Source organism: Microbacterium istanbulense (assembly GCF_037204145.1).
GTDB lineage: Bacteria > Actinomycetota > Actinomycetes > Actinomycetales > Microbacteriaceae > Microbacterium > Microbacterium istanbulense.
In genome coordinates this window covers 1-56,811 of record NZ_JBBDGN010000006.1, presented here as the reverse complement: position 1 = coordinate 56,811, position 56,811 = coordinate 1, and the positions used below count along the sequence as shown (strand labels likewise).

The window sequence follows — 56,811 nt, the reverse complement described above, 5'->3', positions numbered from 1 at the left end:
TCGGTCGGATGGTGCGAATAGTCGTCGTAGACGTGCACGCCGCGCTCGGCACCGTGCAGTTCGAGACGACGTACGGTTCCCGCGAAGCCCTCCACCGCGTGTACGGCCGCGGCAAGATCATGACCGAGCGTCAAGAGCACGGCGACGACTCCTGTGGCATTGATGGCGTTGTGCGCGCCCGGCACGGCCAGTTGCATCCGCACGCTCACGCCCTCATACGTGACCGTGGCAGCCACAGGACCGTCCGTGACGATATCGCCCACGCGCACGTCAGCGTCATCGGCACGGCCGAAGGTGACGATGTTCTCGTGGCTGAGGCCCGCATGCACGCGCTGCGCGCCGGCGTCGTCGCTCGAGATCACGACCGCTTCGCTCGCCTCGTCGCCGAAGCGGATGAACGCGTCGTAGAACGCGTCCTCCGTGCTGAAGAAGTCGAGGTGGTCGGGGTCGACGTTGGTGATCAGTGCGATCGACGTGTCGTAGAGCAGGAACGTGCCGTCGGACTCGTCGGCCTCGATCACGAACAGCTCGTCGGCGCCCGATGCACTGGAGGCGCCGAGCTGCTCGATGACTCCGCCGTTGACGAAGTTCGGGTCGGCACCGAGCGCCTGCAGCGCCGTGACGAGCATTCCGGTGGACGAGGTCTTGCCGTGCGCGCCCGCGACGGAGACCAGCCGCCGCGTGCCGATCAGCCAGTGCAGCGCCTGCGAGCGGTGGATGACGTGCAGGCCGCGCTCCTTGGCGAGCACGAACTCCGGGTTCTCCGGCCAGATCGCGCCGGTGTGCACCACCGTGTCGGCGTCGCCGAGGTGCGCCGCATCGTGGCCGACGTACACCGTCGCGCCGGCAGCAGCGAGGGCACGCAGATTCTCGCTGTCGGCGCGGTCGGAGCCGGAGACACGGATGCCGGCGTCGAGGAACATGCGGGCGAGTCCGCTCATGCCCGATCCACCAATCCCGATGAAGTGGGCGGCGGTGATGTTCTCGGGGATCGGGAGGGTGAGGTCGGGTCTGATCATTTCCTGCCCAGTCTAATCGGCGGTCTGCAGGGACCGGTCGACGAGCGCGACCACGTTCTCGGCGCCGGTGCGGATGCCAGTGCGCGCGGCCGCATCGGCCATCGACCGCACCCGCTCGGGGTCGGTCAGCAAGGGCACGATCTGGGTGCGCACGGCGTCGCCGTCGAAGCTCGCGTCGTCGAGGAGGATCGCGGCTCCGGCGGTAACCGCCGAGGACGCGTTCAGTCGCTGTTCGCCGTTGCCCACGGCGTAGGGCACGTAGACCGCAGGGATGCCGAGGGCGCTGATCTCGCTCACCGTGGCGGCACCCGAGCGCGAGACGATGAGGTCGGCGAGGGCGAAGGCCAGATCCATCCGGTCGATGTAGCGGCGCAGGGTGTACCCGGATGCCTGCGGGTCGGGCAAGTCGCTCCGCTCCCCTGTGGCGTGCAGGAGCTGCCAGTCGGCGCCGAGCACGTCGGGCCAGGCAGCGCCGAATGCCTCGTTCAGCCGCTGCGCGCCCAGCGAACCGCCGAACACCAGCAGCACCGGGCGGTCGGCATCCAGACCGAAGGCATCGGCCGCCTCGGCCCGCATCGCCGCGCGATCAAGGGCGACGATCTCCCGGCGCAGCGGCATCCCGACCACCTCGGAGCCGCGCAGCGGGGTGCCGTCGAACGCGACTCCGACCGCCGCGGCGCCGCGTGCGCCGAGCACGTTCGCGAGGCCGGGCTTCGCGTTGGCCTCGTGCACGACGAACGGTATGCCTTCACGTCGGGCACCGATGTACGCCGGAGCAGAGGCGTACCCGCCAAAACCCACCACGACGTCGACGCCACGGCTGCGGATGTGCTGACGCACCTGAGAGATCGCGCGCGCGAAACGGCGGGGAAAAGCCAGTGCGGCGCGGTTGGGCCGGCGCGGGAAAGGCACCTTGTCGACGATCAGCAGTTCGTATCCACGCTCCGGCACGAGCCGGGCTTCCAGCCCCTCACGGGTGCCGAGCACCAGCACGGAGTCGCCTTCGCGTTCGGCGAGCAGATCGGCCACCGCGAGCAGCGGATTGACATGGCCGGCGGTGCCTCCGCCGGCGAGAAGGTACGTGGTCACCTGGCGACCTTATCCGTTCGTTCTGCGGGGAGCGTGCGCGCGAAGGCCAGCAGCACGCCACAAGCCAGCAGCACCGACAGCAGCGCCGTGCCTCCCTGCGACATGAACGGCAGCGGCACACCCATCACCGGGAAGACGCGCAGCACGACGCCGATGTTGATCAGCGCCTGTCCGATGATCCACACCACGATGCCACCGGTGGCGACACGGATGAACGGGTCGTCCGTCTTGCGGATGATGTGGAACGCGCCGACCGCGAACGCCCCGAACAGAGCGAGCACGAGCAGGCAGCCGATCAGGCCGAGTTCCTCGCCCACGATCGCGAAGATGTAGTCGTTCGCGGCAGCGGGCAACCAGCCGTACTTCTCCTGCGAATTGCCGAGCCCGAGGCCGAAGACGCCGCCGTTGGCCATGCCCCAGATGCCGTGCGTGGACTGATAGCACTCCCTGAAGTAGTCGCAGTCATCCGGGTTGAAGGCGGCGAGGATGCGCTTCATCCGGTTCTCGCTGGAGAGCGCATAAGCCAGGACGCCGGCGATGCCGAGGGCCAGCGGCAGGATGAACAGGCGCAGCTTCACTCCGGAGAAGAACAAGCACCCGAGCACGACGAGCACGAGCACCATCGCGGTACCGAGGTCGCCACCGGCGATGACCGTCCCGATCGCGAGTGCCGCCACGGGGACCACCGGGATGAACACGTGATGCCAGATCCCCAGTCGCGCCTGCTTTCGCAGCAGGATGGCAGCCACCCACAGCGCGAGGGCGAGCTTGAGGAACTCAGAGGGCTGCACGGTGAAGCCGGCGATGCCGATCCAGTTTCGGTTTCCGTATGACTCGATGCCGAGCCCAGGCACGAAGACGAGCAGCTGGAAAGCGATCGCGCCGATGAGAAGGGGCCAGGCCACCTTCTTCAGCCAGGCGACCTTGACACGGCTGACGACGAACATCAGGGGGATGCCGACCACCGCGAAGATGCCCTGCTTCAGTGCTCCCTCGAACGGGGCGTTCGGGTTTGCGCTGGTCGCGGAGAGCACCATGACCAGCCCGAAAATCGTCAGCGCGAGCGAGGTCGACGCGATCAGCAGGAACTCGGTGGAGACCGGCGTGAAGAGCCGTCCCAGCGAGACCTTGGCTGTCAGTCCGCGCCCCTCGGTGCGGTCAGAGCGCGGTGGGTGAGCTGTCTGCGTCATCCGCGCTCCCCCGCTCGATCCAGTTCCGCACCGCTTCGGCGAAGCGGAGCCCGCGATCCGTGTAACCAGTGAACTGATCGAAGGATGCCGCTGCGGGGGCCAGCAGAACCGTGCCCTCGTCACCGGCTGCTCCTGCCGCCAGTTCGACGACACGGGCCATGACATCTCCAGTGTCACCGGCATCTGCCTCGTACACGGGCACGAACGGCGCGTGTCGGCTGAATGCGGTCACGACGGGCTCTCGATCCACTCCGAGGATGACGGCGGCGCGCAGCCGCGGTCCCGCCTCGGCGATGAGCTCCCCGAGGTCGACGCCCTTGAGATCACCTCCGACGATCCAGACCGCACCCGGGAACGCACGCAACGATGATGCCGCCGCGTGCGGGTTCGTGGCCTTGGAGTCGTCGATCCAGCGCACTCCGCCGTGCTCGGCGATCAGCTGGATGCGATGCGGGTCGAGGTGGAAGCCGTCGAGAGCGACGCGGATCGCTTCCGGCTCCACTCCGGCCGAGCGGGCGAACGCCGAGGCGGCGAGGATGTTCTGCACGATGTGCCCGGCGGACAGTCCGACCCGGCGGAGCTCATCGATTGTCGTGATCGCCAGCGCGGTGTTGCGCCGGTCGTCGAGGAACGCGCGGTCGATCAGCAGCCCGTCAACCACACCGAAGTCGCTCGGGCCGGGGGTGTCGAGGGCGAACCCGATCGCGCGGGCGCCCTCCATCACCTCGGCCTCTTCGACCATGTGCATGGTGGCCTCATCGGCCTTGTTGTAGACGCACGCGACCTTGGTGTTGCGATACACGACCGCCTTGGCGTCGCGGTAGGCCTGGGCGCTGCCATGCCACACGAGGTGGTCGTCGGCGAGATTCAGACAGACCGACGCATACGGCACCGGTTCACCGGCGCCGCGGCTCTGTCCGAGGTACCAGAGCTGATGGCTGGAGAGCTCGACGACGAGCACGTCAAACCCCTGCGGGTCTCGGATGGCATCCAGCACCGGCACCCCGATGTTGCCGCAGGGTGCCGCGCGCAGGCCACCCGCAACGAGCATGGTCGCGGTGAGCTGCGTGGTGGTGGTCTTGCCGTTGGTGCCGGTGATCAGCATCCACTCCGCCGGCGATCCATCGGCGCGGGTGACCTTGTCGCGTACGCGCCAGCCGAGCTCGATGTCGCCCCAGAGGGCGATGTCGCTCTCCTGCGTCCACCGGATGATCGGATGCTGCGGCGCGAAGCCGGGCGAGGCGATGACGACCTCGGGCTCGAAGGCGCGCAGCGCCTCCGGCACATCGGCGAGCGAGCCCAGCTCGAGGCGCGCCCCGATGACCGGGATGAGACCGGCGTACTCCTCGTCAGCCTTCTCTGAGAACACCACGACATCCGAGCCGAGCTCGGCCAGGGTGTCGGCCACCGAGAATCCAGTCATGCCCAGGCCGAGCACAGCGACCCGCAGGCCCGTCCAATCGGCATGCCAGCTGATCAACGAGTCCAGGCGCGCAGACGTCATGAGTGAGTGAGCCAATCGACGTAGAAGAGACCGACAGCAGACACGGCCAACAGGCCTGCGATGATCCACAGGCGCACCACGATCGTCACCTCTGGCCATCCGCGCATCTCGAGGTGATGGTGGAACGGACTCATCAGGAACAGGCGCTTGCCGCGAGTGACCTTGAAGTACAACCGCTGCAGGATGACCGAGCCGGACGAGATGATGAAGACGCCAGCGATGACCAGCAGCAGCAGCTCGGTGCGCGTGAGGATCGCCATCGCCGTGACGACGCCACCGATCGCCATCGAGCCGGTGTCACCCATGAACACCTTCGCCTTGGGCGCATTCCACCACAGGAATCCGACCAATCCACCCGCGAACGCAGCCGCCACCGTGGCGAGGTTCAAGGGTTCTCGCACGTCGTAGCATCCGGCGAGCTCTGTGCCGTACGCGATGCATGACTGCTTGAACTGCCAGAACGCGATGAGCCCATAGGCACCGACGACGAACACGCCGGAGCCCGCTGCCAAGCCGTCGAGGCCGTCGGTGAGGTTGACGCTGTTGGAGGTCGCGACGCCGATCACCGAGATCCAGATGAGGTAGAGGATCCACCCCAGGATGGGCCCTGCGATGAGGAAGAAGTTCAACCACGGGATGTCGCGGAACAGCGACACCGATCCGCTCGCGGGGGTTTGTCCGTAACGGTTCGGGAAGCTCAGCGCGACGATGCCGAAGGGGATGAGCACGAGCAGCTGACCGATGATCTTGCGCCAGCCGGAGAGCCCGAGGCTGCGCTGGCTGCGCACCTTCATGTAGTCGTCGATGAAGCCCACGACGCCGAAGCCGACCATGAGCCACAGCACCAGGATCGCCGACAGGGCCGGGGTGCTGCCACCGAAGAGGACACCGGCGAAATAGCCGACGATCGTGCCGACGATGAAGATGACACCGCCCATCGTGGGCGTGCCCCGCTTGGCGCTGTGGCTGGGGTTGGCGATGTCTTCCGGGGTGCGGATGACCTGCCCCCAGCCGAGCCTCCGGAAGATCTTCAGGAAGACGGGGGTCAGGAAGAGCGAGAAGGCGAGCGATATCGCCGTCGCCATAAGCAGGGACCTCACGAGAACAATTCTCCCAGACGATCGCCGAGATGCCGGAGCCCGACGGAGTTCGACGATTTCACGAGCACTCGATCTCCCGTGCGCAGCTCGGTCTGCAGATACTCGAAGGCGGCATCCTGATCGGGCATATGCACGGCCTCGCCGTCCCAGGACCCCTCACCGATGGCAGAGAGGAAGAGTCGTCGGGCCTCAGGCCCCACGACGACGATGCGTTGAATGTTCAGGCGCACGGCGAGCAGACCGATCCGGTCGTGTTCCTCGCCTGCGGCCTCGCCCAGCTCGCTCATCGCGCCGAGCACCGCGACGGTGCGCTCCCCCGGGCCGGTGATCTGAGCCAGCGTCCGCAGCGCAGCAGCCATCGAGTCGGGGCTCGCGTTGTACGCGTCGTTGATGATGCGCACGCTCTCGTTGCCCATCGGCTGCATCCGCCAGCGTTCCGCGACCTCGACGGTCTCGAGTCGGGCGATGGCGTCGGATGCGGCGACACCGAGCACGCCGGCCGCGGCGATCGCGGCCAGCGCGTTGGAGATGTGGTGGGCACCGAGCACCTGCAGCTGCAGGGGAAGGTCCGCGCCGCTCACGTGCACGATCGCGCTGGTGCCGGATGCTGTCACGTCGAGGTCACTCGCACGTACCTCGGCGGCCGGGTTCTGCCCGAAGCCGACGGTGGCGAGGCCTCGCGCGTCGGCGACGGTCCGCATCGCCGCAACGCGCGGGTCATCGATGTTAAGCACAGCCGTGCCTCCGGGGCGCGCCGACTCGACCAACTCTGCCTTCGCCCGCGCGGTCTGCTCGATGCCGCCGAAGCCGCCCGCGTGCGCGAGACCGACCATGAGCACGACGGCCACGTCCGGTTCCACGAGGCCGGCGAGGCGGGCGATGCTGCCGACGCCGGCTGCACCGAACTCGCTGACGAGGTACCGGGTGCTCGAAGTGACCCGCAGCATCGTGAGCGGAGCGCCCACCTCGTTGTTGTACGACTTGATCGGCGCGACGGTTTCGCCCTCGTCCTGCAGGATGCGGGCGAGGAAGTTCTTCGTCGTGGTCTTCCCGTTCGAGCCGGTGATCCCCACGATGCGCAGCTCACCCTCCGCACGCACGCGGGCGACGACCGCGCGGGCGAGATCCGCGAGCGCGGCGACGGCGTCGGCGACGACGATCTGCGAGACCTCGACGTCGACGGGGTGCTCGACGATCGCCAGCACGGCGCCGGCGTCGACGGCGTTGCCGACGAAGCGGTGACCGTCGGTGACCTCGCCGGGTTTGGCGACGAAGATGGCCCCGGGTTCCATCACCCGCGAGTCGGTGTCGACGACGCCATCGACGACGGTCTCGGGGGTGTCATCGGCGGCGAGGCGCAGCTCACCGTCGAGGACGGCGGCGATCTCAGCGAGCGTCAGGGCGATCATGGCATCTCCAGGCGCGGCGGGAGCCGGCTCAGTTCGTCTTGGGAAGCAGTTCTTCCATGGGCTGCGACGACGGCGGCACGCGGTAGGTCTTCAGCACCTGCGTCATGGCCTTCTGAAAGGCGTCGGCGTTCGCGGCCGAAGACCTCAGCTTAGTCGGCTCGTCGAGCGTGACCACCACGACGTACTGCGGATCCTCGATCGGGGCGACGCCGACGATGCTGGTGAAGTACACCCCCTGCTTATAGCCGCCGTTGCCGTTCGACTTCTGCGCGCTACCGGTCTTGAGGCCGATGCGGTACCCAGGAACCTCAGTGCGCTTAGCCAGAGAACCCTGCACAGCGACGTTCTCCAGCATCCGCTGCACATCGTCGGCGGTCTCCTCCGAGACGATCTGCTCCGTGGCCGGATCAGCCGACGCAGTGACCGTGCCGTCGGCGGCGGTGCACGACTCCACGACCGACAGGTCGACCTTCTTGCCGTCGTTCGCGATCGCCTGGTAGGCACCGGCCAGCTGCGCGGTGGTGATCGTGAAGGCCTGTCCGAAGGTCGTCGTGTAGAGCGTCTGGTTGTCCCAGGTCGCGGGGTCGCGCACCCCGCCGGTCTCCTCGTTGTAGAAGTCGACTCCCGTGGCCTTGCCGACCCCGAATTTCTTCAGGTATTCGTAGCGCACCTGAGGCGTGACCATCGTTCCGAACTTCGACAGCGACACGTTCGACGAGTCGATGAGTGCTCCGGCGAGCGTGTAGTTGACCGTAGGGTGCCGGACGGGGTCGTTGATGACCGCTCCGTTGGGGAAGACCTGGCGCGCGGGGGCGTTCACGGTCGTCAGCGGCGACGCGGCGCCCTGATCGATCACCGTGGCGGCGGTGATGGCCTTGAACGTCGAGCCCGGCTCGTACGAGTTCGAGAAGATCTGCGACTTCCAGTACGTGGGGTCGACGGAGTTGATGTCGTTGGGGTCGAGGGCGGGATACTCGGCGGCAGCCCGGATCTTGCCGGTCGCCACCTCGACGACGGTCACCGAACCGGCCTGGGCGCCCTGCTTCTTTGCCTCCTCGGCGATCATCTGCTGCAGGTACCAGTTCAGGTCACTGTTGATGGTGAGGGTGACCGTACCGCCGTCGACAGCGGGCGTGACCCGCTCGCTGCCCGGGATGATCACGCCGCCCTTGCCGCTCAGGTAGGTGCGCTCGCCGTCGGTGGGTGCCAGGCATTCGGCCTCGGTGCGCTCGATGCCGTACTGGCCGTTGCCCTCACCGTCGAGGAATCCGATCATGTTCCCGGCGACCGCCCCATTCGGGTACACCCGCACCGAGCGCGGCATCATCGCCAGGTACGGCAGGCCGAGGTCCTTGAGGTCAAGGTATTTCTGGGTGGTCAGGCCCTTCTTCAGCTGCACATAGCGAGAGTGCGGGTCGGCTTCCAGCTTGTCGGAGACGAGGGCGCGCACGTCGGAGGCCTTCATGCCGATGATCTCAGCGATCTTCTTGCTCGCCTTCTCCCACGGCACGTCTGGTTCGTCGTCGGGGTCGTCCTCGATCTGCTGGATGAGGAGAGGGTCCAGTTGTGCGTCGTAGACGAGCACGCTCGAGGCGAGCACCGTGCCGTTCTCGTCGACGATGTCGCCGTCGGCGCCGGCGATGCGCTGCGTGCTGCCGAGGTTGCCGACACTCAACGAATCGGCGACGTGCTCGTCGGCACGGACGACCTGGATGTCGATCAGGCGCAGCAGGAACGCCGACAGCACGATGAGGATCACCATGAGGGCGGCGACCGTGCGGCGGCGGGGCCCGCGCGTGGCTCGTGTCGTCATGCGGGGTTTCTCCGTCCTGGCGAGGTCAGCGGGTCGTGGGAGTCGGGAGACCGTCGGTGACGGCGGGCGGGAGCGCGGGTGATGTCGCACCCTCTTGCGCCGTGGAGTCCGCCACTTCTGCCGGACCGGTGCCGGTGTCTTCGGCGGCTGTCTCTTCCGCGACTGGAACAGGCTCGGGTACGAGGAGCGCGTTGCCGACCACGTTCGACCCATTGGGGTTGACCGTGGAGGTCCAGTCGCTCACCTCACCGGCGCCGAGGACCTTGCCGTCGCTGAGCCGCAGGTACGACGCCGATCCCGCGACGACGAGCCCGAGGGCGTCGGCGCGGCTGGCCAGCGACTGGGGCGAGCTCAGGCCGGCGAGTTCGTCCTGCAGCGCCTGCTTCTCGAGCGTGAGGGCGCGCTGCTGAGCGTTGAGGTCGGCGACGACGAACGAGTCCTGGGTCGCTGCGAGCGAGAGCCCCATCTGTGCCGCGCCGATGGCCACGGCGCCCGCCAGTGCGAGCACCGCGCCCGCGAGCTTGGGGCGGCGCCGGGCGACCGGCTGCTCAACCGGCCGCAGGCGTCGCTGTGGCGCTCGCTCGGGTACGCGGCGCGGAGGTACAGACGGCGATACCCGCGCACTCTGCAGGCTCATCGCGCGTCTCGCAGCTTCTCGGCGGCGCGCAGGCGCACGGGGATGGCGCGGGGGTTGCTCGCACGCTCAGCCTCGGATGCCAGCTCAGCACCCTTGGTGAGCACCGTGAACCGCGGCGCGTGCTCGGGCAGTTCGACGGGCAGACCTGCGGGCGCAGTCGAGGCGGATGCTGCGGCGAAGGCCTGCTTCACAAGCCGGTCTTCCAGCGACTGGTAGGACATCACGGCGATGCGTCCGCCCACGACCAGCGCATCCATTGCGGCGGGGATGGCATCGGCGAGCACGCTGAGCTCTGAGTTGACCTCGATGCGCAGCGCCTGGAAGACGCGTTTGGCCGGGTGCCCGGCGCGCTGGGCCGCGGCGGGGGTGGCGGCGATCAGCAGGTCCACCAGCTCGCCCGACCGCGTCAGCGGCTTCGATGCGCGGGCCTCGACGATGAAGCGGGCATATCGGCCGGCCAGCTTCTCCTCGCCATAGCGTTCGAAGATGCGACGCAGCTGGCCTTCGCTGTACTCGGCCAGCACCTGCGCGGCGGTGGTGCCGCGGGTCTGGTCCATCCGCATGTCCAGCGGTGCGTCCTTGGAGTACGCGAAACCGCGATCCGCCTCATCGAGCTGCAGCGACGAGACCCCGAGATCGAACAGCACCGCCGAGGCGCCCTGAGCGTGCAGGCCGATCTCGTCATACACCGTGTGGACGAGGGTCACTCGATCGCCGAACGGAGCGAGACGCTCCCCCGCGATGCGCAGGGCGTCCGTGTCACGGTCGAGGCCGACCAGACGGATGCCGGGAAAGCGCTCGAGGAAGGCCTCGGAGTGTCCGCCCATGCCCAGCGTGGCGTCCACGAGGATCGCGCCGTCGCGTTCGAGCGCGGGGGCGAGCAGCTCGATACTGCGTTCCAGGAGGACGGGGGTGTGGATGTCGCGGAGGTTCATGATCTCTTTCCGGTGACCTGCGACTCTGATTCCTCTCCGCTCGACCCGGCACCGGGGAAGTGTGTCGGGGCAGAGCGGCGAGGCATCACAGCCGCGGTCAGAACAGGCCGGGAATCACCTCCTGCTCCAGGTCGGCGTAGCTTTCTTCGTTGCTTTCGAGGTAGGTGTTCCATGCGGTGGCATCCCAGATCTCGGCGTGTGCGCCGACTCCGGTGACCACCAGTTCCTTCTCCAGCCCGGCGTACTGACGCAGGTGGGCGGGGAGCGTGATGCGGTTCTGGCTGTCCGGCATCTCGGCGCTGGCACCGGAGAGGAACAGCCGCAGGAAGTCGCGCGCCTGTTTGTTGCTCAGCGGAGCCTGGCGGATGCGGTCGTGCATCGCCTCGAACTCAGCCGTGCTGAACACGTACAGGCAGCGTTCCTGTCCTCGGGTGACGACGATGCCGCCGGCGAGATCCTCACGAAACTTCGCCGGGAGGATGACCCGACCTTTGTCGTCGAGCTTCGGCGTGTGAGTACCCAGCAACATCGGCCATCACCCCCTCTTCGTTCCGGCCAACCCGAGGTGCGCCCCACTTTACTCCACAACCCTCCACTTTCCTACGACAAATGCGAGATATTCCCAGCGAACCGTCCCGCTTGCCCAACGCAGAGCCCCGAGATTCCGCGGAATCTCGGGGATGGTGAGCAGGTGGAGGAAGAGGGAGGGAAAGTGGAGGGAAATCACCCGGAACGCAACGAAGCCCGGATGCTCAGCATCCGGGCTTCGGGTCGAGGGGCAATCAGCGGTCTTCTTGGCGCCGATCCCATCGCGTGTTCATGCGGTCCATGAAGGACGAGTCATCGGTCCGGGGCCGGCGCGGCTCGCGCGACTTCGGCGTCGTGCCGGGAGCGCGGCGCACCGGGGTGAAGGCGAACATGACGCCGGCGAGCATCGCAAGGAAGGCGACGACGCCGATGATGATACTGCCCACCGCGCCGATGGTGTCACCGAGCGCGACGGCGGCCACCAGTCCACCGATGCCGATCAACAGCAGCACCGTGCCGTAGATGAGATTGCGGTAGCTCAGAGCGCGATCTCCCGAGGGCGCACTGACCACGTCCGCGTCGTTCGCAAGAAGATGGCGTTCCATCTCGTCGAGCAGTCGCTGCTCCTGTTCGGAAAGAGGCATTCCGTCCCCCTCGGTGAGTTCCTTCCAGTCTACGCTCCCGGGGGCGCGCGGGCTAGCCGAAGGCTGAGGGAGAACCTGCATCTAGGCTGGGAATCGTGCCCAGCTCTTCGGTCGTCGACACCGTGACCACACGCCTGAACGCCTTCCTCGCGAGCATGCGATCGGAAGGCGATGCGTACGGCCCAGATGCCGCCGTGTTCATCGACGCGGCGGCATCCACGCTGCAAGGCGGCAAGCGCCTGCGCGCCCGGTTCTGCCACGACGGATGGGCCGCCATCGCCCACCACCGCTCGCCCGACGCCCTCGAGTCCCCCGCCCTGTGGGGACTGTGCGCAGCTCTGGAGATCTTCCAGTCGGCGGCGCTCGTGCACGACGATCTCATCGACAACTCCGATACCCGACGCGGGCGCCCTGCCTCGCATCGGGCCCTCGAGGCGACCCATCGCGACGCGGGATGGAGCGGAGATGCCGAGGCCTTCGGTCGGGCATCCGCCGTGCTGCTGGGCGATCTGCTCGTGGCGTGGAGCGATGACCTGCTGGAGGAAGCGCTGATCGGCGAGACACACGCCGACGACGTGCGACGTGAGTATGCCCGCATGCGTCGCGACGTCACCGTCGGACAGATGCTCGACATCGCCGAAGAGTCCGCGTGGAGCGTGAACCCGCCCGAGCAGCAGCTGGAGCGAGCGCTGCGAGTCGCCTCACTGAAGTCCGCGCGCTACAGCATCGAGCAGCCGCTCGTGCTCGGAGCGTCGCTTGCCGGGGCGGATGGCGCTCAGCTCGACGCGCTGCGCGCCTTCGGTCATCCGGTCGGCATGGCCTTCCAACTGCGCGATGATCTGCTCGGCGTGTTCGGCGACGCCGCCGTCACCGGAAAGCCGGCAGGGGACGACCTCCGCGAGGGCAAGCGCACCGCGCTCATCGCGATCGCGCGGGAGCGCCTCGACGCCCGGGGGCAGCAGATGTTGGATGCCGCGCTCGGCGACGTGGCGTTGGATGCGCAGCGCATCGCAGAGCTGCAGCAGCTCATCGCCGACACCGGCGCTCCGGAGCAGATCGAGGAGATGATCACCGGCTATGCCGCCGCGGCAGATGGCGCTCTCGACGGGGCACCGCTGGATGCCGGGGCGATGGTCGATCTGCGTGCACTGGCGACCGCGGCGACCTCGCGCTCGGCCTGATCAGGCCAGAGCGCGAGCGACGCGACGCACCTCGCTCTTGTGACCGGCGAGCAGAGCCGCGATGGGCGCGCGACCCAAGGTCTCCTCGTCGGTGAGCAGCCAGTCGATGACCTCGTCATCGGCGAAGCCGGCATCCTGCAGCGCGATGATCGTGCCGCGCAGGGACCCGAGCGGGGCATCGTCGACGAGGAAGACGGCCGGCACCGTGACCGGTCCGTTGCGGCGCGAGCCGATGAGGTAGTGCTCATCGAGCAGACGGCGCACACGCCCCGGCGTCTCGCCGATGGCCTCGGCCACCTCGGGGATCGTCAACCAGTCGGTGTTCTGCAGGGGGGCGTCGTTCTCGGGCACGTGCCCACTATCTCACCTTCCCCCTCGCATCGCACTTTCGCCTCATTCGTCACATACACCACATGTGTCACTTCAGTTGACATCTCTATACATGCGTGTCAGCGTGTCTTGACGGAACTGAGGGGAACTCACCCATGCTTCGAACCCAGAACGCCCGTGCACGCTCGGCCCGCTGGGCGGTCCCAGCCGCCGTGATGGGCACACTTGCGGCAACGTTCACGGCGGCGCCCGCATCAGCCGAAGAGACGGCCGCGCGCATTCCCCCACCCGCGCCTGCCCATCAGCTCCCGCCTGCGCCCGCGGCAGCCACCGTGACGCCGGCTGCGAAGACGGCACCCACGACGTACACCGTCCGTCCGGGCGACACGGTCTCGTCGATCGCCGCGAGGCACGGGCTGCGCACCGTCGATGTGCTGAGCTGGAACGGCCTCACCTGGCGTTCCGTGATCTACCCGGGCCAGAAGCTGCGCCTGACCGCGAAAGCCAGCACATCCGCCCCGGCCGCCCCCGCGTCCGCCAAGCCGTCCACCGCAGCCACTGTGCACACCGTCGTGCGCGGCGACACCGTGTACGCCATCGCGAAGAAGTACCGCACCTCGGTGTCGCAGATCCTCGCGGCCAACCGCCTCGGCGCCTCGGCGATCATCTACCCCGGCCAGAAGCTGAAGGTCGCCGCGACCGGCGCATCCGCCCCGGCTTCGTCCGGCACGTCCAGCGCTCCGACGACGTCGGCACCGAGCACATCGGCCTCCACGGCGAAGACCCACAAGGTCGTCGCCGGTGACACCCTGTACGGCATCGCCAAGAAGTACGGCACCTCGGTCGCCGTGCTGCTCAGCGCCAACGATCTCAGCCAGGGCGCCATCATCTATCCAGGGCAGACGCTGCGCACGACACCGCCGCCGAATGCCCAGCGCTTCGCGAAGCTGGATGCCACGCAGCGGTCGTACGCAGCGATGATCATCTCGATCGGTCGCGAGATCGGTGCCTCGGATCGCGCGATCGCGATCGCGCTGGCCACCGCGATGGTGGAGTCGTCGATGCGCAACCTCGACCACGGCGACCGCGACTCGCTGGGCCTGTTCCAGCAGCGTCCGAGCCAGGGCTGGGGCACCCGATCCCAGATCCTCGACGCCCGCCGCAGCATCCTCGTCTTCTACGGCGGCCGCACCGATCCCAACGGTTCGAAGACCCGCGGACTGCTCGACGTCTCGGGGTGGCAGAACAAGGGCTTCAGCGCTGCCGCGCAGGCCGTGCAGATCTCGGCGTATCCGCACCGCTACGGCCAGTGGGAACAGCAGGCGCACCAGTGGCTCCGAGAACTCGGCTGACACGCCCATCGTCACCCGATCGAAACCTGGCAGACGCGAGCCGCTGCCCGGGCTCACCGCCGCGCTTGCCTAGACTTTCCCTGTGACGACCAATCAGCAAGCCGACCCCCTCATCGGGCGGCTTGTCGACGGCAGATACCGCGTCAGGGCGCGGATCGCGCGTGGTGGCATGGCCACCGTCTATGTCGCCACAGACATGCGTCTTGAGCGTCGGATCGCGCTCAAAGTGATGCACGCGCACCTCAGCGACGACTCGGCGTTTCAGAGCCGGTTCATCCAGGAGGCGCGCGCTGCGGCGCGTCTGGCAGACCCACACGTGGTCAACGTGTTCGATCAGGGCCAGGACGGCGAGCTCGCCTATCTAGTGATGGAGTATCTGCCCGGCATCACGTTGCGCGAGCTGCTGCGTGAGCAGAGGCGGCTGACCGTCACCCAGACGGTGACGATCATGGATGCCATCCTTTCTGGCCTTGCAGCCGCTCACCGCGCCGGCATCGTGCACCGTGACGTCAAGCCCGAGAACGTGCTGCTGGCCGAAGACGGCCGCATCAAGATCGGCGACTTCGGCCTGGCCAGGGCGACGACAGCGAACACCGCCACCGGTGCCCAGCTGCTGGGCACAATCGCCTACCTGGCCCCCGAGCTCGTCACCCGCGGCACCGCGGATGCGCGCAGTGACATCTACGCGCTCGGCATCATGCTCTACGAAATGCTCGTCGGCGAGCAGCCGTACAAGGGCGAGCAGCCCATGCAGATCGCCTTCCAGCACGCCACCGAGTCGGTGCCGCGTCCGAGCGTGCGCAATCCCGGCGTTCCAGATCAGCTCGATGAGCTCGTGCTGTGGGCGACCGAGAAGTCGCCCGATGAACGCCCGGACGATGCGCAGGCCATGTTGGATCGCCTGCGCGAGATCGAGCGGGAGCTCGGCGTCACCCCGGTGCCCACCACGACGGCCCCCGCGCAGGGCACCTCGTATGACAGCGGCGCGGTGACGAAGATCCTTCCCGGTGGGACGGCGGTGACGCCTGCCCTCACCGGCCCCAGCGCGATCGTCGAACCAGCGGCGGACAACGCCACCCTGCTGCGCCGCCGCACCTCGCATCGTCGTGCGCGTGGCGCCCTGCTGCTCTCGCTCGTGCTGCTGCTGGCAGTGATCGCCGGTGGCGTCGGATGGTGGTTCGGCTCCGGCCCCGGATCGCTGGTTCCCGTCCCTGCCGTCGCAGGCGACAGTTATGACCAGGCGGCCGCCGCACTGACAAAGGCCGGCTTCACTCCTGAGCGCGTCGAGGCGAGCTCGGTTGACGTGGACGCCGGACTCGTCATCAGCACGGACCCGGAGGCCGGGCAGCGGATCGAACCCGAGTCGACCGTCGAGGTGACCGTGTCGACCGGGCCTGCCGAGCACGAGCTCCCCGAGCTCACCGGCAAGCCGGAGCAGGAGGTTCGCGATCTGCTGACCGCGGCCGGAGTGACCGTCGAGGACGGCTCCGAGAAGTACTTCGACCCGAACCTCGACTCTGGCCTCGTCCTCAACGTGCGCATAACGCCTCGCGATGGTGGCGACGCCTTCGGCTGTGGCAACGGCTGCACGCTGCACGAAGCAGACGCCGCCCTCGTCCAGATCTCGGTCGGCGCGGTGCCGAACGTGACGGGCAAGAGCATCGCGGGTGCGACGGATGCACTCACCGACGCCGGGCTCGAGGTCAACGCCGACCGTATTTCACAGCACCACGACTCGATCGCCGAGGGCCAGGTCATCGGCATCGCCGCCCGCGAGGGCGAGGGCCTGTGGAAGACCGGTGAGACCGTCACGCTCATCGTCTCCCTCGGACCTCAGCTGTTCGAGGTGCCGAATGTCGAGGGCAAGACGCGGGACGAGGCTGCCGCGATCCTGCGGGATGCCGGTTTCGAGCCGACGTGGAACGGACTGTGGGGCGCGTTCCCGAATGAGTTCACCGAAGTGACGGGCACCGATCCCGAGGCGGGCGCGATGCGTCGCAAGGGCAGCGAGGTCGGCATCCAGATCCGCAGCAACCCGTTCTGACCCTGCAACGTCGACGCCCCCTCTGATCTGTGCGGCGTGGCGCAGCGATCAGAGGGGGCGTGGTGTCGTGAAGCTCAGCGCTTCTCGAGCTCCTCGGCCACGAGGAAGGCGAGCTCGAGGCTCTGCATGTGGTTCAGGCGCGGGTCGCACAGGCTCTCGTAGCGGGTCGCGAGGGTCGCCTCGTCAATCTGCTCAGACCCACCCAGGCATTCGGTGACGTCGTCGCCGGTGAGCTCGACATGGATGCCTCCGGGGAACGTACCGGCTGCGCGGTGCGCCTCGAAGAAGCCGCGCACCTCGTCCACGACGTCGTCGAACCGACGCGTCTTGTAGCCGGTCGAAGTGGTGATGCCGTTGCCGTGCATCGGGTCGGTGACCCAGAGCGGGGTCGCGCCGGAGTCGCGCACGGCCTCGAGCAGGGGTGGCAGGGCGTCGCGGATCTTGCCGGCGCCCATGCGCGTGATGAACGTGAGGCGTCCGGGCTCGCGCTCCGGGTCGAGCTTGTCAATGAGCGCCAGAGCGGTCTCGGGCGTGGTTGTCGGCCCGAGCTTGACACCGATGGGGTTGCGGATCTTCGAGAAGTAGTCGACATGCGCGCCATCGAGGTCACGCGTGCGCTCCCCGATCCAGAGGAAGTGCGCGGAGGTGTTGTAGGGGTTATCGGTGCGCGAGTCGATGCGAGTCATCGGGCGCTCGTAGTCCATGAGCAGGCCCTCGTGCCCGGTGTAGAACTCCACACGCTTGAGCTCGTCGAAGTCGGCGCCGGCGGCCTCCATGAACTTGATGGCCCGGTCGATCTCGGCCGCCATGCGCTCGTAGCGCTGGTTGGCAGGGTTCTGCGCGAACCCCTTGTTCCAGGAGTGCACCTCGCGCAAGTCGGCGAAACCACCCTGCGTGAACGCTCGGATGAGGTTCAGCGTCGAGGAGGCGGTGTGGTAGCCCTGCAGCAGACGCGCGGGGTCGGCCTGGCGGGACTGCTCGGTGAAGTCGTAACCGTTGACGATGTCGCCGCGGTACGCGGGCAGGGTCACGTCACCGCGGGTCTCGGTATCGCTGGAGCGCGGCTTAGCGAACTGACCGGCCATGCGACCCATCTTCACCACGGGCATCGAGGCCCCGTAGGTGAGCACCACGGCCATCTGCAGCACGGTCTTGATGCGGTTGCGGATCTGGTCGGCGGTGGCGCCGGCGAACGTCTCAGCGCAGTCCCCGCCCTGAAGCAGGAAGGCCTCACCGGATGCCGCTCGGGCCAGGCGCTCGCGCAGAGCGTCGACCTCACCGGCGAACACCAGGGGCGGAAGCGCGGCGATCTGCTGAGAGACCTCGGCGACCCGCTCGGCGTCGCCCCACTGAGGCTGCTGTTTGATCGGGAGCGAACGCCATGCGTCGAGGACTGAGGGAAGCATGCCCCAATCCTAGTGGCGGCTCAGCGGCCCGAGATTCGTTGTGTCAGCGGCGGCGACCGCGGCGACGCGAGCCCGGCGCCGGCATCCGATCCTTCACACTCGACGCGTATACGTCGTCGTAGTACTGCGCGCCGAGGCGCTGCAGCGCGATCATGATCTCGTCGGTGACCGAGCGGAGGATGTAGCGGTCGTTCTCCATCCCGGCGAAGCGGGAGAAGTCGAGCGGTTCGCCGATCACGACACCCACGCGCATGACGTTGGGAATGCGCTGCCCGATCGGCATGGCGGTGTCGGTGTCGACCATCACCACCGGAACGACGGGCACCTTGGCCTCAAGCGCCATCCGTGCGATTCCGGTGCGGCCGCGGTAGAGCTTGCCATCGGGGCTGCGAGTGCCTTCCGGATAGATACCGAGCAGATCACCACGTCCGAGCACCTGCAGGCCGGTGTTCAACGAGGCCTCGGATGCCTTGCCACCGGAGCGGTCGATGGGCAGCTGACCGGTGCCGCTCATGAACATCCGCGTCGCCCAGCCCTTGATCCCCTTGCCGGTGAAGTAGTCGCTCTTGGCCAGGAACGACATCCGCCGATCGATCATCAACGGCAGAAAGATCGAGTCGGCGAAGGACAGATGGTTGCTGGCCATGATGGCGCCACCGGTCGCGGGCACGTTGTCACGCCCGACCACCCAGGGTCGGAAGATCGCCTTGACAAGCGGCCCGATCAGGACGTTCTTCATCAGCCAGTAGATCATGGTGTCGAAAGTCTAGCGCCGGGATGCTGGCGCGACTCAGTTTCATACTTCCTGCGACTGGATTTCATGGCTTAGACTCGACGGATACCCGCCTGTCCGGTGCCGAAGGAGCTGCCGTGGTCACATTCGAAGTCCCTGCGATCGTCCCCGCCGATCCCGAGGCGAACATTTCCGACCTTCTCCGGGAGCGGGTGCGCACGACGCCCAACCTGGCGCTGTTCTCTGTGCCGGACGGCGCAGGCTGGCGGAACATCTCGGCCACAGACTTCGAGACGGCGGTGATCGCCCTGGCCAAGGGCTTCGTCGCCGCCGGCGTCGAACCGGGAGACAAGGTCGGCTTCATCGCCCGCACCACCTATGAGTGGACGCTCGTCGATTTCGCCCTCTTCTATGCCGGCGCTGTAATGGTGCCGATCTACGAGACCAGCTCCCCCGCCCAGATCCAGTGGATCATGGAGGACTCCGGTGCGGCCTGGCTGATGGTCGAGTCGCCCGAGCACTTCGCCCGTGTCGATGAGGTCCGCGGCGACCTGCCCCTGCTGCGCGATGTCTGGCAGCTGCACCTCGGTGCGATCGACACGCTCACCGCGCAGGGCGCGGATGTGGAAGATGCCGAGATCGAGCGTCGTCGCAACATCGCGAACGGCGCCGACATCGCCACCCTCATCTACACCTCCGGCTCGACCGGTCGCCCGAAGGGTTGCGTGCTCACGCACAGCAACTTCGTCGAGCTCACACGCAATGCCGCCAGGGCACTGCACGACGTCGTGACTGTTCCGGATGCGTCGACGGTGCTGTTCATCACCACCGCGCACGTGTTCGCCCGCTTCATCTCGATCCTGGACATCCACGCTGGTGTCCGCACGGGGCACCAGCCCGACACCAAGCAGCTCCTGCAGGCCCTGGGCTCCTTCAAGCCCACCTTCCTGCTGGCCGTGCCGCGCGTCTTCGAGAAGGTCTACAACTCGGCCGAGCAGAAGGCCGAGGCCGGCGGCAAGGGCAAGATCTTCCGCGCAGCGGCGGCCACCGCGATCGAGCACTCGAAGCTCCTCGAAGAGGGCAAGAAGATCCCCTTCGGCATGAAGCTGCGCTTCGCGTTGTTCGACAAGCTCGTCTACAGCAAGCTGCGCGAGGCCATGGGCGGCAACGTCGCCTACGCAGTCTCCGGTTCCGCTCCCCTCGGCCCGCGCCTCGGTCACTTCTTCCACAGCCTGGGCGTCGTCATCCTCGAAGGCTACGGTCTCACCGAGACGACCGCGCCGGCCACCGTGAACCAGTCGGACCGCGCGAAGATCGGCACGGTCGGCCCCGCCCTGCCGGGCGTCGGGGTGCGTCTCGCCGACGACGGTGAGATCGAGGTGCGCGGCATCAACGTGTTCAAGGAGTACTGGAACAACCCCGAGGCCACCGCCGCGGCGTTCCACGACGGCTGGTTCCGCACCGGCGACATCGGCAGCTTCGACTCCGAGGGCTTCCTCACGATCACGGGTCGCAAGAAGGAGATCATCGTCACGGCGGGCGGCAAGAACGTCGCGCCGGCGGCGTTGGAGGACCCGATCCGTTCGAACCCGATCGTGGGTCAGGTGGTCGTCGTCGGCGACCAGAAGCCGTTCATCTCGGCCCTGGTGACCCTCGACCCCGAGATGTTGCCGACGTGGCTGTCGAACAACGGGCTGCCCGCAGACCTGTCGCTGGCGGATGCGGCGGAGAACGAGGCCGTCCGTGCCGAGGTTCAGGTCGCCATCGACCGCGCCAACGCGGGTGTCTCGCGCGCCGAGTCGATCCGCAAGTTCACCATCCTGCCCGGCGAGTGGACGGAGGCCTCCGGCCACCTGACGCCGAAGATGTCGATCAAGCGCAATGTCATCCTGAGTGACTTCGCCGACGACATCGCCGCGATCTACGACGAGCCGGTCCAGACCACGAACGTCTCGCTCGGCTGAGGTTCAGCAAGAACGCCCCGCACATCGTGCGGGGCGTTCTTGCGTGCAGCCCTGGGCCCGTCGAAGGTCCCTGAGCCTTGTCGAAAGGCCTGGGTCCCTGAGCTTGTCGAAGGGCCCTGAGCCTGTCGAAGGGCCTGGGTCCCTGAGCCCTGTCGAAGGGCCCTGAGCCTGTCGAAGGGTCAGAACCAGGAGCTCTCGCGCACCTGGCGCATCGCGAGCTTGCGGGCCTCGCCTTCCAGCCGGCCGAGGTAGACCATGCCGTCGAGGTGGTCGGTCTCGTGCTGCAGCGCCTGCGCGAGCAACCCCTCCCCCTCGAGCACGACGGGTTCGCCGTCGAGGTCGATGCCCTCTACGCGGGCCCACGGGTACCGAGGGGTGTCGTGCCACAGACCAGGCACCGAGAGACATCCCTCGCCGGTCGGCACGAGCTCGCCCCGCACTTCGGTGAGCACCGGGTTGATCACGTAGCCGATGTCGCCGTCGATGTTGTAGCTGAAGGCGCGCACCGCGACGCCGATCTGATTGGCGGCGACGCCGGCACGGCCGGGCACCTCGACGGTGTCGACCAGGTCGGCCACGAGGGCCCGCACGCCGTCGTCGATGACCTCGACAGGAGTCGACACCGTGCGCAGCACGGGGTCGCCGTACAGACGGATCTCGCGAACGGCCATCAGGCGGCCCGAGTCCGCAGGCCCTGGATCAGACGCGCAGCGAGTTCCCGCGCCGCCTGTCGGGTCTCGGGGCGCAGGCTGGCGAAGTCGATCGCGCCGCCTCCCGCGACCTGCGGGTCATAGGGCACACGCACGACGTGCTTGGCGCGCGTCGAGAAGTGCGCCTCGAGCTCGTTCAGGCGCACCATGGGAGCGCCCGGCGTGGACTGGTTGAGCACCACGATCGCTTCGCGAGCCAAACCGGCACGCCCGTTCGTCTCGAGCCAGGTGAGCGTCTCCGACGCCAGCCGCGCCTCGTCCACCGACAGACCGGAGACGATGACGATCTGGTCAGCGAGGTCGAGCGTGGCATCCATGACGGAGTGCACGATGCCGGTTCCCGAATCGGTCAACACCAGCGAGTAGTACTGTGCCGCCACGGTTGCCACGTCGCGGTAGTCAGAGTCACCGAAAGCCTCGGAGACCCGCGGGTCCGTGTCGGAGGCCAGCACATCAAGGCGTGTCTCGTCACGCACGACGAGCGCCGAGATGTCGTGATACCCGCGGATCTCGTGCTGCTGACGCACCAGGTCACGCACCGACTTGCCGTGCGATCCGACGACCCGTTCGGCAAGGGTGCCGCGGTCAGGGTTGGCGTCGACCGCGATGACACGATCGTCACGGGCGTCGGCGAGGGCCATGCCGAGCAGCGCGGTCACCGTCGTCTTGCCGACGCCGCCCTTGCGCGAGAGCACGGGCACGAAACGCGCCGATCCGGCCAGAGGGGCAGCGATCCGGGCGGTGAGCGCCTTGCGCTCACGCGCCCGCCGGCTGTCGCCGATGTTGAGTCGGTGCCCGGACAGCGTGTACAGCAGGTGGCTCCAGGCTCCTTCCGGCTCCGGCTTGGCGACCCGGTGCGGGTCCAGCAGGCGGTCGGCCGTGAGCAGGTCCGCACTTTCGCGCGCGGATTCGCCGAGATCGTCGAGACGCTTGGATGCCAGCGTCACCTCAGACGCCGGGCGGGCGGCGGGCAATGCGTCGGCGGTGTCCACAGAAGTGTTCTCCTCAGTGCGGGCGTCACGGGTCGGCGCCTGCGGGATGGATGCCGACGCGGCCGGGATCGGTGCGAGCGCAGGCTCGGCGTCCGTGCCTGTGACATCGTGTGGTTCCCGTGACAGGGCTTCCCCTGCAGGCTCAGGTTCGAGCTCAGGTTCGGGCTCTGGTTCGGGTTCGGGCTCCGGTTCAGCCTCCGGCTCAGGCTCAGGCTCCGGCTCCGGCTCCGGCTCCGGCTCAGGCTCAGGCTCCGGCTCCGGCTCCGGCTCCGGCTCCGGCTCGACGGTCTCGACTGTTGCGGTCTCGATGACCTCGGGATCGATGACCTCCGGCTCGAGCAGTTCGTCTTCAACGACGTCGTCCTCGATGACCTCGACCTCGACCGTCTCCGGCTCGAGCGGCTCCGGATCAAGCGGCTCCGGCTCGGCCATATCCGCGTCATCCGCGACGGGCTCGTCTGCGCCAGACGCGACAGCGGGCAGATCGATGATGAAGCTCCCGCCCGACTCGGCGATCTGGGCGACGCTGTCCTGCTCGACCCGCTCTGACGTGTCGACACCCGAGATGTCCAACAACGAAGCGTCGATCTCGTCGTCGACGACGCCGTCATCGGCCAGATCGTCGTATTCCTCGGTCGGCAGATTCACGGCGACGTGCGCGGTTCCCCCAAGGATCCCTAGGGAGGACGTGTCGAGCGACGCGGTGTCGTCGAGCACACCGAACGTATCGTCGTCGTCCGCGTCAGCGGTGTTCTTCGGCGTCACGGTGTCCACTCTCTTATGCGGGCGATGCCTTCCATCGCCCGCACAAGATTACTGGGCGGGGCGGATGACGACCAAAAGGTCGCCGGCATCCACCTGCTGCGTCTCACCGATCGCAATCCGCTCGATGACCCCATCGATGGGAGCGGTGATAGCCGCCTCCATCTTCATCGCCTCGATCGATGCCACCGGCTCGCCCGCGCGCACCGCGGCGCCCTCTTGCACCTTCACCGTCACCGCGCCCGAGAACGGAGCGGCCACCTGTCCGGGCTTGGAGGTGTCGGCCTTCTCGACGTCGTGCGCCTCGACGGCGATCGCGCGGTCACGCACGGCGACCGGGCGCAGCTGCCCGTTGAGCGTCGTCATGACGGTGCGCATGCCCTTCGGATCAGCCTCACCGATGGCCTCGAGCCCGACATACAGCCGCACGCCGCGCTCGATCTCTACGACATGCTCGGCGCCCTGGACCAGGCCATACAGGTAGTCAGCGGTGTCGAGCGCCGAAAGATCGCCGTACTCGTCACGGCTGGCGCGGAACGCCTTGGTCGGCGCGGGGAACAGCAGCTCGTTGAGCATGGCTCGTCGCTCGGTCGGTTCACCGCCCAGCGCGGCCTGCTGCGCCTCGCTGAGGGGCGTGATGCCCGTGGTCACGGTGCGACCAGCGAGCACCTTGCTGCGGAACGGCTCGGGCCATCCGCCAGGAAGGTCTCCCAGTTCGCCGGCCATGAATCCGACCACCGAGTCGGGGATGTCGTACCGTTCCGGGTTCTGCTCGAAGTCGGCCGGGTCGGCCTTGACGGCCGCGAGATGAAGGGCGAGGTCGCCGACCACCTTCGACGAGGGCGTCACCTTGGGCACGCGCCCGAGGATGCGGTTGGCTTCGGCGTACATGTTCTCGATGAGCTCGAAGTCGTCGGCCAGCCCCAGCGCGATCGCCTGCTGGCGCAGGTTCGACAGCTGTCCACCGGGGATCTCGTGGTGGTAGACGCGCCCGGTGGGGCCGGGAAGCCCCGACTCGAACGGCGCGTACAGGTGGCGGGTCGCCTCCCAGTACGGTTCGAGATCGGAGGCCGCCTGTAGATCGATGCCCGTGTCGCGATCCGTGTGCGCGAGGGCGGCGACGAGAGCCGACAACGACGGCTGACTGGTGGTCCCGGACATCGGCGCGGAGGCGGCATCGACGGCATCCGCTCCGGCCGCGCTGGCAGCGAGCAGCGTCGCGAGCTGACCACCGGCGGTGTCATGAGTGTGCACGTGAACCGGCTGGTCGAACCGTTCGCGCAACGCCGTGACGAGCTTCGTTGCAGCGGCGGGGCGCAGCAGACCCGCCATGTCCTTGATGCCGATGACATGGGCTCCGGCCGCGACGATCTGCTCAGCCAGACGCAGGTAGTAGTCGAGCGTGTACAGCTGCTCCCCCGGGTTGAGGAGGTCACCGGTGTAGCACAGCGCCGCTTCGGCGATCGCGCTGTCGGTGGCGAGCACGGCCTCGATCGCCGGGCGCATCTGCGACACGTCGTTGAGCGCGTCGAAGATGCGGAAGATGTCCACGCCGGTGGCCGCGGCCTCTGACACGAAGGCGTCGGTCACCTCGGTCGGGTACGGGGTGTAGCCGACCGTGTTTCGGCCGCGCAGGAGCATCTGGATGTTGATGTTCGGCAACGCCTCCCGGAGGGCGGCGAGGCGCTCCCACGGGTCCTCGGAGAGGAAGCGCAGGGCGACGTCGTAGGTGGCGCCTCCCCAGGCTTCGACCGACAACAGCTGCGGCGTGAGACGCGCGACGTAGGGCGCGACCGCGACCAGGTCACGGGTGCGCACCCGAGTGGCGAGCAGTGACTGGTGCGCGTCGCGGAACGTCGTCTCGGTGACTGCCAGCGGCGTCTGCGCCCGCAGGGCGGCCGCGAAGCCGGCAGGGCCGAGCTCCTGCAGTCGCTGACGCGAACCAGCGGGGGCCGGAGCGGACAGATCGATCGCCGGAAGCTTGGCGACAGGCGGCGCGCTCTGCGGCGCCTCGCCGTTCGGCTTGTTGACGGTGACGTCCACCAGCCAGCGCAGCAGCTTCGTGCCACGGTCCTTCGACGGGCGACCTCGCAGCAGTTCGGGTCGCTCGTCGATGAACGACGTCGACAGGTCTCCGGCAAGGAACGCGGGATCGTCGAGCACGCCCTGCAGGAACGGGATGTTGGTCGACACACCGCGGATCCGGAACTCGGCCAGGGCGCGTCGCGCCCGCGAGACGGCGCTCTCGAAGGAGCGCCCGCGGCAGGTCAGCTTCGACAGCATCGAGTCGAAGTACGGGCTGATCTGCGCGCCCGCCGCAGTCGTGCCACCGTCGAGGCGGATGCCGGCACCACCGGGCGAACGGTAGGTGGTGATCTTGCCGGTGTCCGGGCGGAAGCCCTGGGTCGGATCCTCGGTGGTAATGCGGCACTGCAGGGCTGCTCCGCGCAGGTGGATGTCTTCCTGCTCCAGTCCGAGCTCAGCCAGCGTCGCCCCGTCGGCGATCTGCATCTGCGAACGCACCAGGTCGACGTCGGTTACCTCTTCGGTCACCGTGTGCTCCACCTGGATGCGGGGGTTCATCTCGATGAAGACGATCTCGCCGGCGCGCGGCCCCTTCGTCTCGAGCAGGAACTCCACCGTGCCCGCGTTCTGGTAGCCGATCGACTCGGCGAAGGCGATGGCGTGACGGTGCAGGTCGGCGCGGATGCCGTCGTCGAGGTTCGGCGCCGGGGCGATCTCGATCACCTTCTGATGGCGACGCTGCACCGAGCAGTCCCGTTCGAACAGGTGCACGGTGTGCCCGTGCTGATCGGCGAGGATCTGTACCTCAATGTGACGCGGACGCAGCACGGCCTGCTCGAGGAACATGCGCGGGTCGCCGAAGGCGGCGCCCGCCTCACGCATGGCCTCGGCGAGAGCGGGCGCGAGCTCGCCCTTGGTCTCGACACGACGCATGCCCCGTCCGCCGCCGCCGGCGACGGCCTTCGCGAACAGCGGGAAGCCGATCTCATCGGACTGCGCGACGAGGGCGTCGACGTCGTCGGATGCCTCGGTCGAGCGCAGCACCGGCACGCCGGCCTCGATTGCGTGCCGTTTGGCTTCGACCTTGTTGCCCGCCATCTCCAGCACATGGGCGGGCGGTCCGATGAAGGTGATGCCGTTGGCGGCCGCCTTCTCGGCCAGTTCCGGGTTCTCGGAAAGGAACCCGTAGCCGGGGTAGATCGCGTCGGCGCCGGCATCCAGCGCGGTGCGGATGATCGAGTCGACGTCGAGGTAGGCCTGGACGGGATGCCCGCGCTCCCCGATCTCGTATGCCTCATCAGCCTTGAGTCGGTGCAACGAGCCCCTGTCCTCGTAGGGGAAGACCGCGACGGTGCGCGCCCCCACCTCGAAAGCCGCACGGAATGCACGGATGGCGATCTCGCCACGGTTGGCCACAAGAATCTTCTTGAACATGAACACCTCGGAGTGTTCGATGTGCACGGATGGCGCGCACATGGGCGGGGGCTGAGTGTGTGTCCAGACTAGGGCAAGGTAACGTGGAGTCCGTGCACGTACTCAGCGTCAGCTCCCTCAAGGGAGGCGTAGGAAAGACGACCGTCACGCTCGGTCTCGCTTCCGCCGCCTTCGCCCGCGGCCTCCGCACCCTCGTGGTCGACCTCGACCCGCAGTCGGACGTCTCCACCGGCATGGACATCCAGATCGCCGGGCGGCTCAACATCGCCGATGTCTTGGCGAACCCGAAGGAGAAGGTTGTCCGCCAGGCCATCACCACCAGCGGCTGGGCGAAGGTGCACCCCGGCACGATCGACGTGCTCATCGGCAGCCCCTCGGCGATCAACTTCGATGGACCACACCCGAGCGTTCGTGACGTGTGGAAGCTCGAGGAGGCGCTCGCCTCGGTCGAGGCCGACTACGACCTCGTGCTGATCGATTGCGCACCATCGCTGAACGCTCTCACCCGAACGGCCTGGGCTGCCAGCGACCGTGTCATGGTCGTCACCGAACCGGGTCTCTTCTCCGTCGCCGCGGCCGACCGCGCGCTGCGCGCCATCGAAGAGATCCGCCGCGGCCTCTCCCCCCGACTGCAGCCGCTCGGCATCGTGGTGAACCGCGTGCGTCCGCAGTCGATCGAGCACCAGTTCCGCATCAAGGAGCTGCGGGACATGTTCGGCCCGCTCGTGCTCTCACCGCAGCTGCCAGAACGGACCTCGCTGCAGCAGGCGCAGGGCGCCGCCAAGCCCCTGCACATCTGGCCCGGCGAATCCGCCCAGGAACTCGCGGCCGACTTCGATCAGCTGCTGGATCGGATCATCCGCACCGGTCGCATCCCCGTGCCGGAGACCCCGCAGGCCTGACCGGCACCAGACACAAGACGGCCGTCCTCTCGCGAGGGCGGCCGTTCTTCGTCGCAGAGGCGGTTTCGCTCAGGCGCTGCGCTTGGAGCGCCGCGCGGCGAGCTCGTCGACGGGGTCGGGGGCGGTCGGGTCGAACTCGACGAGAGTCGACTCGACCTCGCGCAACACCTTGCCGACGGCGATGCCGAAGACACCCTGCCCCCGGCTGACCAGGTCGATGACCTCATCGTTGGACGTGCAGAGGTAGACCGAGGCACCATCGCTCATGAGCGTGGTGCCGGCGAGATCGCGGATGCCGGCGGCGCGCAGCTGCTCGACAGCCGTGCGGATCTGCTGCAGCGAGATGCCGGTGTCGAGCAGGCGCTTGACGAGCTTGAGCACGAGAATGTCGCGGAAGCCGTACAGGCGCTGGGAGCCGGATCCGCTGGCGCCACGCACGGTGGGGACGACCAGTTCGGTACGTGCCCAGTAGTCCAGCTGGCGGTACGTGATTCCGGCGGCGCGGGCGGCGACAGCGCCGCGGTAGCCGACCTCGTCATCCATCGCGGGCAGACCGTCCGTGAAGAGGAGTTCGGTCACGAACCGCGGGTCGCCGCTGGGCTCATCCGCATTCATCTTGTGTCCTCTCTGAACGGTTACCTCAACGCTAGAGCAGGTGCCCTGCACCGGCAATGACATCCGGGCGTGCGGCGAGGTGTGTCGCAATCTCTTCGTTACGAAAGTTCGTCGCGTCAGGTGAGCAGCCGCGCGAGCGCCTGCTTGACCAACAGGCTGCGCACAGCGTCGATCCTTCCGGCAATCTCAGGTGCAAGCTCTCCCGCACGGCCCCGGGAGGAGGCATCCGTCCGGCGCAGCAGCGACGAGAGAGCCGATTCGATCAACGCGACCTCGCGCTCGGCCCCCTGGCGGAAGGTGCGCAAGTGCCGCGGCTCGATGCCGTGGCGCCCCAGCGCGACGAGCTCGCGCAGCAGCATCACGGCCTGCTCGGAGTACGTGTCCCCCGCGACGATGAGGCCGGCGGCGATCGTGTCGTTGAGCAGCGGAGCGGTGGCACCGGTGCTGGAGAGCAACTCGTCGCGGCGATAGCGGCGGGGCGCGGGCGCGATCGATGGCGGGGCGATGTCGGCCCACCCGTCACCGCGTGCTTCGGCCTCGTCGAGGTGCTCACGAATGACGCTCAGCGGCAGGTAGTGGTCGCGCTGCAGCGTGAGGCCGGCACGCAGCCGCTCGACGTCAGACGGCGAGAACTTGCGGTAGCCGGACTCGGTGCGCGATGGCGTGACAATGCCCTGCGCCTCGAGGAAGCGCAACTTGCTCGAGGTGAGCTGCGGAAACTCGGGAGTCAGGCGCGCGAGGACCTGTCCGATGCTCAGCAGCCCCGCGGGCGCCATGCGATCCCGGGCGCCGGCCGGCACCATCAGGAGTTCGCCGCGAGGTCGATCGGGGAGGCGAAGAAGTTCAGACGGAACTTCCCGACGCGCAGCTCGTAGCCGTTCTCGAGGATGTTGCGGTCGACCCGCTCCCCGTTGACATAGGTGCCGTTCAGCGAACGCTGATCGATGATCTCGAAAGCCGAACCCGACCGGGTGATCTCGGCATGACGACGCGAGACGGTCACGTCGTCGAAGAAGATGTCCGCGTCCGGGTGGCGACCCACGGTCGTCACGTCGGTGTCGAGAAGGTAGCGGGCTCCCGCCAGGGCGCCGGAACGCACGAGGAGCAGGGCAGAGCCGGAGGGTAGTGCGGCGATCGCCTGCTGCTCGGTGTCGGTCAACTCGACTCCGAACGGCACGAACGACAGGTCGGAATCGTGGCCGAACGTCTGCGTCACATCGTGGCGCTGCTCGCCGCTGCGGTGGATGGCGTCGCCTGCGCCACTCGGGGTGCTGTCTGTCACGGGGTTCCCTCCTCGGCTCACCACCCTATCCGATGTGCTCGGGTGCTCGGGAGGCCGATCAGCGCTTTTCGCTCGCCATCCGTTCGCTCGGCGACGCCCGCACGCCCGTCGCAGAACGATAGGCTGGAGGCATGCCACATTACGATGTCGTCATCCTCGGCGCGGGCCCTGGCGGATACGTCGCCGCCGTCCGCAGCGCACAGCTCGGTCTGTCCACCGCGATCATCGAAGAGAAGTACTGGGGCGGTGTCTGCCTGAACGTGGGCTGCATCCCCTCCAAGTCGCTTCTGAAGAACGCCGAGATCGCGCACACGCTCACCCACCAGGCCGATTTCTTCGGCATCTCGGGTGACTTCACACTCGACTACGGCAAGGCGTTCGACCGCAGCCGTGAGGTCGCGGACGGCCGCGTCAAAGGCATCCACTTCCTGATGAAGAAGAACAAGGTCACCGAGTACGACGGGCGCGGCACGTTCACCGGCCCGAAGTCGATCTCGGTCGCGAAGTCCGACGGCAGCACCGAGGACATCACCTTCGACAACGTCATCATCGCCACCGGCTCGACGGTACGCCTGCTGCCCGGCGTGCAGCTGAGCGACAACGTCGTCACCTACGAGGAGCAGATCCTCAGCCGTGAGCTGCCGAAGTCGATCGTCATCGTCGGCGCCGGAGCCATCGGCATGGAGTTCGCCTATGTCATGACGAACTACGGCGTGAAGGTCACCATCATCGAGTTCCTCGACCGCGCCCTTCCCAACGAGGACGCCGATGTGTCGAAGGAGATCGCCAAGCAGTACAAGAAGCTCGGGGTCGACATCCTCACCTCCACCAAGGTCGAGTCGGTCGTCGACAACGGCTCCTCGGTCACCGTGACCTACACGGCCAAGGACGGCCAGCAGGGCCAGATCGAGGCCGACAAGGTGCTCATGTCGATCGGCTTCGCGCCGAACGTGAGCGGTTTCGGCCTCGAGAACACCGGCGTCGAGTTGACCGACCGCGGCGCGATCGCGATCGATGACCACATGCGCACCAACGTCGAGGGCATCTACGCCATCGGTGACGTGACCGCCAAGCTGCAGCTCGCGCACGTGGCCGAGGCGCAGGCCGTGGTGGCCGCCGAGACGATCGGCAAGGCCGAGACGATGACGCTCGGCGACTACCGCATGATGCCGCGTGCGACGTTCACGTCGCCGCAGGTCGCCTCGTTCGGCCTCACCGAGCAGCAGGCCAAGGATGCCGGTCACGAGATCAAGGTCGCGACCTTCCCGTTCATGGCCAACGGCAAGGCACACGGCCTGGGTGAGCCGGTCGGCTTCGTCAAGCTCATCGCCGACGCCGAGCACCTCGAACTGCTCGGGGCCCACATGATCGGCCCGGACGTGGCTGAGCTGCTCCCCGAGCTGACGCTGGCGCAGAAGTGGGACCTCACCGCCCTTGAGCTGGCCCGTAACGTGCACACGCACCCGACTCTGTCGGAGGCGCTGCAGGAGGGCTTCCACGGCCTCGCCGGGCACATGATCAACTTCTGATCAGATCAGTTCGAGGGCCCGATCCGCCGCAGGCGGGTCGGGCCCTCGTCTGTAAGCAGCACACTTTTCCACGGTGGAAAACGGGGCGCCGGGCGCCGGGGATGGGAAGGCTGGAAGCAGCCACTCCGAATGAAAGAGGCATCCCCATGCAGCTCTCCCCTGAATCCGAGGCCATCGTCCGCGCCACCGCCGGCGTCGTCGCCGAGCACGCCGAGCAGATCACCGCGGTGTTCTATCCCGCCATGTTCGCCGCGCACCCGGAACTGTTGCGCGTGTTCAACCAAGCGAACCAGGCGGTCGGCGAGCAGCCGAAGGCCCTGGCCGCGTCGGTCGTCGCCTTCGCCGTGCAGCTGATCGATCCCGACGCTCCGGACTTCTCGCCGGTGATGCGTCGCATCGCGCATAAGCACGTGTCGCTGGGCATCAAGGCGCGCGAGTACACGATCGTCGGCAAGCACCTGATGGATGCCGTTGGCACGGTGCTCGGCGACGCCGTCACCCCCGAGGTACGCATGGCCTGGGAAGAGGTCTACTGGCTGTTCGGCACGACCCTGATCGCCGAGGAAGCCCGCCTGTACGCCCTCGGCGGCACCGACCCCGAGCAGCCCTGGCGGAAATACCGCGTGGTGGAGCGCTTCGAGGAATCGGACGACGTCTTCTCGCTGCTGCTCGCACCCGTCGGCGGCGAAGTGCCGGCGCACCACACCGGTCAGTACGTAGCGATCGCCGTCGACTTGCCGGACGGCAGCCGACAGCCGCGCCAGTACACGATCTCGTCCGGTCCACGCGGGGATTCGCTACGCGTGACGATCAAGCGCGTGCGCGGCGTCGACGGCACCCCGGAAGGCCAGGTCTCCACCTGGCTCGCGGAGAATGCGCGACCGGGCACTGTGCTCGACCTGTCCCAGCCGGCGGGTGATGTGATTCTCGACGACAACGACAGCCCGCTGGTGCTCGTCTCGGCCGGCATCGGGATCACTCCGGTCGCAGCGATCTTGGAAGACCTCTCCCGTCGTCAGCCGCAGCGCACCGTGCGCCTCTTCCACGCCGATCGCGCGCACGACACCCACGCCCTGTACTCGTCGCTGCGCCGTCAGGTGCTGGCGATGGAAGACGCCGTGGCGCAGAACTGGTACGAGCAGGATGCCGATGCCGCGCCCACGCTGCGCCCTGCACTGGGCGGCCTCATGGACCTCAGCGCCGTCGATCTGCCCGTCGACGCGACGGTGTTCATGTGCGGCCCGCTGCCGTTCATGCAGGCGATGCGCGCTCAGCTGATCGCCCGCGGCGTGCCCGCGGAACGCATCAACTACGAGGTGTTCGGTCCCGACCTGTGGGCGCAGAACCCCGACGCCGCCTGACCCGTCAGTAACCGAGCGCGCGGGCGAGCTTCGATCCGGAGGACGGGGCTCGCCCGCCGGCGGCGTGCACGGCACGCTCCACGGCGGCGAAGAACGCCTGCTGCCCTTCCCGGTCGGCCGGTGCCGCGGGGCCCAGCTCCATCTCCCACTCACGCCAGACGCGCTGCACACCGTCACGCAGATCGGTGGCCGTGACCTGATCGTCGACGAACTCGGCGATCATGCCGTCCTCCCCGAGCAGGTGGTACGCGGTGCGGTCGTTCTCGATGCGCGCCAGGGGGTGCAGCTCGGCGCTCGTCCATTGCGCGATCACGGAGGCGACGGCATCGGGCAGGCGCCCGTCGTCATCCAAAGGCCAGCCCAGCTCCACCCGGCCATCGCCGGTGCGAGGGCCTTTGATGTGCCATCCGGCGTCCGAGCCACCGGTGCGGCGACGCAGCGCGACGCCGGCACGAGCGAGCGCGGCATCCTCGGTGTCGAAGTAGCGCGCGTCGAGAGCACGCTCCTCCCCTCCTGTGACCGAGGTCACTCCGGGAAGTGCCGACCAGTCCGGCAGCGCCGTGTCGGCATCCGCGTCGTACTTGCGCTCGATCTCGAACGCGCGGTGCGGCTCAGTCGTCACCGGGGACGATGTCGTCGCTGGACTCGGTGAACCAGAAGCCCACCTCGGTGGGGCCGTCGTTCGCGCCGGTGTGAGTCGCCTCGCCGCCACGGCGATAGATGATCTGGGTTTCGCTGTAGGGAACGATCAGCGTGTCCTGCTCGACGTCGTCGAGGGGAAGGATCTGCCCGTCCAGCGGGCCGCCATGAAGTCGCGCGAGTGCCATGTGCTCACCATAGTGCAGGGCGGCGACATCCCCCGGCACGGCGCGGCTCAGGTGACGGCGATGGCCAGCACGGCGCCGATGATCATCCACGGGCCGAAGGCGATGCGGGTGGAGCGGTTCGCGCGCTTCATCCCCATGAGCACCAGCGCGTAGACCGCGCCGAGGAAGAACGCCGCCAGCGCGCCGACGAGCAGCGTCGTCCATCCGTGCCAGGCCAGCACCACGCCGATCACGGCGGCGAGTTTGACGTCACCGCCACCGATGCCCTGCCTGCTGGCCAGGCGCATGATCGCGTAGAAGCCCCCGAGGGCGAGGCCGCCGAGCAGGGCGCGCAGCATCCGCTCGCCGTCACCGGTGAGCACCCCCTCGAGCACGACGAGCAGCACGAGAACCCCCAGCGTGGGCAGGACGATGCGGTTGGGTAGCCGGTGCGTGCGCGCGTCGATGACGATGAGGCGGATGCCGATGATCGCGAGCACCAGGTGCACGAGCACGACGATGACGCCGTGGGTGGTGATCGTGAAGGGCATGCACGCAGGTTAGGCGATCGCGACGACGCCCGCGCACGGCCTGTGGAGAACGGCTCGACAGGCGGGATCCACACGATCACGCCAATGTCGGATGTGCGAACTAGCGTTCGAAGTGGACTTGAACTATTCGAAGGTTTCTTCGAGGATGGATGCATGCCGAACATGAGCGCTCTGCCGACGCTCTCCCCCGCCGATCAGCGGGCGGGAGAGGTGCTCCGGCTGCGTCGCGAGATCGGGCGGATGCAGCGGCGGCGCAGCGATGATCCGGTGCTGCCGCTGGATCCAGCGTTGTCCGACCTGTTGCCGGGGCAGGGTCTGCAGACGGGTGTCGTCTACTCGGTCTCCCCCTCGCCGAGCCTGTTGTTCGCGCTCATGAGTGCCGTCTCCCGCCGTGGCTCCTGGTGCGCGGCTGTGGGCATGCCCACGCTCGGCCTCGAGGCCGCCTCGGCCTCGGGTGTCGATCTGTCCCGCCTCATCCTCGTCCCCTCCCCCGGCGAGCGCTGGCTGGCCGTGGTCTCGGCACTGGCCGAAGTGGTGCCGCTGATCGCGATGAACCCCGCCTCGCGGGTGCGTGATGCCGACGCCGCCCGCCTGTCGGCCCGACTGCGCGATCGCGGGTGCACCCTGCTGACGACCTCCCCCTGGCCGCAGGGCGAAGGGCTGATCACCCTCCACGACCCGCAGTGGGAGGGGATCGGTGAAGGGTGGGGGTTGCTCTCCGACCGCACGGTCACGGTGACGGCGCAGACCAGGCATACTCCGCGCCCGCAGAGTCTGCGCCTGCGCCTCCCCGGCAGCCTGGGCGGGGTCGAATCCGCTCCCGTGACCTACGACTCGCGCCCCGAACCACAGCTGCCCGCCGCCTGGAGGGCCGCCGGATGACCGAACCGTCTGCTCTACGGGTGCATGCCCTGTGGTTTCCCGACTGGCCGCTGCGCGCCGCGCTGGGGACACCACCCCCGCACCCGCCGACCGCGCTGACCAGGGGCAACATCGTGGTGGCTTGCACCGCCTCCGCTCGTGCCCACGGCGTGCGGGTGGGACAGCGCCGACGGATGGCGCAGGGGTTGCTGCCCTCCTTGCAGCTGCTCCCCTCCGATGCCGAGCAGGAGGAACGATCCTTCCTGCCCGTGCTCCGTCTCATCGATTCCCATTCCCCCGGCGTGCACCTGATCCGCCCCGGGCTCGCGGTGCTGCGTTCCCGAGGCGTCACCAGGTATCACGGCGGCGAGGTCGAATCGGCGCAGGCGCTCACCGGGGCGTTGGCCGCCGAGGGGCTGCCTGAGGCGCGCATCGGCATCGCCGACGGCGTGTTCACGGCCGAGATCGCCGCACGAGCCACGGTTACCGGGGCGGCTTCCGAGCAGGTGCCGTGGCGGGTCGTCCCACCGGGGCGGGCGGCGGAGTTCCTCTCTCCCCTGCCCGTGCAGGTACTCGGCGACGATGACCTCGCGAGCCTGCTCCTCCGGCTCGGGGTGTCGACCCTCGGTGGGTTCGCAGCCCTGGGCGCACTCGAGGTGCGCACCCGCTTCGGCGAGCACGGGGCACGACTGCATGCTCTGGCCGGAGGCGCCGACTCTCGCCCTCTGACGCCGCGCCCTCCCGATCCTGAACTGGCGAGAGAGGTCGAGTTCGACTCCCCTCTCGGGCAGGCCGATCAGATCGCCTTCGCCGTGCGTCAGACGGCGGATGCCGTGTTGCTCGCCCTCGCCGATGCCTCCGTGGTGTGCACCGAGGCGCGGATCGACCTCACCGACGACGACGGTCGGGTGACCTCGCGCTCGTGGCTGCACCCGACATGCTTCGACGCCGCTGATCTTGTCGACCGAGTGCGTTGGCAACTCGAGGCTCTGGTCACGAAAGAGGCATCGGCCGATGACGATGCCGCTCACGCCTTCCGTGGCATCGTCGGCGTACGAATCATCCCCGCAGCCGTGGACGACGCCGCCCACCATCAGCCGGGATTGTTCGGAGCGGGAACCGACGAACGCCTGCATCATGCCGTCTCGCGGGTGCAGACGTTGCTCGGCCACCAGGGCGTCGTGACCGCAGCGGTCTCCGGCGGGCGCCTGCTCGCCGATCGTCAGGTATTCACCCCCTGGGGTGAACGCTCGGTGCTCGAGCGCGACCCCGCACGTCCCTGGCCGGGCAGCCTTCCCGGGCCCTTGCCGGCCGAGGTGTTCTCACCGCTGCGACCGATCAAGGTCACCACCGCCACGGGTGAGAGCATCACCGTCGACGCCCGAGGTTCCCTGTCGGCCGTGCCCGCACTGCTCGACGAGGAGGAGATCGTCGGCTGGGCAGGACCGTGGCCCCTGCGCGAGCACAGGTGGGATGCCACCCGCGCCCGCTCTGGGCATCGGTTCCAGCTGCTCGACCGCCGACAACGGGCTTGGCTGGTGCTGCATTCCGACGGGATGTGGTGGGCAGAGGGACGGTATCGCTGATGGGCTTCCACAACCCCGGCCTGCGCTGGGCTGAGCTGGAACGCACACTCAGCGCGCCGACCGCGCCATCCGGCGAGCCTCCGACGCTCCGGCTCGATCCCGGCCCGTTGAGCAGACACCGCCCACCGGCCGCTCCCCCGGCGGCCACACGCCCCGTCGATGCCGTGCCCTACGCCGAGCTGCACGCGCACAGCTCGTTCTCCTTCCTCGATGGCGCCTCATCGCCTGAAGACCTCATCGCCGAGGCCGAGGCACTGGGGCTGACCGCCCTCGCCATCACCGACCACGACGGTTTCTACGGTGCCGCCCGCTTCGCCGAGGCGGCGGAGCTGACCGCGGTGCAGACCGTCTTCGGCGCCGAGCTGTCTCTGGGTGAGTCGGGTGCCGCCCAGACGCCGTCACGCACCGGGGTTCCCGATCCTCTCGGCGACCACCTGCTCGTGCTCGCCCGCGGGCTGGAGGGGTATCACCGCCTGTCGGGGGCGATCACCAGGGCTCAGCTGCGCGGTGGAGAGAAGGGGCGTCCCGCCTATGACATCGACGATCTCGCGGCGAGCGCCGACGGCCACTGGATGATCCTCAGCGGCTGCCGCAAGGGCGGTGTGCGTCGCGGGCTCGCACAGGGTGACGCCGAGGCCCCGCTGCGGCGGCTGGTCGATCTGTTCGGACAGGAGAACGTCGCGGTCGAGCTCATCGATCACGGTGACCCTCTCGACACCCGTCGCAATGACACGCTCGCCACCCTCGCCTCCGAGCTGCGGCTGCCGGTGCTGGCGACGAACAACGTCCACTACGCCGCCCCCGAGCGTGCAGGCCTTGCCGAGGCCGTCGCCGCCGTGCGAGCCACCCGCAGCATGGATGATCTCGACGGCTGGCTTCCCGTGCACGGCAGCGCCCACCTGCGCACCGGCGCCGAGATGACCCAGCGGTTCCGCCGCTACCCCGGCGCGATCTCGGCGGGGTTGCGGGTCGCCGCCGACTGCGCCTTCCCGCTGCGCCGCGCCAAGCCCGACCTTCCTCGGCAGGAGGTGCCCGAGGGGCGCACGCCGATGACTCATCTGCGGGCGCTGGTGTGGGAGGCCGTTCCCGAGGTGTATCCGAGGCTGGATGCCGAGGGGCACGTCCGGATCGAACGGGAGCTGGCGGTGATCGAAGAGAAGGACTTTCCCGGATACTTCCTCATCGTGCACGACATCGTCGCCGAGGCCCGGCGCCGGGGCATCCTCTGCCAGGGCCGAGGGTCGGCGGCGGCGAGCGCCGTCTGCTACCTGCTCGGCATCACCGCCGTCGATCCGATCCTGTACCGACTACCGTTCGAGCGTTTCCTCGCCACCACCCGCGAGGAAGAGCCCGACATCGACGTCGACTTCGACTCGGATCGCCGCGAGGAGATCATCCAGTGGGTGTATCAGCGGTACGGTCGCGAGCGCGCCGCGCAGGTCGCGAATGTCATCCAGTACCGGCCGAAGAACGCCGTGCGCGATATGGCCAGGGCGCTGGGGCACGCCCCCGGGCAGCAAGATGCCTGGTCGCGGCAGGTCGACGGCTGGAGCGCCGGCATCGAGGCTGCGGAGGAGAACGACATCCCCCCGGATGTGCTCGCCTACGCCGGAGAGTTGTTGAAGGCGCCCCGACACCTGGGCATCCACTCGGGTGGCATGGTGCTCACCGCGCGTCCCGTCGGCGAGGTGGTGCCGGTGGAGCATGCACGAATGCCCGGGCGCACGGTGATCCAGTGGGATAAGGACGACGCCGCCTGGATGGGGTTGGTCAAGTTCGATCTGCTGGGGCTCGGGATGCTGGCCGCCCTGCAGCACTGCTTCGATCTCATCGCCGAGACCACGGGTGAGACGTGGACTCTGCAGTCGCTCCCCAAGGAGGAGCCGGCGGTGTACGACATGCTGTGCCGAGCCGACTCGATCGGGGTGTTCCAGGTCGAGTCTCGTGCGCAGATGGGCCTGCTGCCTCGCCTGCAGCCCCGGGAGTTCTATGAGTTGGCGATCCAGATCGCCCTGATCCGCCCCGGTCCCATCCAGGGTGGCGCCGTGCATCCGTTCGTGCGACGCAAGCTCGGTGCCGAGCCTGTGGTGTACGCGCATCCTGTGCTCGAGCCCGTGCTGGCGCGCACGCTGGGCATCCCCGTGTTCCAGGAGCAGCTGATCCAGATGGCGACGGTGCTCGGCGACTGCACGGCCGATGAGGCCGATCTGTTGCGCCGGGCGATGGGCTCCAAGCGAGGCCTCGAGAAGATCGAGCGCATCCGCGACAAGCTGTACTCGGGCATGGCCAGGCATGGGCTCACCGGCGAGGCCGCCGATCGCATCTATGCGCAGATCCAGGCGTTCTCGAACTTCGGCTTCGCCGAGTCGCACTCGTTGTCCTTCGCCCTGCTCGTGTACGCCAGCTCCTGGGTGAAGCTGCACTACCCGGCGGCGTTCCTCGCCGGCCTGTTGCGTGCTCAGCCGATGGGTTTCTACTCGGCCTCCACTCTGACCGGTGATGCCCGCAGACATGGCGTGCAGGTGCGACGCCCCGACCTTCATGCCTCCGCCGCCATGGACGGGCTGGAACCCCTCGATGACCGCGAGGCCGCCGGCCCCACCGGGCTGGATGCCTGTCTGGCGTCGGCGCAGCCCGCCGCCGGTGTGTTCGACCAGGGCGCTCCCGACGAGACCGCCGCGCATCGCCGGGACGGCCGGTTCGCGGTGCGACTCGGGCTCTCCGGCATCCGTGGCATCGGACAGGAGCTCGCCGAACGCATCGTCTCTGCCCGCGAGCAGGGGGGACCGTTTCACGATCTGCACGATCTTGTACGCCGCACGGATGCCACTGCCGCCCAGTTGGAGGCGCTCGCGACCGCCGGCGCCTTCGAGTGCCTGGGGCTCAGCCGCCGGGAGGCGATCTGGATGGCGGGCGCGGCGGCCGAGGATCGCGCCCGCTACCTGCCAGGCACTGCCGTGTCGGTGCAGCCCCCGCTGTTCGCCGATCAGTCCGGCTATGAACGACTCTCTGCGGATCTGTGGGCGACGGGAGTCTCCACCGACGACCACCCGATGGCGCATTTCCGTGATGCGCTGCATGCCCGCGGCGTGGTGCCCTCAGCAGGGCTGCGCGAGCACGAGGTGGGAAGACGGATCGAGGTCGCCGGGATCGTCACGCATCGGCAGCGTCCGGCGACGGCATCCGGGGTGACCTTCCTCAATCTCGAAGACGAACACGGCCTCGTGAACGTGGTCTGCTCCACCGGAGTCTGGAACCGCTATCGCCGGGTGGCAAGGGATTCTCCCGCGCTGATCATCCGCGGCATTCTGGAGCGCTCTCCCGAGGGTGTGATCAACATCCTCGCCGACGCCTTCGAAGATCTGCGCACCGGGCTCTCGCATCGCTCCAGGGACTTCCGATGAGCGTGCCCGACGTCTCACGCGCCGCATTGCGTCGCGGGCAGGTCAGCCGCCGAGGTCAGAGCGGCGGATCAGTGCGGCGTGGCGAGCGACCAGACGATCTCCGTCTCGATGAAACCCTCGCGCGTGTAGAGGCGGCGGGCGTCGTCGTTATGACCGAAGACGTTGAGGGCGAGCACGTCGATCCCGGCCGCTCGCGCCTGTTCGGCGGCGAACCGCAGCGTCTGCGTGCCGTAGCCCTGCCCGCGCACCGACGGCCGCATCTCGATGTCGTAGATGTACGCCTGCGCCTCCTGCAGGTGTATCCAGAGCAGGCCCGCCTCGGCGTCATCGTGCGTGCGGATGCTCCAGAACAGTTGCCCGGGGTGTGCAGGCCCTGAGGTAGCAGCCGGTGGTGGCTCTGCTCCGCCTCCTCCCGTGCGGCATCCCGTTCGCTGGCAGCCCCGCTGTCCAGCAGCTCCCGCGCATAGGCTTCGGTGCTGACCGCCCGGTAGGCGTCGTACTCCGCATCCGTCAGGGGCGGGCGCGCACAGCGGGCGCGGGTGCATCCGCCGTGCGGCGCTGCATCTTCGTCGCGACTCGCGTCGCTCCCGCCACGGCCGGCAATTCGGCCAGAGCACCATCGCCGAGGAACGTGCTGAACAGCGCCGTCTGGGCAAGGGACTCCTTCTTCGCGAGCGCGAGCAGCGCTGCCCAGACCTGCGCCGCCGTGTGGTCGCCGACAGCGATGTCGCCCACGCGCCACCGGTCATCCGCACGGAGCATCCACACCGCGAGGCCGTCGTCATGCAGCCACATCTCGCCGTCGGGGAGGTCGGGAAGCGGCGTGTCGAATCCTTCGGCGCGGCGGCGCCGCTCGCGAAGCCGCTCCCGCGCGGCATCCCGCCGTCGAGAGAACTCAGGCTCGGCCACCGGCGTCCAGCCGTTCTGAGAGACCGGTCCGCTCACCAGAAGCGCTCGGGCTCCTCGGCGGGCCGCTTGTCGGCACCGCCCCAGCGCTCCGACTCCGCGGTGGCGGCGGAGGCCGCTTCGTCGGCCTCGCGCAGCGCGGCGATCGCCGAGTCAGCCGGGTCGTCGGTGGCCACGACCAGTTGAGTGATGGCACCACCGGGGGTGTCGACGACCGTGCAGTCGCGCACGTGCGCCCGCCACACATCGATGCGATCGCGGGAAAGCTCGCGCAGGCGGTAACGGATGCCCCGGTCGAGGTCGATCACCGACACGACCGTGCCCGCTTCGAGTTCGCCGTCGCGCACCTGCGCGATCTCGACATGATTGCCGCGCGGCACCGGAGCGGAGGCCGCGACCACGAGCGTTCTCTCCATGACCCCACTCTAGGCTCCTCGCGCGTAGGCAGAGCGCCCCGGTGCTGAGAAGATGTGATCATGAGGATCCTTCTGATCGGAGCACGCGGACATGTCGGTTCCGCTGCGGCCGCCGCTCTGCGCCCCCGGCACGACCTGATCGAGGTCGGGCGCTCCACCGATCCCGCCGTCGACATCACCGATGAGGCGTCGATCGCCGCTGCGCTGGATGCCACGGGCACCGTCGATGCGATCATCGTCGCCGCCGGTTCTGTGCCCTTCCGTCCCGTCACCGAGCTCACCCGCGACGACTACCTGGCAGCCTTCACCGGCAAGGTCCTCTCGCAGCTCGATGTCGTGCGACTCGGCATCCCCCACCTCGCCGATGGCGGGTCGCTGACGCTGACCAGCGGCATCCTCGCTCGCGACGCGATCGCGACCGGATCCGCCGCCTCGATGGCCAACGGGGCGTTGGAGGCCTACGTGATGGCCGCTGCCCCCGAGTTGCCCCGCGGCATCCGCATCAACGCCGTCAGCCCGAGCGTTCTCGCCGAGGCGACCGGGTACCACGATGCCTTCGCCGGGTTCCCCCAGGTCAGCGACGACGAGGTCGGCCGCGCCTATGTGCGAGCGGTCGAGGGTGTCGGCACCGGCCGCGTCATCCCGGTGGGCTGACCCGTGTCGACGCGATCCGAGCTGCGTGAGCAGCACACGCACCGTCGTTCCCCACTGCGCTGGCTCGTCTCGGCGCTGATCATCCTCGCCTGGCTGGCGGCGGCGTCGTTCGGTGGCCCGCTGTTCGGCAAGATCGACGAGGTCTCATCGAACGACCGCACGGCCTACCTGCCCGAGTCTGCCGACGCGACGACCGTGCAGACCGCGCTCGATGACTTTCTCGGTTCGGATGCGATCCCCGCCGTCGTCGTCTTCTCATCCGATGGCGACATCGACGAGACCACCCAGCAGGAACTGACCACGGCCTTGGAGGATGCGACGGATGCCGAGGGCATCCTCGAGGGGTCCTCCCCCGTTCTCGTCTCCGACGACGGCCAGGCAGCGCAGGCCTTCGTGCCGATCGCCACCGACGGCGAAGTCGGAGAGATCACGACGACCCTCTCCGAGACGCTGCGCGAGACCGTGCCCTCCGGCATCGAGGTCTACGTCACCGGTCCCGCCGGTTTCACGGCCGATCTCATCGCGGGTTTCGCCGGCATCGATGGCATCCTGCTGCTCGTCGCCCTGCTGGCGGTGCTGGTCATCCTGGTGATCGTGTATCGCTCGCTGCTGTTGCCGGTGATCGTGCTCAGCACCAGCCTGTTCGCCCTCTGCGTGGCGTTGCTGGTGGTGTGGTGGCTGGCGAAGTTCGAGGTGCTGCTGCTGAGCGGCCAGACGCAGGGCATCCTGTTCATCCTCGTCATCGGCGCCGCGACCGATTACTCCCTGCTGCTCGTGGCGCGTTTCCGCGAAGAGTTGCGGCACACCGACGACCGGTGGCGCGCGGTCGGTGGCGCCTGGCGCGGCTCGTTCGAGCCGATCCTCGCCTCGGGCGGCACGGTGATCGCCGGTCTGCTGTGCCTGCTGCTGAGCGATCTGAAGTCGAACAGCACACTGGGCCCGGTGGCCGCCATCGGCATCGTCTTCGCGATGCTCGCTGCGCTGAGCTTCCTGCCTGCGATGCTCGGTCTATTCGGTCGCGCCGCGTTCTGGCCGCGCCGTCCCGTCTACGACGCAGACCTCGCCGCGCACCCGAACCCGCTCGAGGGCAACGGTCTGTGGCAACTGCTCGCGCGTGGCATCCGTCGTCGTCCGCGGGTGATCTGGGTCGCGACGACCGTCGTGCTCGCCGTCGCCGCCATCGGGGTGGTGCAGCTGAAGGCCGATGGCGTGCCGCAGTCGGATCTCGTCCTCGGCGCGTCTGAGGCACGTGACGGGCAGGAGGTGCTCGGCGAGCACTTCCCCGCAGGCTCGGGCAGCCCGGTGTACGTGCTCGTCGACGCGGACCGGATGCAGGATGCCGCCGACGTGCTGCTCGCCGACGACGGCGTCGAGGGCGTCTCGATCACCGCCGAGGACTCGCCGTCGGGCAGCGCCCCCGTGACGGCCGACGGGATCACCGCGCTCGGCCCTCCCGGCACGCCCGCTCCCGAACCGACCGAGATCGACGGCACCGTGCTGCTGCAGGGCACGCTGACGGCCGCGGCGGATTCGGCGGAGGCCGAGCAGACCGTCGCCGATCTGCGTGCCGAGCTCGATCCCCTCGGGGCGAAGGTGGGCGGTGTCACGGCCACGGCCGTCGATACGAACACCGCATCGATCCATGACCGCAACCTCATCATCCCGGTGATCCTCGTGGTGATCCTGCTGATTCTCATGCTGCTGCTGCGGGCGATCCTCGCGCCGGTGCTGTTGATCCTCACCACCGTGCTCTCGTTCGGGTCGGCGATGGGTGTCTCGGCGCTGGTCTTCAACGGGATCTTCCAGTTCCCCGGGGCAGATCCGGCCGTTCCCCTGTTCGGGTTCGTCTTCCTCGTCGCACTGGGAATCGACTACAACATCTTCTTGATGACCCGGGTGCGCGAGGAGTCGCAGCGTTTCGGCACACGCGAGGGCGTGCTGCGCGGCCTTGCGGTGACCGGCGGCGTGATCACCTCCGCAGGACTCGTGCTGGCGGCGACGTTCGCGGCCCTGTCGGTGATTCCGATCCTGTTCCTCGTGCAGCTGGCGTTCATCGTGGCGTTCGGCGTGCTGCTCGACACGTTCGTGGTGCGCTCGCTGCTGGTGCCCGCGCTGAGCTACGACATCGGCAAGGCGATCTGGTGGCCCTCGAAGCTGTCGCGCTCCGAACCCGCAGGTCCCGGCGCGGAGGATGCCGCATGAGGGTCTGGTCGCTGCATCCCGATCAACTCGATCGCGCCGGCCTCATCGCCTGCTGGCGGGAGACGCTGCTGGCGCAGGCTGTGCTCGCCGAGCGCACCAAGGGCTACCGCAACCATCCTCAGCTCGAGCGGTTCCGCGCACAGGCCGACCCGTTGGCATCCGTCGGCGCGTACCTCGCCGGTCTCGCTGCGGAGGCCGACCGGCGCGGGTACCGTTTCGACCGCACCCGCATCATCGACGCCACGGATGCCGTGGAGCGGATCACGGTGACCGACGGCCAGCTCGATCTCGAATGGGAGCATCTGGGAGCCAAGCTGGCTGCCCGCAGCCCCGAAGACGCGGTGCGCTGGTCGCAGAGCCGTCCGCGCCCTCATCCGCTCTTTCGGGTGGTGCCCGGCGAGGTCGAATCATGGGAGCGCGCCCGGCTCTGAGGTGTACTGCCGGTACCCGTTTCGCCAGGGCCTCCCCCGGGCATCCGAGACGTGGTGAAGTGGATGCCTGGACATCCCCCACCCGGTGGTGTCCGACGACGACAGGAAGAGAACGCACACATGCGCGCAGTCATCATGCACGGTCCCGGCGACGTCCGCGTCGAGGAGACCCCGCGCCCCACCATCATCGAGCCCACCGATGCGGTCATCCGCGTCACCGCGGCGTGCGTCTGCGGGTCGGATCTGTGGCCCTATCGCGGCATCGAGCCGGTGCGCCGCCCCACCCGCATGGGTCACGAGTACATCGGTATCGTCGAGGAGATCGGCGAGGCGGTGCACGACATCGCGGTCGGCGACTTCGTCGTCGGCTCGTTCGTGGCATCCGACGGCACGTGCGAGATCTGCCAGGCCGGGTACGAGTCGCGCTGCATCCACCAGGTGATGATGGGCTCGGTCGGCACCCAGGCCGATTTCGCCCGCATCCCGCTCGCGGACGGCACTCTCGTCAAGGTCGAGGGCACGCCGACCGAGGCGCAGACCCGCAGCCTGCTGGCTGCCTCCGATGTACTCGGCACCGGCTGGTTCGCGGCGGTGGCCGCCGAGGCGGGACCCGGCAAGACGGTGGCGGTCGTCGGCGATGGCGCGGTGGGACTGCTGGGCATCCTCGCCGCTAAGCGGTTGGGCGCCGAGCGCATCATCGCCATGTCGCGGCACGCGGATCGTCAGGCCCTCGCCCGGCAGTTCGGCGCGACCGACATCGTCGAGGAGCGCGGCGCTGAGGGTGTCGGTCGCATCAAGGAGCTGACCGGCGGCTACGGCGCGCACTCGACGATCGAGGCCGTGGGCACCCAGGAATCGATGGATCAGGCGATCCAGGCCACCCGGCCCGGCGGGCACGTCGGCTTCGTCGGCGTCTCGCACGGCGTCGAGCTCGACGGCCTGGGGCTGTTCTTCTCGACCGTGCACCTGCACGGTGGCCCCGCCCCCGTGCGACGTTTCCTGCCCGAACTCATCGACCTGATCATGACCGATCAGATCGACCCGGGCGTCGTGTTCGATCTGATCGTGCCGATCGAGGATGCCGCCGAGGCCTACCGCGCCATGGATGAGCGCCGCGCGACGAAGGCGCTGCTGACGCTCTGAGAGCATTCCGCCCGCTCCGCACCACTGTGCCCCGTCACCGAGTGGCGGGGCACAGGCATGTTCCGTCTGACAGCCGGACCGTCACCTCGGGCGGGGTCGTACGATGACGACGTGGGTGAGAGTGTGCGGGGCGACGACGAGGGGCAGATCCGCACGCTGGGGATCCTCGGGGCCGGGCGGCTCGGCACCGTGATCGCGCGCCTGGCGGCATCCGCGGGATACCGCGTGCTCGTCGCGCGCTCAGGCGACCCTGCCCCGATCGCTCGGGCGATGGCGGCGATCGGCGCGACGGCGATGAGCGCCGAGCAGGTCATCGCCGAGTCGGATGCCGTCGTGCTCGCCCTCCCCCTGGGCCGGTACCGCACCCTGCCCGTCGACCTGCTGCGCGATGCGCTTGTGATCGACGCGATGAACTACTGGTGGGGCGCCGATGGCATCCGCGACGATCTCACCGACCCGCGCACGTCGACCAGCGAACTCGTGCAGGCGCACCTGCCCGGCGCGCGCGTGGTGAAGGCACTGAGTCACATGGGGTATCAGGATGTCGAGGACGAGACCCGCCCCGCGGGTGCTGCAGGACGCAAGGCCCTCGCTCTCGCCGGTGACGATCCTGCTGCGGTGGCCGCGGTCGCCCGACTCGTCGACGACCTCGGATTCGACCCGGTCGTCGCCGGCGGGCTCGCCGAAGGCATCAGGCTCGAACCCGGCGCCGAGGCGTTCGGCGCCGACGTCGACGCCGAAGACCTGCAAGCGATGCTCGACCGGTTCTGGACCTCGCAGCGCGGCATCGTCGTGGCGCGCGCCCGCGCCGCACCGGCCTGATCAGCCGGCGTGGTCGGCGGCCTCGGCGGCGGTGCCGCCCGGGGGGTACCGATCGACCTCGGGACGCCGTACGAGCATGATGGTGCTGGTCACCAGACCGCCCCAGACGACGACCAGGGCGATGACCAGGAACGTGATGGCGATCGGAGTCATCGTGCTCCCTCCTCAATGGCGGCGCGGCTGACCCCGCCGGTGTCGATCGGCGGCCACACCGTGAACAGGTCGGGGTCGCGCTTCCACGGGATCCATGTCAGCACGATCGAGGCGATGATCATGACCGCCACAGAGCCCCACCCGACGATGAGCAGGTAGGTGCTGTCGTATCCACCGTATGGCGTGGTGATCAGGCCGATGATGGTCGCCACGAGCATGTAGCCGAGCACGAGCGGGCCGAGGATGGAGACGAGGAACAGCCAGGTGCGCCCGACCTTGAAGGTCGACAGCGCGCTGAGGTGACCGCTCAACTCGGTGCCGGCTCGGCGAATCCAGAGCACCGTGATGGTCATTGCGACGGCCGAGCCGACGATGCCGATGTTGTTGGCCCAGTTGTCGATGGTGTCGAGCGCGGTCAGGCCGGAGCTGGTGCCGAAGAGCACGATCGAGATGAGCGCGAAGACGCCGCCGATGCCGTAGACGGCTTGCGCGCGGCTGAGACCGAACTTGTCCATGATGCCCGCGAGCACCACCTCCATCACCGAGATGAGCGAGGTGAGGCCGGCGAGCGTCAACGCGCCGAAGAAGAGTGCGCCGAAGAACTCGCCGCCGGGCATCTCGGCGACGATCGCCGGGAAAGTCATGAAGGCCAGGCCCACACCGGTGAGGCCCTCGAGGTCGCCGACACCGATTCCCTGCTGGTGGGCGAAGAAGCCGAGGGTCGCGAAGACGCCGATGCCCGCGAGGATCTCGAACGACGAGTTGCCGAATGCGACGACGAGGCCGGGGCCGGTGAGGTTCGACTTGCGGCGACGGTACGAGGAGTACGTGAGCATGATGCCGAACGCGACCGACAGCGAGAAGAACACCTGGCTGTAGGCGGCCACCCAGACATCGGGCTGCGTGAGTGCGGCGAAGTCGGGGGTGAAGAGCGCGTTCAGGCCCTCTTCGGCACCGGGAAGCAGCAGCGCGCGGACGACGAGGATGAGGAAGCCGACCACGAGCAGCGGCACGGCGACGACGTTCAGGCGCTGCACGCCCTTGACCACGCCGGCGCCGAGGATGAGCAGGGCGATGACCCACATCGCCACGAGGGGGATGAGCACGGCGGGCACGAAGTCGAACGTGATCGACGACTCGGAGACCTGCAGGTAGTCGCCGACGAAGAAGGCGACGGCGTCGTCACCCCAGCGCAGGTCGAACGAGAAGACGAAGAAGCTGACCGCCCAGGCGAGCACGGCGGTGTAGTACAGCGAGATGAACACGCAGATCATCACCTGGAACCAGCCGATCCCCTCACCGAGCTTGCCTGCGAGGCGTCGGAGGGCGAGGGGTGCCGAGCCGCGGAAGCGGTGGCCGATCGCGTAGTCGAGGAACAGGATCGGGATGCCGGCGGTGAGCAGGGCGACGATGTACGGGATGAGGAACGCGCCGCCGCCGTTCTCGTATGCGACGCCGGGGAACCGCCAGATGTTGCCGAGACCGACGGCTGAGCCGATCGCCGACAGGATGAATCCGACCTGTCCGGTCCATTCGGCGCGCTGCGTGGGCAGGCCTTCGGTCTGCGGTGCCGTCGTCATCGGCGGGCTCCTCACTTCATCGGGAAGACATCGTCGGATGCCATGAAGCGAGCGTAGCGGCTGCGTTGTGCGGGCACGATTCGACCGCGCCGGTCAGGGCGCGGTCGCACGCCTAGAGCAAGAACTCCTCGGGCGGGTTCGGTGCGGCCTCGATCACCGCGCGCGTGGCGGTGAGCTTGTCGGCGTAGTTGCCGGGCGCGACCCCGAAGGCCTGCTGTGCCCAGGGGTCGATAACGTGCTCGAGCAGCAGCAGCGCCCGTTCTGCCCAGAAGCGCAGTGCAGGGTGAATCCACCCCGAGATCTTGAACTGGCCGAGGGCTCCGGCGATGTACGCGTCGATCTCACCGTGGATGAAACGGATGTTGTTGCTGTCGGCATCGAGCCAGCCGACGATTTCGTCTTGCAGGCTCTCCCAGATGCTCGCCGGCACAAGGTCCCAGTCTTCGATGAGGTTGGCGATCGCACCGGCTGCGTGGACATCGCTCCCACCCTCTCGGTAGTGCTCCTCCAGAATGCGCAGCGTATCGTTACCGTCGTCGCTGCCGAATGGAGCGCGCGGGTCAGCGTCATCCCAGAACCAGTCAGGGGCGACGGCGACGTAGGCCGGATGGCTGGTCGTCGGCGACAGCCCTACTTCGAGGTCGTCGAGGTGCGGAGTGTGGGCCGGCGTGCGCATGCCCACATCCTAAGCAGGGTCTGCGACATCTGACCCTTCGCGGCGGCGGACAGCCCCTGGCGTGCGAGTACGGATGCCTGCATACTTGCGGTCACAGCGAGCAGACGAGCTCACAGCGAGCGAGACGAGGACGATCATGGGTCACCACAAGGGCAACGACGAACTCCGCAACGAGCACGAAGCGCAGGATGAGCGCCGCCAGGAGAAGCGCGACGAGGCGTTCGACGCCGACGGGGGCGTGCTCGACGAGGCCTCACAGGACGAGCGCCGTGACCGGGGTCTACCGCGCGACTGAGCTGACGCGGGAGTCGCCGCGCCCTCGCGTCTATCGCGTGGTCGCGGCGTCGACCACCAGGGAGGCCACGACGCACGTGGCGACGATGACGGCGATGCCGATGGCCGGCACCCACCAGCTTTCGCGCCCGCGGACCGCCAGCACAAGGATGCCGAGGGCAGCCACAACGAGGCTCCCCACTCCGACCCACATCTGCGCGGCAAGCGCCGCCGCAATCACCCCGGTATCGCAGCGCTGACCGCAGCCGGTGATGCTCAGCGATTCGAACACAACCCAGAGATAGGCGAGCCACGCTGCGCCGACCTGCACTGCCAGGACGACGAGGCCTTTGCCGAGGGCGACGGGATTTCGTACGCGACGCATGGGCAGATCGTAGTCGGTGATCACCGGCCGCACGGGCCAGGAGAGTGTCCGCGACGGGCACCAGGGTGTCGCGCTCGAACTGGTCACGTCGCGAACGTTCGCGGGGGGGCATGCAGCTGCTCGAGTATCGGCCGCGACTGCTGACCGAGCCGCTGCCGCCCGGTATCGGGACGGCGTAGGGCTGTCATGGAGAGCGTCATCGGGGCCGCCACATAGAGCACGGCACTCGGGTGCCTCTTCGGCGAAACGCCGACCGGCTTGGGCGACCTCACGCAAGCGTCGCTGATCGTTGTCGGGCGCCAGGACTCCGTTGTCGGCTATGGCGATGGCATGAACCTGCTCGGGCGATATCCGGGGGCGTCGCTCGCGGTGATCGACGGCGCGGGCCACGCCCTACGGCATGAGGCGCTTGAGCTTGTGGGCGCGCTGGTACGGCAGTGGTTTGAGCCGGCTGAAGCTGCGGGGTGAGTTGATCATCACCGAGATCTATGGATTGTGACGCGGGCGTGGTATCGGGTCGGAGAACCTCTGCATCTCGATCGGGTCAGGGAGTTCCCACGTTTCCCTGAACCGCGACCGAAGTTCCTTGATCCGTCGATCGAAATAGATGGCCGGTATCAGTGCTAGACCAAGAAGCAGCACAGCGCTCCCCCACAACGTCAACACCAACAATGCGGACATGTCACTCGGGACCGCGCGCGACATTGACAGGAGGCCGTGAACGAGCGGCACCAAGGCCAAAGTCGCGAGCACCATGGCCGCACCTATCAGCGCGAAGGTGATGCCGCGCGCCGGTGACCACGGCGATACGACCGTCCGGATCACAGAAGTCGCCACGAGATCATCACGCGCGGCTTCGGCCAATCGGGCTGCAGGCGATCCCGCTTCCATCGTCTCCAGCTCCGCCGACAATTGCCGAGCACGTCGAAGCTCGCGTGGCACCGCGCGTTGCACGAGGGTGCCTACGAGAGCGAGCAAGCCTGTTATTGCCGCGGCCCCAAGCGTCGCCAACCATTCCATTGCTTCCCCTCTCGAACTGTTCGATGCCTCAGTCTGTCCGGCCCTGCCGACATTGCTCGCGTGCAGGGTTGCTTCAGAGCGCTATCCGCCGATTTCCGCGATGACGTAGTGCATATCGCGAGGTTCCGTGACCACGGAGCGACGGTCAAACGAATCGCGAACGACTTCTGGGCCATCCGATGGCGCCGCAGAGATGATTGTGTCGCGCCGATATCGACCTGGACGCTAAGCCCGGTGGGCGCGCATGCTCGGTCGATGCTGGGCGCGCAGTTCGGTGGCAGGTCGAAGTACGCCAAGATGTCCGCCGCTCTCTTGCTCAGCGTGCTCCCGAGCTTGCGGGTCTCGATCAGCGCGTCAGGGACGCCGGTGGAGACGGCGTCGATGACGCCCTGCATGAGGAACTTCCCGAGCCGTCGATCAGGCTCTCGGTAGGCGGCCACCATGCGCTGATAGATCCCGTGCGTCGCTTCGACCCCGATGTGCCGCTCCTCGGCGAACAGCTCCTCGAGTCTGGCGACCTACCGGTCAGTGAGCAGGCTCGCTCCCGTGTGGAGGGTGCGGCGGGCTGTGTAGAGCGGGTCGTCTTTCCGGCCGCGCCGCCCGAAGATGTCGTTCTGGACCCGGCGGCAGCTGTCGAGGGCATCACCGGCGAGCCGGATCACGTGGAACGGGTCCATCACGGCGACCGCGGTGGGGATCTCTTCGGCGGCGGCGGTCTTGAAACCGGTAAACCCGTCCATCGCGACGACCTCGATGTTTCTGCACCAACGTTCTGGCCGTTCGGCGAGCCAGGTCTTGAACACCGCCTTCGCCCCCCCCGACCATGTCCAACAGCCGCGACGGCCCCGTTCCCGCTTGCGGACGGCAACTCGACGGAGCATCTGGCGGCCCGTTCGAAGACGTTCCGGCAGGCGGCCGAGGCGATGATCGCCGCGAGCGCTCACCTCAAGCAGAAGACGCTCAATGGTTACGAGATCGCCCTGCGCGTGCACGCCTATCCTGCGTTCGGGAACCGGCGCATCTCGACTCTGAAGGCGGCGGACATCGATGCCCGGCTCGCCACGCTCCGCGCCAAGCCGAAGGCGGACGGCAAGCAGCGCACTGAGACGAGCGTGCTCGGCACCTACAAGGTGGTGCGGAAGGTGTTCTCCTGCGCCTACGCCCACCGGCTGATCCCGTTCAACCCCTGCATCGCCGTCACCAAGCCCCAGACGGACACCGCCGAGGCACGATTCCTCACCGTCGAGGAGGTCAACCGGCTCAGCGCCGAGCTATCGGTACAGCCGCCATACGACCTGCTCGTGCGCTTCGGCGCTCTGACGGGTCTCAGAATCGGGGAGGTCGCGGCGCTGCGCGTCCGCGACATCGATCTACGCCGCGGCGAAGTGCAGGTGCGGCGGAACATGACCCACACAAGCAAGGGTTACATGGTCGGCACTCCGAAGACCGCTCGGGCCGTACGCGATGTGCCGATCCTGGACGAGACCCTGTTCCGCGACCTGGGCGCGTACCTGCGTGACCACCCTCACCGCGACAACCTGGAAGCGGGACTGTGGCCGGGAAAGGTGCCGGGGCACAACAAGCTCAGCTACGAGCGCGACTTCGATCCCAAGGGCTTCTACCGCTACACGTTCAAGCCCGCCGCCACCCGCGCTGGTCTAGACGGCCTGCACTTTCACGAGCTACGCCACACCTTCGCCACGCTCGCGCTGGAGTCCCGCGCGCTCGACATGCATGAGCTTTCCCGCGCGATGGGGCACGCGAGCTACGCATCACCGACAAGGTCTATGCGCACGTCCGGCCACGCGACTTCAGCGCCCACCGCGCGGCGTTCTCGGCTCACATCTCGGCTGCCAGCGCTCCGGTCGCTCCGCTGCGTCAGATCGGCGGTTAGCGCTTCAGATTCGCCTTCATCCATTCTGCGCTCGCAGCAGTCATCGCGTGCGACAACTCCGCGAGCCCTGTTGCAAGATCGACAGAATACGAGACGATCAAGCTGTTGAGAATCGAGCTTCCGCTCTTCTGCACGGCGCTCCGAGACAGCGCCCATTGTGCGGAGGTCTCCACTCCAGATGACTTACTGACGAAGTGAGCGACAACCTCGTTGCGAATCTGAGTTAGATCCTTGTAAAACGGCTTGTCAGTGCGCATCGCCTTGAGCCTCGATGTCATCGCGGCCTGCGCTTCACCCCATTGCTTCAAGTCCAGGAAGCCAGCAAGACGACCGTGTTGCTTGCCTGCTTCAACCGCCAGCTCCCGCAGCATGATTCCGATACCCTTCTCAGCCTCAATCAGAGCAAGCGCAAGGTACTTCTCCGCCGTGATGCGCGATGACTCGTCAGCGAGCAGCAGCCTCAGATTCATGCGGATGTCTAGATCCACCTGTGTGATGAAGAACTGAAGGTTTGCGTACGCCCGGAGGACCGCGGTGTCGCCAGTTTCGCGAGAGAACCGTGCGACGTTCTCCGCCGCCATCACGACCGCTTTGGACGCGTCCGGGATCGTAACGTCGAGGTTGGCGATGAACTCATCATTAGCAGGTGTCGGCATGGCCACATCCTGGCAGAGCCTGTGAACAACTGGAGGGGTTTTGGAGGGGTTGGCGATCCCGGACATGCAGAAGGGCCGGAAACTCTTGTGAGATTCCGGCCCTAAATGGTCGGGCTGACAGGATTTGAACCTGCGACCCCTTGAGCCAGCGACGTGATCTACGTCACGAACCCTCCATAGCCGTAGATGCCTTACGGGAGTAGTGCACGCGGGCTATCGCGGCTCCCGCCAGTTCCCGCCGATTCCGGTGACATCCTGCATCTAGCGGTGACACTAGCGGTGACATTCTCGAAGGGCTGGAGAGGCATCTAAAAGGTCCGAGGGAGACCTTGAGATCTGGGGCGCTCTACTGGAGTACGCCGCGGATTCTGGACCTGAGGACGCGGTCGCGAGTTTGAGGATTCTGCCTGCAAGAACCTGCCGCCTTGCAAAGGATCACCGTCCGGACGACGTGTGGGCGGCGACTAGATACCCGCCTGGCGGTCGACCACTACTCGGGATGCGCGCGAGGTGGCCGATCGTCCGAAGCATGAGGAGCGCCCGTGTCGACGATCACAGCCTGATGCTCCCTCCGATCCCGAGCGTCCCTGTTCTATGGCATATTCGACGCAGAGGCACCTGTCTGAGGGGACGGAGCCTGTGCGTGCCTACCGGCATGCCCACTGGACGAAGGGGTTCGCCGTGACCATTCCCGTATCCGAAGATCAGACGCCAGCACCCGAGGACGTGCAGGACATCGCGGTGGTGATCCGTGATTGCAACAGCATCGCTGAAGCCGCGATCACGTTGCGTCCCGGTGCGCTGAACATCAAGTACGGGCCCAACGGCCTCGGCAAGAGCACCATTGCACGAGCATTGACGTACCGAGCTGAAAGCGCTGAGCGCCTGGCTGAGCTCACGCCGTTCAAGCACCTGGGAGCCACGCCGGCGGTCCTCCCCGCCGTGGAGGGCGCGGACGAGATCAAGACTGTGCTCACGTTCGACGACGAGTACGTCTCAAGCTTCGTGTTCCGCAAAGACGAGGTCGTGGAGAACAGCTTCGAGATCTTCATCAACACGGACGAGTACCGCGCCGGTCTCGCAGAGATCGACGAGATCTTCGAGTCCTTGAAGGAGACCTTTCTCGAGGGCGTTGAGCTCAACGAAGCGATCGGTCACTTCACTGAGCTTCGAGACGCCTTCGGTGTGACCGCAGCTGGGAAGCTGTCGAAGGCCAGTCGGGGCTCGAAGGCGCTGAGCGTGGGCGGCAAGCTCGATGTGATCCCGGAAGCGCTCCAGGGCTATTCGGAGTTCATCAAGAGCGACAATCCTGCCAAGTGGATCACGTGGCAGGCGCAAGGCAAGGAGTATCTCGGCCTCTCGGACAACTGCCCATTCTGCTCGACGGTGAGCGTCGACAAGACGACCGCGGAAAAGGTATCCGCCGAGTACAACTCGGCTGCTGTGAAGAACATGAGCAGTCTGAGAGCCGTGATCGAGAAGCTCGGCGGGTATCTCAATCCGGAGCACCGTGAGCAGCTGGAGACGTTGACGAAGCTGCTCACGGACATGACCGCCGAGCAGGAGCGGTTCCTCGTCAACCTGCACGGAGAGATCGTCACGTTCTTGAGCAAGCTGACGGCTGCTCGCAATGTCTCATTCCATGCGTTGCGTGAAGCCGGAGACGTGAAGAAGTTCCTCGACGACCTGCGAATCGATCTCAGCCTGCTGCACGGGCTGAGATCCGACGCGACACAGGACATCGTGACCTCGATCAACGCCAAGCTCGATGAGGTCGAGGCCCGCGTCATCGACATCAACAAACGGATCTCGCGGCAGAAGCGCACGGTCGCGCAGCTGATTCAGGAGAACCAGCGCGCGATCAATGACTTCTTGCGCTCGGCGGGCTACAAGTACGCGGTCCGCATCGAGGAGAAAGGCGACTCCTATCGGATGCTGCTCGAGCACCAGGACAAGGCTGGCCACCTGGAGTCAGCAGGTCAGCATCTCAGCTATGGCGAGAAGAACGCGTTCGCGCTGGTGCTGTTCATGTACGACGCGAGACGCCGCCATCCGGACCTCGTGGTACTGGACGACCCGGTGTCGAGCTTCGACAAGACGAAGAAGTTCGCGATCCTGCATCAGCTCTTCCACGGTCAGAACAGCTTCAAGGACGTCACCTGCCTGCTACTCACTCATGATCTTGAACCCGCGATCGATGTCGTTCGGACATCTGCGACCCCAGTGGTCCACTTCCTCACGGGACGCAGTGGCGTGATCTCTGAGCTTCCGATCACGTCGGACGACATCATGACCTTCTCCGAGGTCTGCAAGCAGAACATCGCCAATGCGAGTGACCCGGTGATCCCGTGCATCTATGCTCGGCGGCTTCTGGAAGTCCGCGGCGCGAGGAACATGGGCTACGAGCTGCTGTCGAACCTGCTGCACGTGCGTGACGTCCCACTTCTGAAGCCGCACACGGATGGCGAAGCCCTGATGACTCAGTCCGAGATCGATGAAGGAACTGAGGAAGTGCGGGAGTGGCTTCGCGACTTCGACTATCAGACGCTTCTTGCCGATCTGAAGGACCCGCAGGCAGTCAAGGCAAGATTCGATGCGACCAATGTCGGGTACGAGAAGGTTCAGTTGTTCCGCGTGTTCACGGTATTGAGCCCGACAACGCTGACAAGGGACAAGATCTTCACGAAGTTCGTGAACGAGACGTACCACATCGAGAACGAGTACGTGATGCAGCTCAATCCGCAGAAGTTCGACGCGGTGCCGGAGTATGTTGTCGCGGCCTGCAAGGAGCTCATCGATGCGAACTTCCAAGACTGAGGCGCGCTGCTGCAGCCTGCCGTGCGGCCGCACAGGGCACATGTACCCGGCATACAGACATGGCTCGGACCTCTTCTCCTGCGGCAGCGCACGTCGGCGCGATCATCAAGGAGCCGCGCCTCAAGCGAGGCATGAGTCAGGACGACCTCGCGTCGAAGACGAAGATCGACAGGTCTGCAGGCATGGAGTACGACGAGGCCGGCGGCGTGAACGGCGTGCCGATCCGCGTGCCCACGGATGACGAGTACAGGACCTGCTCCGTCTGTGGTGGTGACTGCGAGCCAGACATCGGGTCCGGTTCCGACGGGCTCGGCGCGAGGATCGCGTTCGTGTGCCCGGAGCACGGCGTGCAGAGCCTGGTGGACCGTTCGAAGGACTGCGGTAGGCCGACGGCTGTCATAGTTATGGCATGAGCGCCCAGATTCCGAAATATTCGGACCTTCTTCTCCCCACGCTGAGAGCAGTCTCCGAGCTTGGCGGCTCCGGGTCGATCTCAGAGATCGTGGCCAAGGTCATCAAGCTCGAGGAGTTCACCGAAGAACAGCAGGACATCCTGCACAACGGCGGTCCCGAGACGAAGATCGGCTATCGGGTCGCTTGGGCGCGCACCTACTTGAAGTTCTTTGGCTTGCTCACGAACTCGGCTCGCGGAGTGTGGGCGATCACCGAGGCCGGCGACCAGTTCTTGAACGACCCCACGACTTCGGACGACGACCGCACCGCACAGCTGCTGCGTATGAAAGCTGAGAAGCTGCGCGAAGCGGCGCAGGAGCGCGCCTCCCGCGGCGCGACACCAGAACCACCCGTGCGCCCCGCCGAAGCGGAGGACGCGGACGAAGTTGACGAGCTCGACGCAGTAGATGCATCGAGCTCGTGGAAGGAGCGGTTGATCGCGACTCTGACGTCCGAATCGTTCAGCCCGGCACAGTTCGAGCGTCTGGCGCAGAGGCTGCTCCGGGAGGCAGACTTCGAGTCAGTCACAGTCACGGGCCGGTCGGGCGACCAGGGCATCGACGGCATCGGCATCTACCGGCTCGGTCTGCTCTCATTCCCCGTGTACTTCCAGTGCAAGCGATACAAGGGCA

Annotated in this window: 52 protein-coding genes and 1 pseudogene (1 of these 53 only partly in view); 21 read left to right on the top strand and 32 right to left on the bottom strand. The window is 67.6% G+C overall.

Annotated features, from left to right (window positions below):
• The 11 genes from murC to WDU93_RS07655 all read right to left on the bottom strand — a co-directional run.
• Positions 1–1,019 carry the 5' portion of a UDP-N-acetylmuramate--L-alanine ligase gene (gene murC / locus WDU93_RS07705; RefSeq protein WP_337319237.1) on the bottom strand. 382 nt of this gene lie to the left of the window's left edge, so 1,019 of the gene's 1,401 nt are visible here — the first part of the coding sequence; its start codon is at positions 1,017–1,019; its stop codon lies beyond the left edge, outside the window.
• Positions 1,020–1,031: 12 nt separating this feature from the next.
• Positions 1,032–2,108 carry a UDP-N-acetylglucosamine--N-acetylmuramyl-(pentapeptide) pyrophosphoryl-undecaprenol N-acetylglucosamine transferase gene (locus WDU93_RS07700; protein WP_337319235.1) on the bottom strand — a complete coding sequence of 359 codons (1,077 nt, stop codon included), beginning with the start codon at positions 2,106–2,108 and terminating at the stop codon, positions 1,032–1,034.
• Positions 2,105–3,298, bottom strand: a complete 1,194-nt coding sequence (gene ftsW, locus WDU93_RS07695) for a putative lipid II flippase FtsW (RefSeq protein WP_337319233.1) — start codon at positions 3,296–3,298, stop codon at positions 2,105–2,107. Before ftsW ends, WDU93_RS07700 begins: the two co-directional genes overlap by 4 nt.
• Positions 3,267–4,802 (bottom strand): UDP-N-acetylmuramoyl-L-alanine--D-glutamate ligase, encoded by a 1,536-nt coding sequence (gene murD / locus WDU93_RS07690; protein ID WP_337319231.1) that lies wholly within the window; start codon positions 4,800–4,802, stop codon positions 3,267–3,269. Before murD ends, ftsW begins: the two co-directional genes overlap by 32 nt.
• On the bottom strand, positions 4,799–5,902 hold the full coding sequence (gene mraY, locus WDU93_RS07685; protein ID WP_337319229.1) for a phospho-N-acetylmuramoyl-pentapeptide-transferase: 1,104 nt from the start codon (positions 5,900–5,902) through the stop codon (positions 4,799–4,801). The genes murD and mraY overlap by 4 nt, the downstream gene beginning before the upstream one ends.
• Positions 5,899–7,311, bottom strand: coding sequence for a UDP-N-acetylmuramoyl-tripeptide--D-alanyl-D-alanine ligase (locus WDU93_RS07680; RefSeq protein WP_337319227.1), 1,413 nt, complete (start codon positions 7,309–7,311; stop codon positions 5,899–5,901). Before WDU93_RS07680 ends, mraY begins: the two co-directional genes overlap by 4 nt.
• A gap of 28 nt (positions 7,312–7,339) precedes the next feature.
• Positions 7,340–9,124, bottom strand: a complete 1,785-nt coding sequence (locus WDU93_RS07675; RefSeq protein WP_337319225.1) for a peptidoglycan D,D-transpeptidase FtsI family protein — start codon at positions 9,122–9,124, stop codon at positions 7,340–7,342.
• Positions 9,125–9,149: 25 nt separating this feature from the next.
• Positions 9,150–9,761 (bottom strand): cell division protein FtsL, encoded by a 612-nt coding sequence (gene ftsL, locus WDU93_RS07670; protein WP_337319223.1) that lies wholly within the window; start codon positions 9,759–9,761, stop codon positions 9,150–9,152.
• Entirely contained in the window at positions 9,758–10,696 is a 939-nt protein-coding gene (gene rsmH / locus WDU93_RS07665; protein ID WP_337319221.1) for a 16S rRNA (cytosine(1402)-N(4))-methyltransferase RsmH, read from the bottom strand. Before rsmH ends, ftsL begins: the two co-directional genes overlap by 4 nt.
• 97 nt (positions 10,697–10,793) lie before the next feature.
• Positions 10,794–11,225, bottom strand: coding sequence for a division/cell wall cluster transcriptional repressor MraZ (gene mraZ, locus WDU93_RS07660; protein ID WP_337319219.1), 432 nt, complete (start codon positions 11,223–11,225; stop codon positions 10,794–10,796).
• A gap of 253 nt (positions 11,226–11,478) precedes the next feature.
• Positions 11,479–11,868, bottom strand: a complete 390-nt coding sequence (locus WDU93_RS07655) for a DUF3040 domain-containing protein (RefSeq protein ID WP_337319217.1) — start codon at positions 11,866–11,868, stop codon at positions 11,479–11,481.
• Positions 11,869–11,960: 92 nt separating this feature from the next.
• Between WDU93_RS07655 and WDU93_RS07650 the strand changes: the two genes are divergently transcribed.
• Positions 11,961–13,049, top strand: coding sequence for a polyprenyl synthetase family protein (locus WDU93_RS07650; RefSeq protein WP_420064051.1), 1,089 nt, complete (start codon positions 11,961–11,963; stop codon positions 13,047–13,049).
• On the opposite strand, the gene WDU93_RS07645 is transcribed toward WDU93_RS07650, so the two are convergent.
• Entirely contained in the window at positions 13,050–13,400 is a 351-nt protein-coding gene (locus WDU93_RS07645) for an Rv2175c family DNA-binding protein (protein WP_337319213.1), read from the bottom strand.
• 134 nt (positions 13,401–13,534) lie between these two features.
• Between WDU93_RS07645 and WDU93_RS07640 the strand changes: the two genes are divergently transcribed.
• Both WDU93_RS07640 and pknB read left to right on the top strand, forming a co-directional pair.
• Positions 13,535–14,731, top strand: a complete 1,197-nt coding sequence (locus WDU93_RS07640) for a LysM peptidoglycan-binding domain-containing protein (protein ID WP_337319211.1) — start codon at positions 13,535–13,537, stop codon at positions 14,729–14,731.
• 82 nt (positions 14,732–14,813) lie between these two features.
• Positions 14,814–16,775, top strand: a complete 1,962-nt coding sequence (gene pknB / locus WDU93_RS07635; RefSeq protein ID WP_337319209.1) for a Stk1 family PASTA domain-containing Ser/Thr kinase — start codon at positions 14,814–14,816, stop codon at positions 16,773–16,775.
• 74 nt (positions 16,776–16,849) lie between these two features.
• Here the strand turns inward: pknB and WDU93_RS07630 are convergent, their stop codons facing one another.
• Together WDU93_RS07630 and WDU93_RS07625 are read right to left on the bottom strand one after the other, a co-directional pair.
• Positions 16,850–18,181: a class II 3-deoxy-7-phosphoheptulonate synthase gene (locus WDU93_RS07630; protein WP_337319207.1), complete on the bottom strand. Its 1,332-nt coding sequence runs from the start codon at positions 18,179–18,181 to the stop codon at positions 16,850–16,852.
• Positions 18,182–18,224: 43 nt separating this feature from the next.
• Positions 18,225–18,935, bottom strand: coding sequence for a lysophospholipid acyltransferase family protein (locus WDU93_RS07625; RefSeq protein ID WP_337319205.1), 711 nt, complete (start codon positions 18,933–18,935; stop codon positions 18,225–18,227).
• Positions 18,936–19,051: 116 nt separating this feature from the next.
• Between WDU93_RS07625 and WDU93_RS07620 the strand changes: the two genes are divergently transcribed.
• Positions 19,052–20,878 carry an AMP-dependent synthetase/ligase gene (locus WDU93_RS07620; protein WP_337319203.1) on the top strand — a complete coding sequence of 609 codons (1,827 nt, stop codon included), beginning with the start codon at positions 19,052–19,054 and terminating at the stop codon, positions 20,876–20,878.
• A 179-nt stretch (positions 20,879–21,057) separates the two neighbouring features.
• Here the strand turns inward: WDU93_RS07620 and WDU93_RS07615 are convergent, their stop codons facing one another.
• The 3 genes from WDU93_RS07615 to WDU93_RS07605 are packed head-to-tail and all read right to left on the bottom strand — an operon-like array spanning position 21,058 to position 26,801.
• Positions 21,058–21,549: a peptide deformylase gene (locus WDU93_RS07615; protein WP_337319201.1), complete on the bottom strand. Its 492-nt coding sequence runs from the start codon at positions 21,547–21,549 to the stop codon at positions 21,058–21,060.
• A complete protein-coding gene (locus WDU93_RS07610; protein WP_337319199.1) occupies positions 21,549–23,345 on the bottom strand; it encodes a MinD/ParA family ATP-binding protein in 1,797 nt (598 codons plus the stop codon). Before WDU93_RS07610 ends, WDU93_RS07615 begins: the two co-directional genes overlap by 1 nt.
• A 48-nt stretch (positions 23,346–23,393) precedes the next feature.
• On the bottom strand, positions 23,394–26,801 hold the full coding sequence (locus tag WDU93_RS07605) for a pyruvate carboxylase (protein WP_337319197.1): 3,408 nt from the start codon (positions 26,799–26,801) through the stop codon (positions 23,394–23,396).
• A gap of 92 nt (positions 26,802–26,893) precedes the next feature.
• On the opposite strand from WDU93_RS07605, the gene WDU93_RS07600 reads away from it, so the two are divergent.
• Positions 26,894–27,703, top strand: a complete 810-nt coding sequence (locus WDU93_RS07600; RefSeq protein ID WP_337319195.1) for a ParA family protein — start codon at positions 26,894–26,896, stop codon at positions 27,701–27,703.
• A 69-nt stretch (positions 27,704–27,772) separates the two neighbouring features.
• On the opposite strand, the gene WDU93_RS07595 is transcribed toward WDU93_RS07600, so the two are convergent.
• From WDU93_RS07595 to WDU93_RS07585, 3 genes are all read right to left on the bottom strand, one after another.
• Positions 27,773–28,318, bottom strand: a complete 546-nt coding sequence (locus WDU93_RS07595) for a MerR family transcriptional regulator (protein ID WP_337319193.1) — start codon at positions 28,316–28,318, stop codon at positions 27,773–27,775.
• 116 nt (positions 28,319–28,434) lie between these two features.
• Complete coding sequence (ftsR, locus tag WDU93_RS07590) at positions 28,435–29,121, bottom strand: transcriptional regulator FtsR (protein ID WP_337319192.1); 687 nt, start codon at positions 29,119–29,121, stop codon at positions 28,435–28,437.
• Complete coding sequence (locus WDU93_RS07585; protein ID WP_337319190.1) at positions 29,121–29,600, bottom strand: FHA domain-containing protein; 480 nt, start codon at positions 29,598–29,600, stop codon at positions 29,121–29,123. The genes ftsR and WDU93_RS07585 overlap by 1 nt, the downstream gene beginning before the upstream one ends.
• Before the next feature lie 131 nt (positions 29,601–29,731).
• Between WDU93_RS07585 and lpdA the strand changes: the two genes are divergently transcribed.
• Both lpdA and WDU93_RS07575 read left to right on the top strand, forming a co-directional pair.
• Positions 29,732–31,129 (top strand): dihydrolipoyl dehydrogenase, encoded by a 1,398-nt coding sequence (lpdA, locus tag WDU93_RS07580; protein WP_337319188.1) that lies wholly within the window; start codon positions 29,732–29,734, stop codon positions 31,127–31,129.
• A gap of 146 nt (positions 31,130–31,275) precedes the next feature.
• Positions 31,276–32,490 (top strand): globin domain-containing protein, encoded by a 1,215-nt coding sequence (locus tag WDU93_RS07575; protein ID WP_337319186.1) that lies wholly within the window; start codon positions 31,276–31,278, stop codon positions 32,488–32,490.
• A 4-nt stretch (positions 32,491–32,494) separates the two neighbouring features.
• On the opposite strand, the gene WDU93_RS07570 is transcribed toward WDU93_RS07575, so the two are convergent.
• The 3 genes from WDU93_RS07570 to WDU93_RS07560 are packed head-to-tail and all read right to left on the bottom strand — an operon-like array spanning position 32,495 to position 33,847.
• Positions 32,495–33,112, bottom strand: coding sequence for a CYTH domain-containing protein (locus tag WDU93_RS07570; protein WP_337319184.1), 618 nt, complete (start codon positions 33,110–33,112; stop codon positions 32,495–32,497).
• A complete protein-coding gene (locus tag WDU93_RS07565; protein WP_337319182.1) occupies positions 33,102–33,317 on the bottom strand; it encodes a response regulator in 216 nt (71 codons plus the stop codon). The genes WDU93_RS07570 and WDU93_RS07565 overlap by 11 nt, the downstream gene beginning before the upstream one ends.
• A 47-nt stretch (positions 33,318–33,364) precedes the next feature.
• Positions 33,365–33,847 (bottom strand): A24 family peptidase, encoded by a 483-nt coding sequence (locus WDU93_RS07560; protein ID WP_337319180.1) that lies wholly within the window; start codon positions 33,845–33,847, stop codon positions 33,365–33,367.
• Positions 33,848–34,000: 153 nt separating this feature from the next.
• Here WDU93_RS07560 and WDU93_RS07555 point away from each other — a divergent pair, with 153 nt between their 5' ends.
• Genes WDU93_RS07555 through WDU93_RS07545 form a run of 3 tightly spaced genes read left to right on the top strand, consistent with a single transcriptional unit; the run spans position 34,001 to position 39,698 of the window.
• Positions 34,001–34,729, top strand: coding sequence for a hypothetical protein (locus WDU93_RS07555; RefSeq protein WP_337319179.1), 729 nt, complete (start codon positions 34,001–34,003; stop codon positions 34,727–34,729).
• The gene (locus tag WDU93_RS07550) at positions 34,726–36,294 is read left to right on the top strand and encodes a DNA polymerase Y family protein (protein WP_337319178.1); all 1,569 of its coding nucleotides are present in this window, start codon (positions 34,726–34,728) and stop codon (positions 36,292–36,294) included. The genes WDU93_RS07555 and WDU93_RS07550 overlap by 4 nt, the downstream gene beginning before the upstream one ends.
• Positions 36,294–39,698, top strand: coding sequence for an error-prone DNA polymerase (locus WDU93_RS07545; protein ID WP_337319177.1), 3,405 nt, complete (start codon positions 36,294–36,296; stop codon positions 39,696–39,698). Before WDU93_RS07550 ends, WDU93_RS07545 begins: the two co-directional genes overlap by 1 nt.
• Positions 39,699–39,766: 68 nt before the next feature.
• Here WDU93_RS07545 and WDU93_RS07540 read toward each other — a convergent pair whose 3' ends face one another.
• Genes WDU93_RS07540 through WDU93_RS07530 form a run of 3 tightly spaced genes read right to left on the bottom strand, consistent with a single transcriptional unit; the run spans position 39,767 to position 41,020 of the window.
• Positions 39,767–40,243 carry a GNAT family N-acetyltransferase gene (locus WDU93_RS07540; RefSeq protein WP_337319175.1) on the bottom strand — a complete coding sequence of 159 codons (477 nt, stop codon included), beginning with the start codon at positions 40,241–40,243 and terminating at the stop codon, positions 39,767–39,769.
• Complete coding sequence (locus WDU93_RS07535) at positions 40,209–40,643, bottom strand: hypothetical protein (RefSeq protein ID WP_337319174.1); 435 nt, start codon at positions 40,641–40,643, stop codon at positions 40,209–40,211. Before WDU93_RS07535 ends, WDU93_RS07540 begins: the two co-directional genes overlap by 35 nt.
• Positions 40,640–41,020 (bottom strand): hypothetical protein, encoded by a 381-nt coding sequence (locus WDU93_RS07530; RefSeq protein WP_337319172.1) that lies wholly within the window; start codon positions 41,018–41,020, stop codon positions 40,640–40,642. The genes WDU93_RS07535 and WDU93_RS07530 overlap by 4 nt, the downstream gene beginning before the upstream one ends.
• Before the next feature lie 60 nt (positions 41,021–41,080).
• Between WDU93_RS07530 and WDU93_RS07525 the strand changes: the two genes are divergently transcribed.
• The 5 genes from WDU93_RS07525 to WDU93_RS07505 all read left to right on the top strand — a co-directional run bounded on the left by WDU93_RS07525 (position 41,081) and on the right by WDU93_RS07505 (position 46,272).
• The gene (locus WDU93_RS07525; protein WP_337319170.1) at positions 41,081–41,674 is read left to right on the top strand and encodes a short chain dehydrogenase; all 594 of its coding nucleotides are present in this window, start codon (positions 41,081–41,083) and stop codon (positions 41,672–41,674) included.
• Between the two features lie 75 nt (positions 41,675–41,749).
• Positions 41,750–43,876: an MMPL family transporter gene (locus WDU93_RS07520; RefSeq protein WP_420064050.1), complete on the top strand. Its 2,127-nt coding sequence runs from the start codon at positions 41,750–41,752 to the stop codon at positions 43,874–43,876.
• Entirely contained in the window at positions 43,873–44,307 is a 435-nt protein-coding gene (locus WDU93_RS07515) for a pyrimidine dimer DNA glycosylase/endonuclease V (protein ID WP_337319166.1), read from the top strand. Before WDU93_RS07520 ends, WDU93_RS07515 begins: the two co-directional genes overlap by 4 nt.
• Before the next feature lie 120 nt (positions 44,308–44,427).
• Positions 44,428–45,450, top strand: coding sequence for a zinc-dependent alcohol dehydrogenase family protein (locus WDU93_RS07510; protein ID WP_337319165.1), 1,023 nt, complete (start codon positions 44,428–44,430; stop codon positions 45,448–45,450).
• Between the two features lie 111 nt (positions 45,451–45,561).
• Entirely contained in the window at positions 45,562–46,272 is a 711-nt protein-coding gene (locus WDU93_RS07505; protein WP_337319163.1) for an NADPH-dependent F420 reductase, read from the top strand.
• On the opposite strand, the gene WDU93_RS07500 is transcribed toward WDU93_RS07505, so the two are convergent.
• The 3 genes from WDU93_RS07500 to WDU93_RS07490 form a co-directional block, all read right to left on the bottom strand.
• Positions 46,273–46,425: a methionine/alanine import family NSS transporter small subunit gene (locus tag WDU93_RS07500; RefSeq protein ID WP_337319161.1), complete on the bottom strand. Its 153-nt coding sequence runs from the start codon at positions 46,423–46,425 to the stop codon at positions 46,273–46,275. It abuts the gene before it with no gap.
• Positions 46,422–48,005 carry a sodium-dependent transporter gene (locus WDU93_RS07495; protein ID WP_337319159.1) on the bottom strand — a complete coding sequence of 528 codons (1,584 nt, stop codon included), beginning with the start codon at positions 48,003–48,005 and terminating at the stop codon, positions 46,422–46,424. The genes WDU93_RS07500 and WDU93_RS07495 overlap by 4 nt, the downstream gene beginning before the upstream one ends.
• A 112-nt stretch (positions 48,006–48,117) precedes the next feature.
• A complete protein-coding gene (locus WDU93_RS07490) occupies positions 48,118–48,681 on the bottom strand; it encodes a hypothetical protein (RefSeq protein WP_337319158.1) in 564 nt (187 codons plus the stop codon).
• 136 nt (positions 48,682–48,817) lie between these two features.
• Here WDU93_RS07490 and WDU93_RS07485 point away from each other — a divergent pair, with 136 nt between their 5' ends.
• Positions 48,818–48,976 carry a hypothetical protein gene (locus WDU93_RS07485; protein WP_337319156.1) on the top strand — a complete coding sequence of 53 codons (159 nt, stop codon included), beginning with the start codon at positions 48,818–48,820 and terminating at the stop codon, positions 48,974–48,976.
• Between the two features lie 30 nt (positions 48,977–49,006).
• On the opposite strand, the gene WDU93_RS07480 is transcribed toward WDU93_RS07485, so the two are convergent.
• A complete protein-coding gene (locus WDU93_RS07480; protein ID WP_337319154.1) occupies positions 49,007–49,339 on the bottom strand; it encodes a hypothetical protein in 333 nt (110 codons plus the stop codon).
• A gap of 258 nt (positions 49,340–49,597) precedes the next feature.
• Between WDU93_RS07480 and WDU93_RS07475 the strand changes: the two genes are divergently transcribed.
• Positions 49,598–49,807 (top strand): alpha/beta fold hydrolase, encoded by a 210-nt coding sequence (locus WDU93_RS07475; protein ID WP_337319152.1) that lies wholly within the window; start codon positions 49,598–49,600, stop codon positions 49,805–49,807.
• Between the two features lie 827 nt (positions 49,808–50,634).
• Here the strand turns inward: WDU93_RS07475 and WDU93_RS07470 are convergent.
• Positions 50,635–51,211 (bottom strand): annotated as a pseudogene (locus tag WDU93_RS07470) (transposase); the annotation flags it as partial.
• A gap of 71 nt (positions 51,212–51,282) precedes the next feature.
• Between WDU93_RS07470 and WDU93_RS07465 the strand changes: the two are divergent.
• Positions 51,283–52,362, top strand: coding sequence for a tyrosine-type recombinase/integrase (locus WDU93_RS07465; protein ID WP_337319150.1), 1,080 nt, complete (start codon positions 51,283–51,285; stop codon positions 52,360–52,362).
• Here WDU93_RS07465 and WDU93_RS07460 read toward each other — a convergent pair.
• Positions 52,250–52,909 carry a hypothetical protein gene (locus tag WDU93_RS07460; RefSeq protein WP_337319148.1) on the bottom strand — a complete coding sequence of 220 codons (660 nt, stop codon included), beginning with the start codon at positions 52,907–52,909 and terminating at the stop codon, positions 52,250–52,252. The genes WDU93_RS07465 and WDU93_RS07460 overlap by 113 nt on opposite strands.
• A gap of 681 nt (positions 52,910–53,590) precedes the next feature.
• Here WDU93_RS07460 and WDU93_RS07455 point away from each other — a divergent pair.
• From WDU93_RS07455 to WDU93_RS07445, 3 genes are all read left to right on the top strand, one after another.
• Positions 53,591–55,726: an AAA family ATPase gene (locus tag WDU93_RS07455; protein ID WP_337319146.1), complete on the top strand. Its 2,136-nt coding sequence runs from the start codon at positions 53,591–53,593 to the stop codon at positions 55,724–55,726.
• 131 nt (positions 55,727–55,857) lie between these two features.
• Entirely contained in the window at positions 55,858–56,139 is a 282-nt protein-coding gene (locus WDU93_RS07450; RefSeq protein WP_337319144.1) for a hypothetical protein, read from the top strand.
• Positions 56,136–56,811 (top strand): restriction endonuclease (locus tag WDU93_RS07445; RefSeq protein ID WP_337319142.1); only part of this gene is annotated, 676 nt, incomplete at its 3' end. The genes WDU93_RS07450 and WDU93_RS07445, both read left to right, overlap by 4 nt.

Bases quoted from the DNA above. Each gene is read 5' to 3' on its own strand.
- WDU93_RS07530 (WP_337319172.1), bottom strand. From the start codon at position 41,020: ATGGAGAGAACGCTCGTGGTCGCGGCCTCCGCTCCGGTGCCGCGCGGC.
- WDU93_RS07640 (WP_337319211.1), top strand. From the start codon at position 13,535: ATGCTTCGAACCCAGAACGCCCGTGCACGCTCGGCCCGCTGGGCGGTC.
- WDU93_RS07545 (WP_337319177.1), top strand. From the start codon at position 36,294: ATGGGCTTCCACAACCCCGGCCTGCGCTGGGCTGAGCTGGAACGCACA.
- rsmH (WP_337319221.1), bottom strand. From the start codon at position 10,696: ATGAACCTCCGCGACATCCACACCCCCGTCCTCCTGGAACGCAGTATC.
- WDU93_RS07655 (WP_337319217.1), bottom strand. From the start codon at position 11,868: ATGCCTCTTTCCGAACAGGAGCAGCGACTGCTCGACGAGATGGAACGC.
- WDU93_RS07560 (WP_337319180.1), bottom strand. From the start codon at position 33,847: ATGCCCTTCACGATCACCACCCACGGCGTCATCGTCGTGCTCGTGCAC.
- WDU93_RS07680 (WP_337319227.1), bottom strand. From the start codon at position 7,311: ATGATCGCCCTGACGCTCGCTGAGATCGCCGCCGTCCTCGACGGTGAG.
- mraZ (WP_337319219.1), bottom strand. From the start codon at position 11,225: ATGTTGCTGGGTACTCACACGCCGAAGCTCGACGACAAAGGTCGGGTC.
- WDU93_RS07465 (WP_337319150.1), top strand. From the start codon at position 51,283: ATGATCGCCGCGAGCGCTCACCTCAAGCAGAAGACGCTCAATGGTTAC.
- WDU93_RS07510 (WP_337319165.1), top strand. From the start codon at position 44,428: ATGCGCGCAGTCATCATGCACGGTCCCGGCGACGTCCGCGTCGAGGAG.
- WDU93_RS07480 (WP_337319154.1), bottom strand. From the start codon at position 49,339: ATGCGTCGCGTACGAAATCCCGTCGCCCTCGGCAAAGGCCTCGTCGTC.
- WDU93_RS07460 (WP_337319148.1), bottom strand. From the start codon at position 52,909: ATGCCGACACCTGCTAATGATGAGTTCATCGCCAACCTCGACGTTACG.
- WDU93_RS07595 (WP_337319193.1), bottom strand. From the start codon at position 28,318: ATGAATGCGGATGAGCCCAGCGGCGACCCGCGGTTCGTGACCGAACTC.
- WDU93_RS07575 (WP_337319186.1), top strand. From the start codon at position 31,276: ATGCAGCTCTCCCCTGAATCCGAGGCCATCGTCCGCGCCACCGCCGGC.
- WDU93_RS07540 (WP_337319175.1), bottom strand. From the start codon at position 40,243: ATGCACCCGCGCCCGCTGTGCGCGCCCGCCCCTGACGGATGCGGAGTA.
- WDU93_RS07500 (WP_337319161.1), bottom strand. From the start codon at position 46,425: ATGACTCCGATCGCCATCACGTTCCTGGTCATCGCCCTGGTCGTCGTC.
- ftsW (WP_337319233.1), bottom strand. From the start codon at position 3,298: ATGACGCAGACAGCTCACCCACCGCGCTCTGACCGCACCGAGGGGCGC.
- WDU93_RS07615 (WP_337319201.1), bottom strand. From the start codon at position 21,549: ATGGCCGTTCGCGAGATCCGTCTGTACGGCGACCCCGTGCTGCGCACG.
- WDU93_RS07525 (WP_337319170.1), top strand. From the start codon at position 41,081: ATGAGGATCCTTCTGATCGGAGCACGCGGACATGTCGGTTCCGCTGCG.
- WDU93_RS07515 (WP_337319166.1), top strand. From the start codon at position 43,873: ATGAGGGTCTGGTCGCTGCATCCCGATCAACTCGATCGCGCCGGCCTC.
- WDU93_RS07625 (WP_337319205.1), bottom strand. From the start codon at position 18,935: ATGATCTACTGGCTGATGAAGAACGTCCTGATCGGGCCGCTTGTCAAG.
- WDU93_RS07605 (WP_337319197.1), bottom strand. From the start codon at position 26,801: ATGTTCAAGAAGATTCTTGTGGCCAACCGTGGCGAGATCGCCATCCGT.
- ftsL (WP_337319223.1), bottom strand. From the start codon at position 9,761: ATGAGCCTGCAGAGTGCGCGGGTATCGCCGTCTGTACCTCCGCGCCGC.
- WDU93_RS07565 (WP_337319182.1), bottom strand. From the start codon at position 33,317: ATGGCACTCGCGCGACTTCATGGCGGCCCGCTGGACGGGCAGATCCTT.
- WDU93_RS07490 (WP_337319158.1), bottom strand. From the start codon at position 48,681: ATGCGCACGCCGGCCCACACTCCGCACCTCGACGACCTCGAAGTAGGG.
- WDU93_RS07485 (WP_337319156.1), top strand. From the start codon at position 48,818: ATGGGTCACCACAAGGGCAACGACGAACTCCGCAACGAGCACGAAGCG.
- lpdA (WP_337319188.1), top strand. From the start codon at position 29,732: ATGCCACATTACGATGTCGTCATCCTCGGCGCGGGCCCTGGCGGATAC.
- WDU93_RS07550 (WP_337319178.1), top strand. From the start codon at position 34,726: ATGACCGAACCGTCTGCTCTACGGGTGCATGCCCTGTGGTTTCCCGAC.
- WDU93_RS07555 (WP_337319179.1), top strand. From the start codon at position 34,001: ATGCCGAACATGAGCGCTCTGCCGACGCTCTCCCCCGCCGATCAGCGG.
- murD (WP_337319231.1), bottom strand. From the start codon at position 4,802: ATGACGTCTGCGCGCCTGGACTCGTTGATCAGCTGGCATGCCGATTGG.
- WDU93_RS07630 (WP_337319207.1), bottom strand. From the start codon at position 18,181: ATGCTTCCCTCAGTCCTCGACGCATGGCGTTCGCTCCCGATCAAACAG.
- ftsR (WP_337319192.1), bottom strand. From the start codon at position 29,121: ATGGTGCCGGCCGGCGCCCGGGATCGCATGGCGCCCGCGGGGCTGCTG.
- WDU93_RS07675 (WP_337319225.1), bottom strand. From the start codon at position 9,124: ATGACGACACGAGCCACGCGCGGGCCCCGCCGCCGCACGGTCGCCGCC.
- WDU93_RS07450 (WP_337319144.1), top strand. From the start codon at position 55,858: ATGAGTCAGGACGACCTCGCGTCGAAGACGAAGATCGACAGGTCTGCA.
- WDU93_RS07495 (WP_337319159.1), bottom strand. From the start codon at position 48,005: ATGACGACGGCACCGCAGACCGAAGGCCTGCCCACGCAGCGCGCCGAA.